The sequence below is a fragment of the Phaeobacter italicus genome (assembly GCF_001258055.1).
GTDB lineage: Bacteria > Pseudomonadota > Alphaproteobacteria > Rhodobacterales > Rhodobacteraceae > Phaeobacter > Phaeobacter italicus.
The window spans coordinates 1-56,812 of sequence record NZ_CVRM01000005.1 but is presented as its reverse complement, the minus strand read 5'-3'; the positions used below and the strand labels follow the sequence as shown (position 1 = coordinate 56,812).

The window sequence follows — 56,812 nt, the reverse complement described above, 5'->3', positions numbered from 1 at the left end:
GCAGAAGAACTGGCCGATATCCCGACCGTTTGCGGCTCGCTGCGTGAGGCTCTGGATGCTCTGGCTGCGGATCACGACTTCCTCCTGCAGGGCGACGTGTTCACCAAAGACCAGATCGAAGGCTACATCGCTCTCAAGATGGAAGAGGTCGAGACCTACGAACACACACCGCACCCGGTTGAGTTCGGCATGTACTACAGCTGCTGATCCCCGATCAGACCAGCAACACCTGGCGCTCCCGTTTGGGGGCGCCTTTTTGTATCCGCCCCTGTGATGGTCGCACACTCTCCCCTTTTGGCAGGGCGATCCGTCAGGCGGCGGGCTGAGTTGGCGATTGAAATTGACATGCGCCCCTGTTGCCGGCTCCATGTCGGCATGATCATCGCCCTTCTCCTCCCCCTCGTGATGCCCGTTGTCGGGGCCATCTGCCTGTTTGCAGCTTATCGACCCAACCGGCTCTCGCATGTCCTGCTGCAGCTGACCGGCTGGAGCCTTTTGGCGCTGACAGCCTGGTATCTGGCTGTTTTCGTCTTTGGCATCCTCTGACAGCCGTGTAATGCCCCCGTTTGCCGGGTCCTGTCCGGTCTGCCCTGCTGTCGCTGCGTAAACCAATGCGAAACACTGCAAGCCAACCGCGCCGATTGGCAACCGCTGCGGCATCAATGTGACGGCAAGTTGCCCATGTTTTGCCCAATTCCCAATAGGCGCATTTGCTGGCTTCTTATTTTTCGCTTTTATTTCAATGCGTTAATCTCACCCATCAACAATCTTCGAAATCCTAAGGAATTTTTTACGCTTCCGGCGCCACCGCCTCACTTTTTGCCATTTCAAATTTTAACTTTGAACTCGACCCACCTGAACGGAGGACCCTGACGGTGACACAGGTAGAACAGTACAAAGGCAAGCTGGGCTTTGAGACCCGGCGCCCGGATGCCCTTTCAACCGGCTCTGCGGCAGCAGTGGATACATTGGAAGAATACGGCCACAGCGTGCGCCACTTTCAATCCCGCAGCCCGAACCTGATCGTTCTGGAATGCGACCACTACCGCATCGACCTGCGTTATCGCCGCCACCCGATCAAGCAGACAGAGGTGCAGGACGCAGATAATCGCGCCCATGAAACGCCGCTGCGCAGCTCTCTTGGGGTGACATTTGTTCCGCTCTATCCCGATCACTGCGACGAGGAGCTGAGCGAGATGTTGTTGGCGGTCACGCTGGAACGCTTGGTCGAAGAGCTGGAGGCAACCACCGTTCACTGGCTTGATGTGCCATTTGCCATGTCGGCAGATACCTTCCTGGGCGCCTTTGAGGGCGACGAGGACGCGGCACTCGATACGATGGTAGGCCAACAGGCCGCGCCAATAGCCGCCCCATTGACCGCCAAAGAACAGCCCCGCCCCCAGATGGCAGAGGCGGAAGAGACGGCGCATGCCCCGTTGCCTGCGGATATCCTGATCACCGATGTGGTGGCCAAACAGGCGCCGATCATGCAGATCGCCGAGCCCACCGCCGAGCCGGGTGGCGTTGTGGACCACCCCGACAGCGCCATTCCCGATGATATCCTTGCCGCTGTCGCGGCTGAGATCGCCCCCACCCGCCCCAGACTGTCACAGGGCCTGTCAGAGGGCCTGCAAGGTCAGGATGCTGACCGGATCTGGGCAGAGGTAGACGCAAGGCTGGATCAGGCAGTGGACGCAGCGGCTGATGCCCATGAACAGACAGTCACGGACTTTGCCGCCGAAATCGCAGGCTGCGCGTTGAAAGACGCCGGTCATGCCGCTCTGTCCCGCCCCAAGGGGCGCGCCTGTTTCCAGCCGATTGAACAGACCGCAGAGCAGCTGTCACAACACTGCGAAGAAATCCTTCAGGATCTGCCACAGGATGCACCCGAAAGCCCTAACGCCCAGACCCGCGATGCGAGGGCACGGGCGCGGGCCCGCACCAAGGCCCTGCTGGATCATGCCAGCGCACAGCGGCGCGGCATCGCAGGCTGGCTGGATCGGCTGAGCGGACTGTCTGCGCGCATGATGGCGACGCCCACCTTCGTTCTGCGCAACGAAGCCTCCTCTGGCACCCTGCGAAGCGCTTTCATCATCCTGTGTGGTGCGACTGCCCTGCTGGCACTGCAAAGCTCGGCTGCGATTGCGTTCTAAACCCCTGCGGTTTCGACGCGATCCACCGAGGCCCCCCATTGCGCCAGCAGATCCATACGCTGCAACACAAAGGTATGGATCCCAAAGACCACCGCACGGCTCTGCGGCAGGCGAAGGATCGTCTGCCGCTCGCTGCGCATGTATTGCGCGTCTTCGGCACTTGGTCGCGGCCTGTCACCGGTGACGGGGCGGGGTTGGTGCAACGTCGCGTCGGCATACCACAGCGCATTGAACCGCCACAAAGGCCGCCCCACCTGCACCCCGTCAAACAACCGCTGGACGCGGGCCGCGATACCCCTGTCATAGCTGTCGACGGGTGCGTGAATCGCAATCAGCGGGCGCATGAATTTTTCTGCCAGCGTCCAATTCGCTGGAAAGCACAAAACAGCGGCCGTCAGCACATGTTCGCCCGCGCCCTCCGGCTTTTGCAGGATGCAGAAATCCTGTTGCGTGATGCGGCCCAGCGTGCCCATTGGATCGCTGCTGTCGATCCTGATCTCTGCCCCATCAGGGCGCTGCACCCGATCTGCGCCTGCTGGCAGATCCGGGTAGCGGTCCGCCAGAACCATCGCCAGCAGCTCCTGTGCGGCAGGCAGCGCCTCCTCTGACATCTGCACAACAGCGGCCCGCCGCTGCGCCAACAGCCGCTCGCGCTCCGCCATCTGGGCCGCAAACCCGTCATCCCAGATCAGCCAGTCCTGAGGCGCAAGCGGTTGAATACCTGGCAGTTTGCGTGGCTCAAGCGGGTTGTAGGGAATGGTTTTCTGAAGAATCGCTGTCATGACCCAAGTCTTAGCAGCCAACTGCCCCCGCGCCAGTCTGATCCGCTGGATTTCGTCGAAAACGACCCTCAAAGGCGTCGCATTCGCGGTCGACCGGCGGCAGCCATGCGCGCAGATTGGACAGAGATGTCCAGATATGCGACCGCAAGAGGCCCTTCATGAACCAACACCACCGCGATGTTCGCAAAATCGATCCCAGCCGTGGCACAACCCTTGGCGACAACACCCCAAACGACAACGACCGGGTCGAGATCGGACCAACCCAGCTTGCCTTTGGCGAATGGGCCGCAGCGGGGCTGGAGCTGCCGGATCTGCAGGCGATGCGGCATTACCGGTGGCAGCGGCTCACCCGCTTCATCAATGACCGCGGCTATGGTGGGCTCTTGGTGTTTGATCCGCTCAATATCCGCTACGCAACCGACAGCACCAACATGCAGTTGTGGAACACCCATAATCCGTTTCGCGCGCTCTTGATCTGTGCTGACGGCTATATGGTATTGTGGGACTACAAACAGTCGCCCTTCCTTAGCGAATTCAACCCCTTGGTGCGCGAACAGCGCGCAGGTGCCGATCTGTTCTACTTCGACCGCGGCGACAAGGTGGATGTGGCGGCAGATGTGTTCTCAAACGAGGTCCGCCGCCTGCTCGAAGAGCACTCGGGCGGCAACAAACGCCTGGCCGTCGACAAGATCATGCTGCACGGGTTGCGGGCGCTCGAAGCCCAGAAAATCGAGGTCTTCCCCGGTGAAGAGCTGACCGAAAAATGCCGCGCCGTGAAAGGCCCCGATGAAATCAAGGCCATGCGCTGCGCAAGTCACGCCTGCGAAACCGCAGTGGCGGCGATGGAGGTATTTGCCCGCGAAGCGATCCCCGGCGGCAATATCTCCGAAGATGACGTCTGGGCTGTCCTGCACGCGGAAAACATCAAACGCGGCGGCGAATGGATCGAAACCCGGCTGCTGACATCCGGTCCGCGCACCAACCCCTGGTTTCAGGAATGTGGCCCCCGCATCATCCAGAACAACGAGATGATCAGTTTCGATACCGATCTGGTCGGCTCCTACGGGATCTGTATCGACATCTCCCGCAGTTGGTGGATTGGTGATCAGAAACCACGGGCTGACATGATTTATGCAATGCAGCACGGGATAGAGCACATCCGCCACAACACGGAGCTTTTGGCGCCGGGCGTGAACATTCAGGATCTGTCACGCGCCTGCCATCCGCTTGATGCGCAGTTCCAGAAACAGAAGTACGGCTGCATGATGCACGGCGTTGGGCTGTGCGATGAATGGCCCCTGGTGGCCTATCCCGATCAGATGGTCGAAGGCGCTTTTGACTACGAGCTGGAGCCAGGAATGGTGCTCTGTGTCGAGGCGCTTGTTTCCCCCGAGGGTGGCGATTTTTCCATCAAGCTCGAGGATCAGGTGCTGATCACCGAAACCGGCTATGAAAACCTGACAAGCTATCCCTTTGATCCCGCGCTGACCGGCGCGGCGTGATACAACTGGCCGGTCCCTCCCCGCAGGAGGGGCCGGGACAGACAGTGGCGCCACCAGGCGCCTCCGCCTAGCAATGATCGCTCAGAAACTGCTCCAGCTTTTCCGGCAAAATCAGCACGCCTTCTGAATCCGTGACATCAGACAACCGGTTCAGTGGCACCCAGGCAAGAGCCTTTGATTCCGCACTGCTTTGCGGCTCTCCCGCTTCGGCCTGAAACAGGTAGCGCACATCATAGTGCCAATGACCAACCTCGCGCGGGTTTTGCGGAATGGCGTGGATATCCACGTCAATCACCCGATCAGACAATGGCCGTATCCGCCTGAGACCGCTTTCCTCATAGGCTTCTTTCCAGGCGGTGAAATGCGCATCGGCCAGGCCGTCGCAATGTCCGCCCAGCTGAAACCAGCGATCCAGCTTGCGGTGATGGGTCAACAGAACCGATGCGCGGTCAGCAGACAGCACAAAGGCAGATCCCGTCACATGGCTGGTTGCAGGATCGCGCTCGAACGCCTTGGGCTCCTTGTCACAAAACGCAACCAAACGGTCCCACATGTCACGATCCCGCGCTGTCCTTGGAACAAAAGCCCCAATTCCCGCGTAACTTTCAGGATTATTCCCTTCCATGAGGGGCCTCTGTGTCAACATCGCTCACCTTCCCGTGACGTGACGGGCAATAGCCTTGTGCTGCCCCCGTTGCCGACGCACCTTAGGGAGACCCTCCAGCAAAGGCCATCCAAATGCCCATTGAACGCATCACTTTCCCCGGTCACTCCGGCGATCAGCTGGCCGCTCGGCTTGATCTGCCGGATGGGCCGATCCTGTCCACTGCGCTGTTTGCGCATTGCTTCACCTGTTCCAAGGACATCCCCGCCGCGCGCCGTATTTCCTCGCGCCTGGCTGCCATGGGGATTGCGGTCCTGCGGTTTGATTTCACCGGTCTGGGCCATTCGGACGGAGAGTTTTCCAATACCAATTTCTCTTCCAATGTCGCCGATCTCGTGGCTGCGGGTCAGTATCTGGCGGAGCGCGGAATGGCGCCCTCTCTGCTGATCGGCCATTCTCTGGGCGGGGCTGCGGTTTTGCGCGCCCGCGCTGGTTTGCCATCTGTGCGCGGGGTCGTCACGCTGGGTGCGCCGTCCGATCCGGAACATGTGACCCATCAGTTTGCCGACGCGCTTGGCCAGATCGAAAGCGATGGCGCGGCCGAGGTCTGCCTTGCCGACCGTCCCTTTACCATTCGCAAGCAGTTTGTCGATGATATCCGCGCCGAGGCGCTGAACACCGCGATCCGCGAACTGGACGCGGCGCTTTTGGTGATGCACGCGCCTCTGGATGCCACGGTCAGCATCGACAATGCCGCCGACATCTTTGTGGCGGCCAAACACCCCAAGAGTTTTGTGACCCTGGACGATGCCGATCATCTGATTTCGCGGCCACGGGATGCGGAATATGCGGCAGATGTGATTGCGGCCTGGGCTGGGCGGTATATCGACCTGTCCCCTCCTGCCCCGCCTCCCGGTGCGCCCGAAGGGGTGTTGCGCGTCAGCGAGGCCGATCCGAACGGTTTTCTGCAGGATGTGCAATCCGGCCCCCGCCATCACACCTATGCCGACGAACCGCTGGCCTACGGCGGGACCAACAAGGGCATGACGCCCTACGGGTTTATCGCCGCTGGTCTTGGTGCCTGCCCCTCCATGACCATACGGATGTACGCCCGCCGCAAGGGCTGGCCGTTGGAAAGCGTCAGCGTGGATGTCTGCCATGACAAGGTTCACGCACAGGACGCCCTGCCCTCAGGCCCCGCCAAAATCGATCAGTTCACCCGCGTGATCTACCTGAGCGGCCCGCTTGATAGCGACCAGCGCGCGCGTCTTCTGGAGATCGCGGACCGCTGCCCGGTTCACCGCACGCTGGAGCATGGCGCCAAAGTCATGACCCGGTTGGATGACACCCCGCAGGAAGAACCGCTGGAAGCCAAGCTACACCCGGCTGAGCTGCCATTCTGATCCCGCAGCACAAGTGGCCATCACCCCGCCACACCGCAGACCGGCACCGACCGGAACCGGCAGGTGGGGGATGGCACCTTACTGATGTTGATTGCAGCCGACGGTGGCATCGCCCTGTGCCACTCCGGCCCACGGTCGGCCCACAGTCAGCCCACAGCGCAGCCACTCTTGCGCCGAAACGGGCGAAACAGCACCTGATATCGCAATCATCCGGGCAAACTGCCTCATACTGACCTCCCAGACTTGCTGTTCTGGCCCTCCTCCTCTAAGAGGCCAAGCATCTGCCGCCCAATCACATAAAGGTGCTTTTGCCCATGATCCCCCGCTATTCCCGTCCTGAAATGGTTGCCAACTGGTCCCCTGAGACCAAGTTCAAGATCTGGTACGAGATCGAGGCACACGCCTGCGAAGCCATGGCAAACCTCGGCGTCATTCCCCGCGAAAACGCGGATGCCGTCTGGAAAGCCAAGGACGTGGAATTTGACGTCGCCCGCATTGATGAAATCGAAGCCGTCACCAAGCATGATGTCATCGCATTCCTGACCCACCTGGCAGAACATGTCGGCTCGGAAGAGGCGCGTTTCGTGCATCAGGGCATGACCTCCTCCGACGTTCTGGACACCTGCCTCAATGTGCAGCTGGTGCGCTCTGCCGACATCCTGCTTGAGGGCATGGACAAATTGCTCGCGGCGCTGAAAAAGCGCGCGCTGGAGCACAAAGACACCGTGCGCGTCGGCCGCAGCCACGGCATTCACGCAGAACCCACAACCATGGGCCTGACCTTTGCCCGTTTCTACGCCGAAATGGACCGCAACAAACAGCGCCTGCTCGCCGCCCGTGACGAGGTCGCAACCGGTGCGATTTCCGGTGCTGTCGGCACCTTTGCCAACATCGACCCCCGCGTCGAGGAACATGTCTGCGAACAGCTGGGCCTGCGTCCCGAACCGATCTCGACCCAGGTGATCCCGCGTGACCGTCACGCCATGTTCTTTGCGACTTTGGGCGTTATCGCCTCCTCCATCGAAAACGTCGCTGTTGAGATCCGCCACATGCAGCGCACCGAGGTGCTGGAAGGCGCGGAATTCTTCTCCATGGGGCAAAAGGGCTCTTCGGCGATGCCGCACAAGAAGAACCCGGTTCTGACCGAAAACCTGACAGGCCTTGCGCGTCTGGTGCGCATGACCGTGATCCCGGCCATGGAAAACGTCGCCCTCTGGCACGAGCGTGACATCTCGCACTCTTCTGTTGAACGCGGCATCGGTCCGGATGCGACCGTGACCCTTGATTTCGCCCTGCACCGTCTGGCGGGCGTCATCGACAAGATGCTGGTGTTCCCGGAAAACATGCTGGACAACATGAACAAATTCCCCGGCCTCGTGATGTCCCAGCGCGTGTTGCTGGCGCTGACACAAGCCGGTGTGAGCCGCGAAGACGCCTATTCCATGGTTCAGCGCAACGCCCTGAAAGTCTGGGAAGACCGTGTAGATTTCCGCGAACTTCTGCTGGCAGATGCGGACGTTGTCGCAGCCCTGGGCGAAGAGGCGATCAACGAAAAATTCGACATGGGCTATCACATCAAGCACGTCGACACAATTTTCCGCCGGGTGTTTGGAGAATAATTTCAGCCACTTACCTGCAAAACCTGATCCGGGCCGCTGTACATTGGGACAGCGGCCCTTTTCATTACCGCAGACGCTGTTGTGCTTCGGATACGATCTTTGAAATCCATCCAGTCGCAAGGCTTCACTTTGATTTTATAAGGCCGCGGCAGATTTCGTACTATTCTCTTCGATGTGCGCCGGACCCGCTGGCGCGAGTTCAAAAAGGATCGCGACACCTCATGCCCGATTTTATGACCGCCCTGTCCAGCCCCGCCAAAACCGCCCTGCACGGCGCATGTCTTGCCCTTCCTGTTCTGGTCATGGCAACGGCCAGCTTTGCAGCGGGGGGTGGCGATAGCTCTCCGCCACAGCCGACTGAAACCACGAAAGAGTGCAAGACCGGGCGGATCTGGGACGAGCAAAAGAAGCGCTGCGTGAAGATCAAGAACTCTTCGCTTGATGCCGATGGGCTTTATCAGACGCTGCGCGAACTGGCCTATGCAGGCAGGATCACAGATGCGCAGGAGGTACTTGCGATGATGCCTGATCAAGATGACGGACGGGTGTTGACCTATTGGGGCTTTACCCATCGTAAGCTTGGCAACCAGGACCTGGCAGAGGCCTATTACACCCGCGCCATTGCCCAGGATCCCGGCAACCATCTGGCCCGTTCCTACATGGGGCAAGGCTTTGTTTCGCAGGGAAAATACGGGCTTGCCCTCGCACAATGGAAGGCCATTCGCGCGCACGGCGGCACCGGCACCTGGGCCGAGGTATCGCTGCGCGATGCGCTGCAGGATGGGCAGACAAAAAGCTACTGATTTTCAGCATTTATTTACGGCTCGCAGCCTAGGGTGGAGCAACAGAAAGAGAATCTTTTTGGCTAGGGCTGATAAATGCAGAATGACAACGCTTTGGCGCTTCCCATGGCGAACCCCTCCGACCCTCTTGGCGATTTCGCCGCGCCTGCCCCGATGGGCGGAATGGATTTTGGCGGCGGTATGGGCGACGGTGCGCTGGACATGCCCGCAATGGGCGCAGCACCCGCTCCTGCCAAATCCAACCTCAGCGGCAAGGCGAAGGCCGCAATCGTCGTGCGCCTGCTCCTGAACGAAGGCGCTGATATCCCGCTTGAATCTCTCCCCGACGATCTCCAGATCGAACTGACCCAGCAGATGGGCCGGATGGGGCTGATTGATCGCGAAACCCTGCATGCGGTCGCTGGTGAATTTGCCGAGATGCTGGATAATGTCGGGCTGTCCTTTCCAAACGGTCTGGCCGGCGCGCTCAGCGCGATGGAAGGGAAAATCAGCCGCCAGACACACAGCCGCCTGCGCAAGGAGGCTGGTGTGCGCCAGTTTGGCGACCCGTGGGAGCGGCTGCGCTCTCTGCCGCCCGAAGATCTCGCTGAGCTGGCCGAAGCTGAAAGCACCGAGGTGGCGGCTGTGCTGTTGTCGAAACTTGACACCGCCAAGGCCGCGCAGATGCTTGTTCACCTGCCCGGCCCCGTTGCGCGCCGTATCACCTACGCCGTGAGCCAGACAGGCGCGGTGACGCCCGACACCGTGGACCGCATTGGCCTGTCCCTTGCCGCCCAGATCGAGGCGCGTCCGGAAGTCGCCTTTGACGAAACACCCGGTCAGCGAATGGGCGCCATCCTGACCCAGGCAGCGGCCGCAAAACGCGAAGAGGTGCTGACCGCGCTTGACGAGGAAGACGAAGAATTTGCCGTCGACGTCCGCAAGTCGCTCTTTACCTATGCGCTGATCGCCAAACGGGTCAGCCCGGTGGACGTTCCGAAAATCGCGCGCGTTGTGGCCCAGCAGGATCTGGTAACCGCAATGGCCTTTGCCACCGACGAAGAGGATGTGGAATCCAGCGAATTCATGCTCGCCAACATGTCGAGCCGCATGGCCGCCAATATCCGCGAAGAAGTCGGAGAATTGGGCAAGGTCAAGCGCAGCGTAGGCGAAAACGCCATGAGCACAATCGTCAACGCCTTGCGCGAGATGGTTGTGGCTGGCGAAATCGAGCTGCGTTCGACAGAAGACGACGAAGATGAATGATCTGAAACGCCCGCCGCTTTAGATTAACTTCGCATGGCAACCGCCTGCGATCTTTCGATAAAGCACCTGCCAATCCGGATGCCTACCAACAGGCAAAGGCAAGGTCGGCGCCGTCACGCCCGCCTGCCTTGTACCCCGCTGACCGGGAGGATATGCTAAGGGTCTGATCCTTTTGTTGACACCAGTCAGGCCCTTCGCACATGCCAGTTGATCCATCCACACTGTCCCTTGGCAGTCGCGCCGGGTATTTTGCCTCCAACCTTGTTTTGAGGGGCATCATTGGCGGGTTGGGGCTGGTGCCCTACCGTTGGCGCATCCCCGCGATGGGCTGGGTTCTGCGCAAGGCGGCGCCGCTGGTTGGGTTTCACAAACGCATCCGCAACAATCTCGCGCTGGTCTGTCCGGATCTCCCGCAGCAGGACGTCACCCGTCTGTGCCATGAGGTAAGCGACAACATCGGCCGCGTTGTGGCCGAGCTTTATGCGGGGGCTCCATTTCTGGAACGCGCCTGGCAGGCTCCGGTGACGGGGCCAGGCCTCGCAGCGCTGGAACAGGCCCGCGCAGAGGGCCGGCCCGTCATTCTTGTGACGGGTCATTTCGGCAACTACGACGCTGCGCGCGCAAACCTCATTCACCGCGGCTTTGAAATGGGGGCGCTTTATCGACGGATGGCCAACCCCTTTTTCAATGAGCACTACGTTCGCGCCATCGAAAAAACCGGCAAGCCAATGTTCGAACAGGGCAAGCGCGGGATGATGGAAATGGTGCGCCACCTCAAGAAAGGTGGAATTATTGCAATTGTTGCCGATCTTCACGCACATGGTGGCAAGAACATCGATTTCTTTGGCGAACCTGCCGTCACCTCGGTTGTGCCTGCTGAACTGGCGCTGAAATACAAGGCGGCGATGATCCCTGTTTACGCCATTCGTCAACCAAACGGGCTGGACTTCGAAATCATCATTCAGGATGAAATCCCGCCGACCGACCCGATCACCATGACAACAACTGTCAGTAAACAGCTGGAAGATCTGGTACGCCAGCATATGGGACAGTGGTTCTGGGTGCACCGGCGCTGGAAGCCATACAACCCGGACGCAAATCCGACCGGCAGCACCACCGAGGACTAAGCCCCCGTCAATTCAGGCGGGCTGCCCCCAAGATCTCGCCAAAAGGCGCCCGCTGCACCAGGATCGCAGCAGGCAGCGCATCCGGAAGGTTGACGCTAACGGTCAGCTCCGCAGAGCCATCCCATTGCGCAACCGGCTGCAGGGTTTCGACGACATTGGCATAAGACAAGCTCCGCCCGGCCAGCTCACCGCGGGTGATGTCGACCGTACGTTCTGGCGTAAAGCGAACAAGTTGCACTGAAATCGGGCCGTTCAGGACCGGACCGGTATCTGCCCGGCGCAGCTGAACCGATATGTCTCCCGCGCCGCTTGATGTTCCGTCCACCGTGATTGCAACCGCGTTCGGCCGCATCTTGTGTTCGGCAATCACCTCGCCCAGCTTCATGGCGTTTGCACCCACCACATCATCCTGACCGTTGATGATCATCTGCGGCGTATAAACCATCTGCCGCCCACCAATCTGGGCATAGCCCTTTTGGCGCAGCGTATGGGCGGGGCTGGCGAACTGGTCCTTCCAGCCGATGTAATCCCAGTAATCAACATGCAGCGCGAGCGGTAGCACGTCGTCTCTGGCGGTCAGCTGATGCAGCAACGCATCGGCAGGTGGGCAAGATGAACACCCCTGCGACGTGAACAACTCTACCACCACCAGATCGGATGAAGACCCGGCCGATTGTGCGCTTGCCCCCAGCGGCAACGCCATCCATGCAGCAGCAAGTAGTGTCGTGAGCGTTTTCATTGCACCTTAACCTTTTTACCAGGTCTTTGGATCTAAGGCCGCTACGGTGAAATGACCAATCAATCATTCTTGAGATCGGCGCGAGCAAGCCCGCCGCCCCGCTTGTAGAGGCCCCAGTCATTCGCCGGACCATGCAGAACGCAGCGCGGTATACCATTGCATGCAAAAAACACCGGAACAACTATTGAACTGGCCGCGTTGTGCCACAAATACGGTGTAGCGAGTTCCTTTAATTGACATTTCAACGGAGGCCCCCATGCCCATTTCAGTTGGTCAGGACACAGCCAAAACCCGCCGCACGCTGTCATCCGGCGGTAAATCGGTTTCCTATTACTCCATCGCCGCCGCCACAGAGGCCGGTTTGGGCGATTTTTCCAAATTGCCTGCCGCGTTGAAAGTGGTGCTGGAAAACATGTTGCGGTTCGAGGACGGTGGATTTTCCGTCTCAACGGACGACATCAAGGCCTTTGCCAAATGGGCCGAAGACGGCGGCAAAAGCACCCGTGAAATTGCCTATCGCCCGGCCCGTGTGTTGATGCAGGATTTCACCGGCGTCCCTGCTGTTGTCGATCTCGCTGCAATGCGCGACGGGATCAAGGCGCTGGGGGGCGATGCCAACAAGATCAACCCGCTTGTGCCGGTTGATCTGGTGATTGATCACTCTGTCATGATTGACGAATTCGGCAACCCGCGCGCGTTCCAGATGAATGTTGACCGTGAATACGAACGCAACATGGAACGATACACCTTCCTGAAATGGGGGCAGACCGCGTTCAACAATTTCCGCGTGGTGCCGCCGGGCACAGGTATCTGCCACCAGGTGAACCTGGAATATCTGGCGCAGACGGTCTGGACCGACACCGACCAGAACGGCGAAGAAGTCGCCTACCCCGACACGCTGGTTGGCACGGACAGCCACACCACAATGGTCAACGGCGCCGCGGTTCTGGGCTGGGGCGTCGGCGGGATCGAGGCCGAGGCCGCGATGCTTGGACAGCCGATTTCCATGCTGATCCCAGAGGTGATCGGTTTTGAGCTGACAGGCGAGATGGTCGAAGGCACCACCGGCACCGACCTGGTTTTGAAGGTAGTGGAGATGCTGCGCGCCAAGGGCGTCGTGGGCAAGTTCGTGGAATTCTACGGCGTCGGGCTTGACCGCCTGCCGCTGGCGGACCGCGCCACCATTGCCAACATGGCGCCTGAGTATGGCGCCACTTGCGGATTTTTCCCGATTGACGAGGAAACCCTGCGCTACCTGCGCAACACCGGGCGCGACAAGGATCGCATTGCTCTCGTCGAAACCTATGCCAAGGAAAACGGGTTCTGGCGCGACGCTGATTATGCGCCGATCTACACCGATACGCTCTCGCTGGACATGGGCACAATCGTACCTGCGATTTCCGGCCCGAAACGTCCGCAGGACTATACGCCGCTTGATCAGGCCGCGAGCGCGTTTTTCGATGTCGTGAGCGAGTATCGCGGCATTGAAACCGACGCAGAAGCCGAGGCAATGGCAGATGAGGGCCCCGCCCCTGTCGCAGCGGCTGACCCGCGCAAATCCCACCCCGTCAAGGGCGAGGATTATGAGCTGCGCGATGGCTCGGTCGTAATTGCCTCCATCACCTCCTGCACCAATACATCAAACCCCTACGTTATGATTGGTGCCGGTCTGGTCGCCAAGAAAGCCCACGAACTGGGGCTGACCCGCAAACCCTGGGTCAAGACCTCTCTCGCGCCGGGGTCGCAGGTTGTGACAGAATATCTGCAGGCGGCGGGCCTTCAGGAACATCTGGATGCGATCGGCTTCAACCTCGTGGGGTATGGCTGCACCACCTGTATCGGCAATTCCGGCCCCATCCAGCAAGAGCTCTCGGAGGCGATTGCCGACGGTGATCTGGTGGCGACCTCCGTCCTGTCGGGCAACCGCAACTTTGAGGGGCGGATTTCCCCGGATGTGCGGGCAAACTACCTCGCCTCCCCGCCGCTGGTTGTGGCCTATGCCTTGGCGGGTGACATGAATGTCGATCTGGTCAACGATCCCTTGGGACAGGACCAAAATGGCAACGACGTGTTCCTCCGCGATATCTGGCCAAGCCAGAAGGAGATCGCAGATCTGGTCGAAGAGACCGTGACCCGCGAAGCCTTCCGCAGCAAATATGCCGATGTGTTCAAAGGCGACGAGAAATGGCAGGGCGTGTCTGTCCCCGATCAGGAGACCTATGACTGGCCATCGGCATCGACCTATATCCAGAACCCGCCTTATTTCCAGGACATGGGGCCAGAACCGGGGTCCATTGCCTCGATCGAAGGGGCCAAGCCGCTTTTGATCCTGGGCGATATGGTCACAACCGACCACATTTCCCCCGCCGGATCTTTTGCCACCACCACGCCTGCGGGTCAGTATCTCTTGGATCGTCAGGTGCAACCGCGCGAGTTCAACTCATACGGCTCCCGCCGGGGCAACCACGAAATCATGATGCGTGGGACATTCGCCAATATCCGCATCAAGAACGAAATGCTGGATGGGGTCGAGGGCGGCTATACCAAAGGGCCTGATGGCAATCAGACCTCGGTTTTTGACGCCTCGATGGCCTATCAGGAGGCCGGGACGCCGCTGGTGGTCTTTGGTGGCGAGCAATACGGCGCCGGGTCATCGCGTGACTGGGCGGCCAAGGGCACAGCGCTCTTGGGGGTGAAAGCCGTGATCGCCGAGAGCTTTGAGCGCATTCACCGCTCCAACCTCGTTGGCATGGGCGTCATTCCGTTTGAGTTCACAGGCGGCGACACCCGCAAATCGCTGAAGCTGACAGGCGACGAGGTTGTTGACATCAAGGGCCTGGAAACTGTCCGTCCGCAGCAAGAGGTTGACTGTGACATCACATACGCCGATGGCACCAAGAAGACGATCACCCTGAAGTGCCGCATCGATACCGCGCCGGAGATCGAATACATCGAGAACGGTGGTGTCCTGCACTACGTGCTGCGCAAACTCGCCAAGGCCTAGGCCAGCTCAAAACCCGCGCGGCCCCCGCCGCCACAATCAAAGGGTTCCTGCCTGCAGGGGCCCTTTTTCTTTTGACCAAACGGCTGGAATGGTTAACAAAAGATGTACCAAATTATCATGTTTAGCGATGTAAGTCGCTGGAAAAACAATTAAAAGATGCATTCCGTTAAGGGGTGCACGCTAAAACAAACATGCCCAAAAAATGGGCAAGCCAGATCCCGGTGCAGGATGTGGTGCAAGACCAACAGTGAGCCCCAGCGAGAGAGCACAGTGCAAGAAGCGATCATCGTTACCATAAAACCCATCCGAGAAACGCGCGAGGCCCTCATCAGCATGCTGAAAGGGATGATCCGCAAAACACAGGATTTTCCCGGCTGTTTGACTGCGCGTTTTCTGGATAGCCAGGACCGCAAGGAGCTGGTGATTTTTCAGGTCTGGGACAGTTCAGAGGCGCTTGAGGCCTATTTGACCTGGCGAGCTGAACGCGGTGATTTCATGCAAATCAACGACTACATCGAAGAAGAGCAGGTTTTTCGCACCTACTCCGTGCTGGTCTAAGCCCGAAACGACAAAACGCGCCCAACCTGGGTCAGGCGCGCCGTTTTGCAAGCGGGGGGCATTGGGGCGCGATCAGGACCCTGCGTCGCCAGCCGTGCCAGCCGCGCGGTCCAGCGCCGGGCGAATGGTGCTGTCGATCACGCGCTGGGTGATCGGCCCAGCAAAGCGCAGGATGATGGTGCCCTCTCCGTCGACCACATAGGTTTCAGGCACGCCGTAGACGCCCCAGTCCAGCGCCATGCGGCCCTGCTCATCCCGCCCGACGGCACGATAGGGGTTGCCCAGTTCTTCGAGGAACCCAACCGCGTTGTCTTCCTGATCCTTGTAGTTCACCCCGTAGATCGCGAGCCCCTCTTTGGACAAGGCATCCAGGCTTGGGTGTTCGACCCGGCAGGGTCCGCACCAGCTGGCCCAGAAGTTGACCAGTTTGACATCGCCATCGCGCAGGGTCGCATCGTCAAAGCCCGGATCATCTGCAAAGGGTGTCATCACCACAGGCGGTGCAGACTGCCCCTCTCGGGCAGAGGGCAGGCTTTCGGGGTCGTCGCGGAACATGCCGGTATAGGCAAGTGCAACAAAACTGCCGAACACCAAGATCGGCAACGCCATAACGGGAGAGATCTTAGCCACGGGATTTGCTCCGCTGTTCCATCTTGTGCATGTCCTGACGGACCTTTGCGCCCCTGCCCAGCGTCAGGGCCAAGAGCCCCCCCAGCAACAGCAGCGACGCGCCATAAGAGGCCAGAACATCAAACGCGTATTTTCCAAGATCAGGCATCAGGCATCCATCCTTTCACGCATCATGAGGGCCCGGATACGGCGGGCCCGAATTTCGGTTCCGGTGCGGTAGAGGACCAGAACAAGAAACAGAAAACCAAACCCGGCCATGCAGACATAAAGCGGGTTGGAAAAGGCATCTGCGACGTTCTCTTCCTTGTCGAGGCTGAGAGACGCCCCCTGATGCAAACCCTGGTTCCAAAACAGCACCGCATAGCGGCTGAGCACAGCGAAAACCGACCCGACAAGGCAAAGGATCGATGTCAGATCAGCCGCAGTGTCCGGATCCTCGATCGCAGACCACAGGGCGATATAGCCAAGATAAAACAGAAACAGCACCAGGAATGAGGTCAGCCGCGGATCCCACACCCACCAGGTGCCCCAGATCTGATGCCCCCAAAGCGCCCCGGTAATGAGGGCGATCAATGTCATGACAACACCAACAGGTGCCGCAGCCTTGGCGGCCAATGCGCTGACGTGATGGCGTCGGATGACCCAGATCAACGAGGCCACCAACATCATGAACCAGGCGTTGATCGCAATAAACGCGGCCGGCACATGCACGAACATGATCTTGACCGATGCCCCCTGCCGGTAATCATCGGGCGTGAAAAAGAACCCCCAGATCAATCCGACGGCACACAACACCCCTGCCAACACCCAAAGCACAGGCAGCACCCGTTCTGAGGTGGTGAGGAACTTCTTTGGATTGGCGTATTCCCAGATCGACATGTTGGCTATTTAGCTCTTGCTTGGAGAGATCTCAATTCAGTCACCCTAGCGCAAATTGACGCGCAGGACGGCAGCGCTTGCAAAGGGCAGCAAGGCAAGGGTCGCGGCCGAGATACCGGCCAGCATCAAAAGGGGCGTTTCAACGGACATGCCATCAGCCCCACGCCGCGCCGCTTCGGCGCCGAAAATCAGGGTCGGCACGTAAAGCGGCAGCACCAGCAGCGACAGCAGCAGTCCACCCCGCTTGAGCCCAACCGTCAGCGCCGCACCAAAGGTGCCGATCACCGACAGCGCAGGGGTGCCGAGCAGCAGTGAAACCACCAGCCACTGAAACCCCGCGGTTGGCAGGTTCAGCAAAATCCCCAAGACGGGCGCCGCCAGAACAAGTGGCAACGAGGTGGTGATCCAATGCGCCAGAGCCTTGATCGTGACCACCGCTTCCAGCGGCAGGGGCGAGGTCGCCATCAGATCAAGCGTCCCGTCCTCCCAGTCCAGTGCGAGCAGACGGTCAAGCGACAAAAGACACGCCAGCAGCGCGCCAAGCCACAGAACACCGGGGGCAATCCGCGCCAGCAGTTCAGACTGCGGGCCCACGGAAAATGGCACCAGAACCGTGACAATCAGAAAAAACGCAAGGCCAAGGCCAAACCCGCCACCGGCTCGCAACGCCAGCTTCAGATCGCGCAGCAACAGCGCCTTCATAGGAATGCCTCGTCAAACTCTTCCAGATCCGGCAGCTTCGCCTTGAACTGGCTGACATCCAGCGTCTCGCCCTCAAGGCCAAGATCAATATGGGTTGCGATCAGGGCCGCACCACCATCTGCAAGATGGCGCTCTACCACCCCGGCGAACTGCTGCACGGACGCCCGGTCAAGGCTGACGGTCGGCTCGTCCAGGATCCAGTAGCGCCGCCCAGTGACCAAGAGGCGCGCAAGCCCAAGCCGCCGTTTCTGTCCCGCTGACAATGCACCTGCCGGCCGATCCAGCAGGCCACGCAGATCAAAGGCATCCAGCGCAGGTTCAATGCTTCCTGCGGCAAAAATCTCGGCCCAGAAGGTCAGGTTTTCGCCAACAGTCAGCGTCAGCTTGATCCCGTCGGAATGCGCTGCATAGGCGATGTCCTCCTCCGCGCCGGTGATCGTCCCCGCGAGAGGTGGTTGCAGCCCCGCAATGGTCCGCAAAAGCGTGGTCTTGCCGCAGCCATTCGGCCCCCGCAGGATCAGCGCCCGGCCCGGTGTCAGCTCAAAGCTCACCCCTTCCAGCACCGGGGCCCCGCCCCGCGCAATGCTCAACCCTGCGATTTTCATGCTCGTTCCTTGCGCCTGCCGCTTTTATCCTGCGCCAAAAACCCGATTGATGCAGCGATTTCTTTGCGCCAGATCAACCTTTTGTCCCGGCGTGCACCCAATGGTCCTTGACCGGGCTCAGACCGCCAGGGCCGCCAGCGCAATCCGGCGTCCTTCGGACAAGAGGACATTGTAGGTCCGGCAGGCAGCGGGAGAGTTCATGATTTCAACACCGATCCCCGCACCCTCCAGTGCCTGACGCAAATCGGCCGGGATATGGGCAACCTCGGCGCCAGTGCCGATAAAGAGCACGTCAATTTCCCCGCCAAGCGCCAGGAGAGGTGCGCGATCATCATAACCGCCCCAGGCCCGCGTGCCATCAGTGCCGGTCAGGATGTTGCCCTGATGGACCTCACCGCCCACCCGAAAGAACCCCGCCCCATAGCCATCGACAGGCAAGGCATCGGTGAAGGAGACTTCGTTCAATCGCATGGCTGTGTCCTCTGTTTGCTCAGGATCTGGTCCTGCCCCTGACATGTCGCGCGCCCTGCCCTTGGCAAGGCAGATCAGACGTTGGCCTGCTCCTTACCACGGGCAGCAGGCCGACAAAATAGCCCCCCGAACAGAAAAGAGGCCGCAGCAGTGCCACGGCCTCTTTGGTGTTGGTCTGGTCGAGCCTTCGGAAATCAGGCGTCGATATTGGCGAACTGGTTGCCGGTGGTATTGGTCGGCTTGGTCCAGTCGCGCTTTACGCCCAGCCACAACAGGATGGTCGAGGCCACGAAAATGGATGAATAGGTGCCGATGATAACACCCCAGATCATCGCAAAGACAAAGCCACGGATCACGTCACCGCCCAGAACATACAGCGACACCAGCGCCAGCAATGTGGTGACAGAGGTCATCATTGTCCGGCTCAGGGTTTCGTTGATCGAAATGTTCAACACTTCGGCCAGCGGCTTTTTCTTATAGCGGCGGAGGTTTTCACGAACCCGGTCGAAAACCACCACCGTATCGTTTAGCGAGTAGCCAACAATCGTCAGCAGCGCCGCGATGATGGCGAGGTCGAATTTGATCTGAAGTTCCGAGAACACCCCAATCGTCAGCACCACGTCATGTACCAGCGCCGCAACAGCCCCCAGCGCGAACTGCCATTCAAAGCGCAGCCAGATGTAAATCAGAACCGCGCCAATCGCGAGGGCAACAGCGATGACCGCGGTCTGCACCAGCTCGCCTGAAACCTTGGGGCCGACGGATTCGACCGAGACAAATTTGATGCCCGGCGCAACCGTATCAAGCGCCCTGTTGATCTCTTCGATCTGCTCGCCAGAGATCGCCTCGCCGTCGTCCTGCGCCTGAATGCGCACCATGGCGACGTGCTGATCCTCCTCAAAGGTCGGATCGAACACCTCGCTGATAGAGACATCACCCAGCTCAAGCGGCTGCAGCGCGTCACGGTATGCACCGACGTCGATTGCGGTCGTGCTTTCGGTGCGGATGGTCGTGCCGCCACGGAAGTCGATCCCGTAGTTCAGCCCCTGCAACGCAAAGGAGGCAAAACCGACGATGATCATCACGGCCGAAATGCCGAGCCACAGCTTCCAGCGCTTGAAGAAATCAAACGAGGTGCTTTCGGGAATGAGTTTCAACCGCATATCAAACCTCGATCGTTTTCGGACGGCGCCGTTCAAACCACATGACGATGATCACCCGCGTCACAAAGATCGCAGTGAACACCGACGTCATGATCCCCAGACCCAGCGTGATCGCAAAGCCCCGCACCGGGCCAGAGCCCATCGCAAACAGGATCACCGCCGTGATGAAGGTGGTAATGTTGGCGTCAAGAATGGCGCTCAGCGCCTTGGAGTAGCCTTCATCAATGGCCCGTGCGGGGCCACGACCGGCCTTCAGCTCTTCGCGGATCCGTTCAAAGATCAGCACGTTGGCGTCCACCGCCATACCCACCGTCAGAACGATGCCCGCAATGCCCGGCAGCGTCAGCGTTGCGCCAATCAGGCTCAGCGCGCCAAAGATCAGACCGATGTTCAGGATCAGCGCGATATTGGCAAAGACACCAAACAGACCATAGCTCAGCGCCATGAAGACCAGCACCCCGACAAAGGCCACAACGGTTGCGACCTTGCCTGCATCAATGCTGTCCTGACCCAGTTCCGGGCCAATGGTGCGCTCTTCCAGGAACTCCAGCCCCGCAGGCAAGGCACCTGCACGCAGCAGGATCGCCATATTGGTGCTTTCCTCGATGGTGAAATTACCGGTGATAATGCCGGAGCCACCTGCGATATGGGCCTGGATGACCGGGGCAGAGACCACCTCCTCATCCAGCACAATCGCAAAGGGAGAGCCGATGTTTTCCGCCGTGTAGTCGCCGAACTTGCGCGCGCCCGTGGTGTTGAAGCGGAAGCTGACCGCCGGGCGGCCGTTCTGGTCGAACGAGGGCTGGGCATCCACCAGTTCCTCGCCGGTGACCACCGGGGCGGCCTCGACGGTGTAGTAGATGCCGCTTTCATCCAGCGACGGGATCACCTTGTTGCCAACACCCGGGTTGGCGTCGGCATCGCTGCCACGGCCCACAACCGGGTTAAAGGTCAGCTGAGCGGTGGTTCCGATAATGGCCTTCAGCTCTGATGCGGACCCGATGCCCGGCACCTGGATCAGGATCCGATCGGTGCCCTGACGTTGGATGGTCGGCTCACGCGTGCCCACCTCGTCGATCCGGCGACGCACGATTTCCAGCGCCTGGCGCACAGTGCGATCATCAGATGCCAGCTTTTCCGCTTCGCTCAGCTCGATGGTGAGGATATCACCCGCACCGCTCACGGTGATGTCGCTGGCGCCTGCACCGGTCAGGCTGGTGATCGGATTGGCGAGACCGCGCACCACTTCCAGCGCACGGGTCATGCCATCGGGATTGGAGATCTTGAGACGAATCTGCCCCTCCGGCGCGGGCTGGCGACGGAAGGTGCCGACCTCAGCACGTTCCGGGCGCAGCGCGTCCCGGACCTCAGGCCACAGCGCATCCATGCGCGCGGCATAAACATCCTCGACCTTCACCTCGGCAAGAAGATGCGCACCACCGCGCAAGTCCAGACCAAGATTGACGAGATTGGACGGCAGGAACGACGGCCACTGACCCGCCACCTCCAGCCGTTCGGGGGTTTCCCCCCGCAGCGTAATTTCGGCGGCGGCGTCATTGGCCTGCTCGACGCGCGTATAAAACGCGTTCGGCAGGGCAAGCAAAAGGCCGGTCACACAGACCAGCCAGATGAGGACCCGCTTCCAGAGATCAATTTGCAGCATTGCCCTGCCTTTTCAATTGGTTAAGCGGGAACGCTTAGTCTGCCGGTTCGGTTTTGCTCAGAACCTGTGCGATGGTGGATTTGACCACGCGGATTTTCACGCCTTCAGCGATCTCAACTTCCAGCTCGCCATCGTCCTTGACCTTGGAGACCTTGCCGATGACGCCACCCTGGGTCACGACCTGATCACCACGACGCAGCGCGGCCACCATGTTCTGATGTTCTTTCATCTTCTTCTGCTGCGGACGGATCAGCAGGAAGTACATGATCCCGAAGATCAGAATGAGCGGGAGAAATTGGGCGATTGCGCCACCTTCCATGGGATATTCCTTCTGTGAGACAGGCGCTTGTCACGCCCGGATTTTTGCCGCTGAACCTATGCGCTGCGCCCACCACTTGCAAGGCTAAGGCGGCCAGAACCGATACCGCAAACGCAGTTGACCCGATAAGGGGGCAATGAGAGGGTGCGGGTATTGATTTTCAGAACCAGATTGTAGCCATGATCAACATTTCAGACCCCGGCCATTTGCCGGTTCTTGCCCTGTTTGGCCTCGCCGTTTTTGTCGTCTTCCCGCTCATTGTCTTGTCGTCAAACGAAGCCAAACCAATAGCATATCTACAGTCCAAACTGGGACTGGATGCCATATGGGCCCCGGTCTTGCTCATCGGCGCTGCGCTCTGGGCCATAGTGTTCGGGTTATTGGTGGTTGGCCTGCTCTCGGTGATTTGGGAGATTATCCAAGGCGTTCATTGGAAGTCTACTGCCAGCGACATGAGCAACAGCGGACGTTTCGCCCTTGTTCGTCTCACGGCAATCACGGCAACCACTGGCGCGGTCATCGCTTTCCCGCTGACCCTCATCAAGGTCAAACTCACGCGGGATGCGAGTGAAACGACAGAAAAATCTCTGTTTAACGACGAGATCAACGCCGCCACCGAAGACCTTCACGCTATGCGCCAGCGCTGGGACGGCACGCAAAACATTTGGGAAGACGACATCACTCGCCGAAACGCGGCTATCGACCGACTGGAAGGCTTGGTGAGTGAACGGCCAGATACCGCGGCCAGAGTGTCGCGGCTGTTGAGCGTTTATGTAAGAGAGTTATCTCGGGAGCATCCCCCCGAGGTCGCCCCGGATAATAAACCACATGAAGAGCTTAAGGCATGGGGCCTTGCGCTGACTGTCCAGCGCTCCGACATGGAAAATGCGGTCCAGACCCTTGGTAGGATGAAGAGCATTCAAGGAGTAGAACCAGACGAGGTCCATATTGATTTGCGGAAAGCCAACTTACAGAGAATGCGACTGGCCAAACTCGATTTTTCTGGGGCTGACTTTATTGGCGCACAACTCCAGTACGCAATGTTGAGTAGGAGCGACCTTTCACGGGCGATCTTTGTCGGAACCGATCTCAGCTGGTCACGTTTGACCGAGGCCAGGTTTACAAATGCAGTCATCTTCGAAGTGTCTTGGGCCGACGCCAAATTGCAAGCAGCCCAAGGATTGAGCGCATCCGTCCTGCGCGAAGCGTACGAACAAGGCGCACACTTGGATGAAGACCAGTACCAAATGGCAGTGGCCAACCAATAACCTCAAACTCCCCCCGCCCCATAACGTGCCATCCCACAACACCCTTGCGGCAAACGTCTGCGCCCCCTTCCCCTTTCTTCACCCTTCCGGCATATGCTGGCGGCACTGATTCAAAACCGCTTGATAGGAGCAGACCCATGCATGACATCCGTGCAATCCGCGAAAACCCGGCTGCGTTTGACGCCGCCCTGGCCCGCCGTGGAGAGTCTGCTTTGTCGTCTGACGTGCTCGCGCTGGACGAAGCGCGGCGCGCCAAGATCCAGGCCGCCGAAGAGGCACAGGCCGAGCAGAACAAGGCGGCCAAAGCCATCGGCGCGGCCAAGGCCAAGGGCGACAACGAAGAGTTCGAACGCCTGCGCGCAGCCGTGGCCGAGAAAAAAGCCGAAGTTGCCGCAATGCAGACCGAGGCCAAGGAGCTGGACGCCAAGCTGACCGACATGCTGGCGCGCATCCCCAACAACCCGGCGGAAGACGTGCCCGAAGGCGCCGATGAGGACGACAATGTCGAGGTGAACAAATGGGGCACCCTGCCCGAATTCACCTTTGCGCCCAAGGAACACTTTGAGATCGCGGGCGTTGCAGCGGCGATGGACTTTGAAACTGCGGCCAAGATCTCTGGCTCGCGTTTTGTCGTGCTCAAGGGCGCAGTGGCGCGCATCCACCGCGCGCTGGCCCAGTTCATGATCGACACCCACGTCGACGAGAACGACCTGATGGAGGTAAACTCTCCCGTTCTGGTGCGTGACGAGGCGATGTATGGCACCGACAAGCTGCCGAAATTCGGCGATGACAGCTATCAGACCACCAATGGCTGGTGGCTGGTGCCGACATCCGAGGTGCCGCTGACCTATTCCGTCGCGGGCGACACGCTGGACGAGGCGGCCCTGCCGATCCGCATGACAGCCCATACGCTCTGCTTCCGCTCAGAAGCGGGCAGCGCGGGCAAGGACACGTCCGGCATGCTGCGCCAGCACCAGTTCGAAAAGGTAGAGATGGTCTCTATCGTGCACCCCAGCCAGTCCGACGACGAACAAAAGCGGATGCTGCGCTGCGCCGAGGGGCTTTTGGAGAAACTGGGCATCCCCTATCGCACCGTGATCCTGTGCACCGGCGACATGGGCTTTGGCGCGCGCCGCACCTTTGACATCGAGGCATGGGTGCCGGGTCAGAACACCTACCGCGAGATTTCTTCGGTTTCCACCACCGGTGATTTTCAGGCACGCCGCATGAATGCGCGTTTCAAACCCGCAGAGGGCGGCAAGCCCGAGTTCGTGCACACGCTGAACGGCTCCGGCCTTGCGGTCGGCCGCTGCCTGATTGCGGTGCTGGAAAACGGCCAGCAGGAAGACGGCTCTGTCAAACTGCCAGAGGCGCTGGCGCCTTATCTCGGTGGCAAACTGACCCTGAGCGCGGACGGCAAACTGGTTTAAGACCACGCCGCAACCGCCTGTAAGAAAATGAAACCGGCCACCTGTATCAGGGGCCGGTTTTTTCATTCATCCATTTATTTCTTGGCCTTTTTCCTGGCCTTGCCACCTGTCGGTTTGGCGGCCTTCTTGCTGCCTGACTTTTTCTTGGCAGGCTCGCTCGCCTTGGCGTCCAGAATGGCCTTGGCTTTGGCCTTTTCCTTTTCGATCGCGGCCTTGGCCTTGGCTTTCACTTTCTTGGCCTTGGCCTTGGCCTTCTCCTTGGCGGCTGCAAATTCCGCAGCGAGGGTTTCGGCCTGTTTCGCGGCCTTCTTGGCCTTGGCCTTGGCTTTTGCGGCCTTTGCTTCGGCGGCGACACGTGCCGCCTCTGCCGCTGCAAGGGCCGAGCTGAGCTGTTCCTTGGTGGCACGCGCCTCACTGCCGTTGGCGGCAACCGGGGTGTCGTCTGAGCCTTGCGTCGTCGCCATGCTGGTCTTGGGGGTGCCTGCAACCTTGCGCGCCTCTGCGATCAGCTTGGTCGCGCGCAGCCGACCGATCCGCGGGATCTGCATCAGCGTATCGGGCTTTGCGGCGGCCACCGCCTCGACCGACGGCAAACCGTTGGCCTGCAACACCTCAGCCAGCGAAGGCCCGACGCCGTTCAATTTGGCAATGGGGGTCATGAATGCTCCTTACGTGTTCGGTTATGCCTTTTGCCCACGCTCTGGCAGCGGTGCCATTTTCTTCTCTGCGCGCGCCGGAAACGGCACCAGACGCTCCTGTTCCTCGTCCCACAGCTTCAGGCCAAGGGCGCGGATCGCCTCAAGAAATCCGATCCGTCGCGGCGCCATATCAGGCGGCAGACTATGATGGCAGCGCCGCAACCGGTAACTGGGAATGCGGGCGTTGTAATGATGAATGTCGTGCAGGGTGATATTGGCAACGGCAAAGTCAAAAAACCAGCCAAAATCAAGACAGGACGACCCCTGCAAGGCGGCAATCTGGGGGTTCAGGTCCGGCCGCCGGTCCCAATAGGTGTCTTCGAAATTGTGCTGAAGATAGACCAGAAACACCCCGATCATCCCCCCGAGAAAGGAAAACCCCAACCAGACCAGGACCCCAGTAAGCCCCGCCACAGCGTAAAGCAGCGCCAGCAGCAGCACGATCACCACGTTGTGCAACAGCACTCCCAACACCCCAAATCGCAGCGTGTTTTTCGGCCATCGGTAGCGGATGAAATAGGTAAATGCCGCACCAAGGGGGACCAGAATGAAAGTATTGCGATACAGCCGGTACATCAACCGCTGCCCCCAGCCCGCCGCCTGCCATTCGCGCAGCGTCATGGTGTGGATCTCGCCGCTGTCGCGGTGATCGAGATTGCCGACATAGGCGTGATGTTCATTGTGGTTCTGCTTCATCACCTCAAACGGGGCAAAGGTGAAGGGCGACAGGACATGGCCTGCCAGTTCGTTCTGGTCGCGGGTCTCAAACAGAGAGTGATGGCCTGTGTCATGCTGCAGCACATAAAGGCGCACCGCTGCAAAGGCGAATACCACGCCCGCAGGGACCATCACATACCAGCGATCCACATAAGCGATGGCCAGATACAGCGCCGCGAAATAGACGGCAAATGTTCCGAAATAACTGAGCGCAGCCAGCCGGTTGTCCTTGTCGCAAAACGCGCGAGTATGTGCCCTCAGATCCATACCACACCCCTAGATCTACCATGTAACGTCGCCATGACTGCTTGCGCAGGCGATAGAAACCTTGGGGCAATCCGGTGAAGCAATACCCGGTGATGAAAATTCGCGCCTAAATCCAGCCCTCAGGCCAAGAACGCTTTGCCCCATCTGAAATAACTTGGCTCAAAGCGTAACAAAGCAAGGTGCCAAAGGTCAAATTCCGCCAATCAGACAGAAAAAGACCGCGCCCTGTTCGGACGCGGCCCCTGTATTTCAGCTTTGGCATTTGCCCAATCGGGCTTAGCCGCGGCGGTTGTTCTTGAGGTGTTTGGCCAAGGCGCCAGCGTTTTTCTCGCGTTTGCCCTTGTAGGGGTTCTTGTCCCCCTGCCCGCGCATGTAAAGACGGATGGGCGTGCCCGGCATGTCAAAATCCTGCCGCAGCCCGTTCACCAGATAGCGCGTGTAGCTGTCTGGCAGCTTGTCGGGGTGCGAACACATCACCACAAAGGCCGGCGGGCGGGTTTTGGCCTGCGTCATGTAACGCAGCTTGATCCGCTTGCCCTGCGGGGCGGGCGGCGGGTGCTGTTCCAGCATGCCAATCAACCAGCGGTTCAACGCCGCAGTCGGCACCCGGCGGTTCCAGATTTCATAGGCGCGCATGATGGCTGCGTGCAGACGATCAAGCCCCTTGCCGGTCTTGGCCGATACCGTCACCAGCGGCGCACCGCGCAGCTGTGGCAGCAGCCGGCCAAAGGCCTCCTTGAGGTCACGCAGTTTTTCCTGCTTGTTTTCCTCGGCGTCCCATTTGTTCACCGCCACGACGACCGCACGGCCTTCACGCTCTGCAAGGTCAGCGATCCGCAGATCCTGTTGCTCGAAGGGGATGCTGGCATCCAGCAGCACCACGACGACCTCTGCGAATTTGACCGCGCGCAGACCATCAGACACAGAGAGCTTTTCCAGCTTCTCCTGCACCTTGGCCTTTTTGCGCATGCCTGCGGTGTCGAAAACCCGCATCGGCACGCCCTGCCAGTCAATCTGCAGCGAAATGGCGTCACGGGTGATCCCTGCTTCGGGACCGGTCAGCAGTCGGTCTTCGCCAAGGATCTTGTTGATGAGGGTGGACTTGCCTGCGTTGGGGCGGCCCACAACAGCCACCTGCAGCGGCTTGTTGGCAGTCGGCATGGGCACCGATAGATCGTCATCCTCGTCGATTTCCTCATCGACAGTCACATCCGTTTCCGGGCTGGTGGCTTCTGCGATCTTGTCGAATTTATCTGCCAGCGGCATCAGCTGCACATAAAGGTCGTTCATGCCCTCGCCGTGTTCCCCCGACAGGCGGATCGGCTCACCAAGGCCAAGGCCATAGGCCTCCAGCACGCCGGCATCAGCTGCCGAACCCTCGGATTTGTTGGCCGCCAGAATGACATGCGCGGATTTCTTGCGCAGGATATCGGCAAAGACCTCATCCGTGGGCGTGACCCCGACGCGGGCGTCGATCATGAACAGGCAGACATCAGCCATATCCACCGCGCGCTCTGTCAGGCGACGCATCCGCCCCTCAAGCGAGTTGTCGGTGGCCTCTTCCAGACCGGCGGTATCCACGACGGTAAAGCGCAGATCGCCAAGCCGCGCTTCGCCCTCGCGCAGATCGCGTGTGACCCCGGGCTGGTCATCGACCAGCGCCAGCCGCTTGCCGACGAGACGATTGAACAGTGTGGATTTGCCCACATTCGGGCGCCCCACGATAGCGAGGGTAAAAGACATCAGACCAACTTTCTGCGATTCAGACGCGCCCCATAGCGCATCTACGCGCGTCCTTCCAGACCGCATCGTCAGTTTTGGCTCTCCGCCTGCAGTGACCTGTCAGCGGAAAGCGTGCAATTGCCCCTTGGTGGACACCACATAAAGCGTCCCACCTGCCACCACCGGTGCGGTTGTCGCACCGCCGGGGATCGACACGGTGCGCAAGAGGTCACCGCTTTCGGGGCTAAAGAAACGGATCAACCCATCGTTGGAGGCCACAACAACCTGCCCACCAGCCACGACCGGGCCGTGATGGGCGACAATGGCTCCACGCTTGCGGGGCTTGTCCTTGAGGTAGCCAGGCAGATCAACTGCCCAGACCGCCGCGCCGCTGTCGGCGTCAAGGCGCACCAACTGGTTCAGGTCGCTCAGCAGGAACAGGTTGCCCGCAATCGGCCAGACCGGATCGGTCGCACCGTGGGGCGCGGTCCAGATCCGCTCTCCGGTTTCTGCGTCAAAAGCCGCGGTCCGACCCGACTGGTTGCCAATGTAAAGGCGACCACCAGACACGACCGGTGCCCCCGTCACATCCCCGATCCGCGCGATAGAGCGGCCAATCCGCTGCCCCGCAACCGAGGCATTCCAACGGCGCAGACCGCCCTTGCGGAAGGTTGCCGCGACATCCCCCGAGCCAAAGGCAAAGATTGCAAATTTCGATGTGACCGCTGGCGCAGGCGCTCCCAGCACATTGGATGGGCTCGGGGTGCCCTCGACCTGCCACGCGATGCGGCCGTCTTTTGCATTGATCGCCCAGCCGGTGTCATCACCCGCCACCAGATAGACAAGCCCGTCGCGCACGGTCGGCTGGCCAGATCCGGTTGCGTCCAGCTCCTGACGCCAAAGGGTTGCGCCGGACTTGGCATCAAGCGCGGTCACCACGCCAAAACCGGAGGAGACGTAGACAACACCGCCGTCATAGGCGAGCCCGCCACCGGTTGCCTGGCCCGCGCTGTCAGATGCCGGGATCAGGTCGCTTTGCCACACAACGGCCCCCGACGGGGACACCGCTGAAACCTGGGCCGCGCTGTCGAGCGTGTAGATCAGACCATCGCCGATCACCGGCGTTGCGGTGATACGCTGGCGGCGGCTGTCCCCCTCGCCAATGGAGGTGGACCAGATTTCGCTGGGCGCTGCGGCCAGGGCCGGGTGCGTCGGGCGCAGGCCTTCAAGACCGCCGCCCTGTGCCCAATCGGCATTGGTGCGTGCAGCAGGCAGCGCAATGGCGCGGCTTTGGTCAACAATCGTGATCGTGCTGTCGGGGCGGATGTCCTCGCGCTCGCCGCGCAGGATTTCTTCGGGTTCAGTGCAGCCGCTCAGAACCAACGCCAGCGCGGTGCCCCCCAGAATGCCCCCTGCACGCCAAAAGCTCTTTACTGCCGTCATTGCCCTGCCCCGTTTAATGCACTTTTACTGTACTTTTGATACGCTTCGCCCCGCGCCCCAATACGCGGAACGGCTGGATTGCTGGATTATCCGTCAGACCCGGTCTCAGGCTGAAGCGACCCCCCAAGGGCCACAATCACTTGAGAGGCGCGGTCTTGCAAGTCCGAGGTGACTGTTGCCGCATTGATAATGTCACGCAGCTTGGAAATCGCCTCTTCGGTCTTGCCCTCTTCGATATCAATCAGCGCCAGCTGCTCGCGCGCCAGCAGATCCAGCGGCGCGCCCGGCTGGGCCAGCGCCTCGAACTGAATGCGCCGATCGGCGGCAGGCAGGCTGTCCTGTTGCAGGCCAAGGGCCTTGAACGTCGCGATGTGGCGGTAAATCAGCGGCACATCACCATTGCCACCGATCGCGTTGAGCGCTGCAATCGCGGCGTCACGCTCTCCTGCATCTGCAAGCGCGCCCGCCTGCAAGAGCTTCAGCACGGTATCACCACCCGCCGAACCCGCAGTGATCTGCGACAGGGCTTCGGCTCGCGCTGCGCTGTCATCACTGTCCAGCGCGGCAATCATCTGATCGCCCAGCTGCTCGGCCGCCGCCTGAGTCTGCGCCCGGTCATATTCACGATAGGCAGCGCCACCAACGATCAGGGCAACCGCAACGCCACCGATCCAGCCGTAGCGCTTCAGCATCAGAAACAGGCGATCGCGGCGGACTTCTTCTGTCACCTCATCAATAAAGCTGTCGGTATCGCTCATGAAATTGTCCCTGACCTGCCCCGCCTGCCAGTTCCCGGCTGACGGAAAGTTTCCTGTGTTCAGCCTCTCTTACAGTGCAACAGATGCCAAGCCAAGTGGCGCTGTCGTTACCGATTGCCCACAAATCCGCCAGAAACCGCAAAAAATGTGAACTGAACTACATAGTTCAGTGTGGACAAACCCTATATGGCACTTATCACTTGGCGCAAATTTGCCAGTGTGCGCCCGATTTGGCGCGGATGTTGACTGGTCTTATAGTACCCCTTGAGGGACGACTGACGTTTAGGAAGGCCCCGTATGCGTGTAATTCCATTGCTGACTGCCGCAATTGTGACCACCGGCTTGTATTATGCCGTGATCGAGCGTGAGGCGCTGCTTGCCTTTGCCCGCGGCGAAGACGCTGTTGCCACCGACACATCGGCAGAGGCCACAGCGCCGGTGGCTGCACCAGCCACAGACAACGCAGAAAAATCCGGCGCGGCCCGTGTTCGGGTTGTGGCCCTGCGCAGCACCGCCCGCGGGATCGACAGCGCGGTCATCCTGCGGGGCCAGACAGAAGCCGCCCGCCAGGTAGAAGTGCGCGCAGAAACCACATCAACAGTTGTCTCCGAACCGCTGCGCAAAGGTGCGCAGGTCAAGGCCGGGGATCTCCTGTGCAAGCTGGACCCGGGCACCCGCCCCGCCACCCTGTTGGAGGCCAAGGCCCGTCTTGCAGAGGCCAAGATCCGCGTCCCCGAAGCCCAGGCCCGTCTGGATGAGGCCCGCGCCCGCCTGAAGGAAGCAGGCATCAACCTGACGGCAGCGCAGAAACTATCCGAAGGTGGCTATGCCTCGGAAACCCGCCTCGCAGCCGCGCAGGCGGCAGAGCGTTCTGCGGTTGCAGGCGTCGCGACAGCGGAAACCGGTCTGGAAACCACCCGCGCCGGCATCGAAGCAGCCTCTGCTCAGGTTGCGGCCTCCGAAAAGGAAATGGCACGCCTCGACATCCTCGCGCCCTTTGACGGTCTGCTGGAAAGCGACGCGGCCGAACTTGGCAGCCTTATGCAGCCCGGCAGCCTCTGTGCCACGGTGATCCAACTGGACACCATCAAGATCGTCGGCTTTGTCCCGGAAACCGAAGTGAACCGCGTGAAGATCGGCGCCACAGCCGGAGCGGAGCTTGCAACCGGCAAACAGGTCAGCGGCAAAGTGACCTTCATCAGCCGTTCTGCCGATCCGACCACCCGCACATTTGAGGTGGAAATCACCATCCCCAACCCCGGTCTCGCCATCCGTGACGGCCAGACCGCTGACATCGTGATCGCCGCCGAGGGCACCAAGGCACATCTGTTGCCGCAATCGGCCCTCACGCTCAACAACGACGGTCAACTGGGGGTGCGTGTTGTGGGCGCTGACAGCATCGTCGCCTTCTTCCCCGTAACCCTGCTGCGGGACACCTCGGACGGCGTCTGGGTCGCGGGCCTGCCCGAACAGGCCGACGTGATCGTGGTTGGTCAGGATTTTGTCGTGGCAGGCGTCCCTGTCACTGCCACCTATAAAGAGGCCAGCCAATGACCGGTATCGTCAGCTGGGCCGCCGAACGGGCGCGCATGATTCTGGCGTTTATCGCCATCTCCATTCTGGTCGGCGGTTTCGCCTATGCCTCGCTCCCCAAGGAAGGGGAGCCTGACATCGAAATCCCCGCCCTTTTCATCTCTGTCCCCTTCCCCGGCATCTCGGCCGAGGACGCCGAGACCCTGCTGGTCAAGGTCATGGAGACCGAGCTTGCCGATCTGGACGGGCTCGACAAGATGTCGGCCACTGCCGCAGAGGGCTATGCCGGCGTCGCGCTGGAGTTCGACTTTGGCTGGGACAAGACCGCGATCATGGCCGATGTGCGGGATGCGATGGATTCCGCCGAGGCCGAATTCCCGGAAGGGGCGGAAAAGTATTCGATCAACGAAATCAACTTCTCCGAATTCCCGATTGTGATTGTCAACCTGACCGGCGCCGTTCCGGAACGGACAATGGCCCGTATCGCCAAGGACTTGCAGGACGAACTGGAAGCGCTGGAACCGGTCCTGGAGGCCGGGATTGCGGGCAACCGGGATGAAATGGTCGAAGTGCTGATCGACCCGTTGCGCCTTGAGGCCTACAACGTCACGGCGCTGGAACTGATTACCGTTGTTCAGAACAACAACCAGCTGATTGCAGCCGGTGAAGTCGAAACCAATCAGGGCACCTTTTCCGTCAAGATCCCGTCGTCCTTTGACGATGTGCGCGACATCTATGCCCTCCCGGTCAAGACCAACGGCGACCGAGTGGTGACACTGGGCGAGCTGGCCACCATCAACTTCACCTTCGAGGACCGCCGCGGTACTGCGCGTTTCAACGGCGAAGACACGGTGGCGCTTCAGGTGGTCAAGCGCAAAGGCTATAACCTGATCGATACCGTCGATCTGGTCAAAGAGACCCTCGACAAGGCCAAGACCAAATGGCCGCCAGAACTGCAGGCCGCGGTTCAGGTGGGCACGTCAAACGACCAGAGCCGGGTTGTCGGCTCTATGGTCAGCCAGCTTGAAGGCTCCGTTCTGACGGCGGTGGCACTGGTGATGATCGTGGTGCTCGCCTCGCTTGGCAGCCGCGCCGCGCTGTTGGTTGGTTTTGCCATCCCGACCTCGTTCCTGTTGTGTTTTGCTTTTCTTGCGGTGATGGGTGTCAGCATTTCGAACATCGTGATGTTCGGTCTGATCCTTGCAGTGGGCATGCTGGTGGATGGCGCGATCGTGGTGGTGGAATACGCCGACAAGCGCATCAGCGAGGGCACGGGCCCGATGCACGCCTACGTCGAGGCCGCCCAACGCATGTTCTGGCCGGTGGTATCCTCGACCGCAACGACGCTCTGCGCGTTCCTGCCCATGCTGTTCTGGCCCGGCGTGCCCGGTGAATTCATGGGCATGCTGCCCGTCACGCTGATCTTCGTTCTCTCCGCCTCCCTCGTGGTTGCGCTGATCTACCTTCCGGTCATGGGGGGTGTCTCTGGCCGGATGAGCCGCGCCTTTGAACGTATGGCCGCTGGTCTGCGCGCAGTTGCGCCCTGGTGGGTGCGTGCAGCTCTCGTGCCGGTGGCGCTGTGGGGGATGTTTGCAGGGGCGATGCAGATGCTGAACCCGGGCTATCTTCTCCCTGCCGAAACGGCAGGTCCCGCCGCGCTGATTGTTGGCGCTTTGGTCTTTGTTCTGTCGGCCTTTGGCGCCTCTGTCACCCTGCAGGCCGCCCAGCTGACCCGCCGCGAAAAACCGGTGGATCCCGGCCATCAGCACACGCCCTTTGGCCATTTCATCAAGTTCATCGTCGGCAATCCAATCATGCCGGTGGTTACGGTTGGCGCTGTGGCCTTTGCCATCATGACCGTTTTCGCCACCTTCAGTGAAAACAACTATGGCGTCGAATTCTTTGTGGAATCCGAACCCGAACAGGCCACCGCCTATGTCCGCGCCCGCGGCAACACCTCCTTGATGGAGGAAGACGAAATGGTGCGCCTGACCGAACAGGTGATCCTGTCCCATCCGGCGGTTGTGAACGTCTTCTCCTTTGCCGGTGAAGGCGGGCTCAATACCGATGCCTCTGGCGCGCAGACGCCGCCGGACACCATCGGTCAGGTCCAGTTCGAAATCATCCCATGGGAAGACCGTCCAACCCAGACGGAAAGCTGGTTCAATGGTTGGTTCACCCGCGAGGTGACTGCCACCGAATTCGATGGCGACACTGTCATCGACGAGATCAACGCCGAACTGGCCGAACTGCCCGGTTTCGAGGCCGAAATCCGCGCGCTGGCCCAGGGTCCGGCATCGGGCAAGCCTGTGCACCTGCGCATCAAGGGTGACAACTGGGAGACGTTGACAGCTGCCACCGCTCAGGCCCGCGCCAAGTTTGAGGCGACCCCCGGGCTCGACCTGATCGAAGACAGCCTGCCCCTGCCCGGCATCGACTGGCAGATCGACGTGGATGTCGAAAAGGCGGGCCGCTATGGCGCGGACGTGGCCACCGTTGGTGCAATGGTGCAGCTGGTCACACGCGGCATCCTCTTGGATACCATGCGCGTGGACAGCTCTGATGAGGAGATCGAAATCCGCGTCCGCCTGCCCGAGGAAGACCGCGTTCTCTCAACCCTTGATGCGCTCAAACTGCGCACCGAAGACGGGTTGGTGCCGCTGTCCAACTTCATCACCCGCCAGCCCGTACCGAAGCTGGCGGAAATCAACCGCGTCCAGCAGCAGCGCTATTACGACGTGAAGGCCGACATCGAAGCCGCCGTCGCAAAGGTCGTGGCGCCCAACCCGGACAGCGGCACTGATGAGACGCTTGCCTATGTGAAACTCGACGCCGATGGCCCCCTCACATCATCCAGCGGCATGCAGCTGTCGCTGTTCCAGCTGGAACAGGCGCAGGACACCGAAGCGCTGAAAGAGGCGCTGGCAGATGGCGCGCGTGTTGTTGTGTTGAACCCAAACGAGCGGATCGCCAAGCTCACCGAGTGGCTGGAAACCTCACCGTTCCCGGCGGACATCACGTGGGAGTGGACAGGCGATCAGGAAGAACAGGCCGAATCCGGCGCCTTCCTGTCCAAGGCGTTTGCCGGGGCTCTGGCCTTGATGTTCGTGATCCTGCTGGCCCAGTTCAACAGTTTCTACAACTCTATCCTGGTTCTGTTGGCGGTGGTTCTGTCCACCACCGGCGTGCTGATCGGCATGATGGTGATGAAACAGCCCTTCTCGATCATCATGACAGGCACCGGGATCGTGGCCCTGGCCGGGATCGTTGTGAACAACAACATCGTCCTGATCGACACCTATCAGGAATTTGCCCGCAAGATGCCCCGCATCGAGGCGATCATCCGCACCGCAGAGGCGCGGATCCGTCCGGTTCTGTTGACCACGATCACCACGATGGCTGGCCTTGCGCCGATGATGTTCGGGCTCAGCCTCGATTTCATCAACGGCGGCTACTCCATCGACAGCCCGACCTCCCTGTGGTGGAAGCAGCTGGCAACCGCCGTGGTCTTTGGTCTTGGCATTGCAACCGTGCTGACCCTTTTGGTGACGCCGTCGCTCCTGGCGATCCGGGTCTGGCTGTGGATCTACGTCGCGGCCCTTGGTCGCCTGTTCGCGCGGCTGACGGGGGGCCGGTCCAGCCGGATCGCCCGCGACATGCGCCTGGCCACCAAGGCCCGCACCCTGCCCACCACCGAAATCCTGTGGGAGCGGGAAGGCAGGCTTGATAACGAAAGCAAGGAAGAAGCCGACGCCGAGGCGCCCGCCAACCCCTCGCTTCGCGCAGCCGAGTAACCCCACCAAAAAAAGCCCCGCTCTAGAGCGGGGCTTTTTGTTTTGTGTGCTCGGCGTCAGGGGCCGGATAGTGCTGCAACGACTGCAAGAAAGCCAATCACGGCACCAAGACCCGATGCGGTTGGATGCCCCCGCTCATCACGCAGCATCCTGATCCGATTGCTGGCGCTGCCACAGATGCGCATAGCGTCCATCACGGGCCAGCAGTTCATCATGGGTGCCTTGCTCTGCGATCTCGCCCTGCTCCAGCACGATGATCTGATCGGCTTCGGCAACCGTGCTCAGGCGGTGGGCGATGGTGATCACCGTACGCCCCTGCCCCGCGCGGGTCAGCGCGTCCTTGATCTCCTGCTCGGTGTCGGTATCCAGCGCCGATGTCGCCTCGTCCAGCAACAGGATCGGCGGGTTCTTCAACAACGTGCGCGCGATGCCCACACGCTGTTTCTCGCCTCCTGACAGCTTCAGTCCACGCTCTCCCACCTGGGTGTCATAGCCTTCGGGCAGACGCAGGATGAAATCGTGGATCTGGGCATCCTTAGCAGCCTGCTCGACTTCCTCCTGCGTGGCCCCGTCGCGCCCATAGGCGATGTTGTAGCGGATCGTGTCGTTGAACAGCACGGTATCCTGCGGCACCACGCCGATGGCCGAATGCAGGCTTTTCTGGGTCACATCGCGCACATCCTGACCGTCAATGCACAACGCACCGCTGGTGACATCGTAGAAGCGGAACAACAGCCGCCCAATCGTGGATTTGCCAGACCCGGTTGAGCCCACAATCGCCACTGTCTCTCCCGCCTTGGCTGTCAAGCTGACGCCTTTGAGGATCTGGCGATCACTGTCATAGCCGAAACGAACATCCTTCAGGGTGATGGTGCCGCCCTTGACCTGCAGTTCGCCCGCTCCGGGCCGGTCGGTGACATCCGGGTCCTGCTCGATCAGGTCAAACATCTCTCCCATATCGACAAGGCTCTGGCGGATTTCGCGATAGACCGTTCCAAGGAAGTTCAACGGCACGGTGATCTGGATCATGTAGGCGTTGACCATGACGAAATCGCCAACCGTCAACTGCCCCGCCTGCACACCAATGGCCGCCATCACCATCACCGCAACCAGACCAGCGGTAATCACAAGGCTCTGACCAAAGTTCAGGAATGCCAGCGAATAGGCCGTCTTGAGAGCGGCACGGGCATAGCCGCGCATGGCCACGTCATAGCGCGCGGCCTCCCGCTCCTCGGCCCCGAAATACTTGACCGTTTCATAGTTCAGCAGGCTGTCGATGGCCTTTTGGTTGGCATCGGTATCCTGATTGTTCATCTCACGGCGCAGTTTCACCCGCCATTCGGTCACGGCAAAGGTGAACCAGACATAAAGCCCGACAGTCACCGCAACGACCACCAGATACCAAATGTCAAACAGCACCGCGAGGATCACCGCGACCAGCGTCAACTCCAGGATCAGAGGGCCGATCGAGAACAGCAAGAAACGCAGCAGGAACTCCACGCCTTTCACGCCACGCTCGATGATGCGGCTCAGCCCGCCGGTCTTGCGCGTGATGTGATAGCGCATGGACAGACGGTGGATATGGCGGAATGTCTCCAGTGCCAGACGGCGCAGCGCCCGCTGTCCCACCGGGGCAAAGACCGCATCACGCAGCTGTTGAAAGCCGGTCGTGAGGATCCGCGCCATCCCGTAGGCGACAGTCAGCCCCACCGCCCCAAGCGCCAGCGGCGGCACGCCTTCACCGGCCAGGCTGTCGACAGCGCCCTTGTACAGCATGGGCGTATAGACTGCGATCACCTTGGCCAGCACCAGAACCGCCAGCGCCGCCACCACGCGGTATTTCACCCAGGCCTGATCCTTGGGCCAGAGATAGGGCCCAACCTTGCGCAGGGTCCGCAGACCGGATCGGCGTTCATCCTGCGCCGTTGTCTTGTCAGTGTCAGTCATCACATGTCCTTGTTCCAAGACCTATGACATAGGCGCGCCGCCCCGGTTTGGCCAGCCGCCCCACCAGATTGGGAGGCGGGCAGCGACACACCGGGGCGGCGCAAAACGTCAACGCAGTCTCACTGCTCCGGGATGGTAAAGACCTGTCCCGGATAGATCAGATCAGGATTGCGGATTGCGTCACGGTTGGCGTCAAACACCCGCACATAAAGCAACCCATCCCCATAGCGCTCTCGCGAAATCGCCCAAAGCGTGTCACCCTTTTGCACGGTGATTGCCCGCACGGGCGGCACCGGGGTGGTGCTGTCGGCAACAGGCGCGGCATCTGGCGCGGCGGGCGTCTCTGTCGCCGGAGCCAGCACTTCCGGGGCTTCCCGCTTGAAGGGCGTCTCAATGCGGCTCAGCACCTTGCCTGACGCATCCAGCGCATCAAGGCGCAGGTTGTAGATCCCCGGCGCCACATTTGCCAGCTTGCCCGTCCAGCGCCCGTCACCTGCCACCGCAAGATCCGCGACCGCCTTGTTGTCGAGATAGGCGCGCACGACAGCGTCGGCCTCTCCCCGTCCGCTGAGGATCACATCCCCTTCGGCATCATAGGAAATGGTATCCAGCGCCACACCGGTGGCGGGGGCGTCATTTGCAGGGGTTGCGGGCTGCACCAGCTGCACACCAGAGGCATCAGACCGCAACACGGCGACCTGCTTGGGGGCTGCGGGTTTCGGTGCAGGATCCACATCCGCGCCCGCATCTGCAGTCTCTGTCGTCTCTGGCACCGGCTGCGGATCGCTCTGGGCGGTGTCTGCGACCAGTGGTGCTGACTGCGGCTCGGCCACGGGGTCAGGTGCATCCACAGGCTGGGGTGCTGCGGGCTCAGCCGCGCTGTCCGCGATCTCTGCAACCTCTGCTGCAACCGCGCTCGCCGCATCCCCCAGCGCCTCTGCCGTTTCATTTGCGGCATCCGCAACTGCGGTGGTCACATCCTCAGCCAGATCCTGTGCCACCTCGACGGCCGCCTCGGCCGCCCCCTCTGCGCTATCCGCCTCGGCGGCCGCAGTGGTTTCTGTGTCTGGGGTCGGGGCAGGATCAACCGGCGCCTGCGCTGCCTCGGCGACAACCACGGGCGCAACAGGGGCCAGAATGAACTGCGCATCCGATGCACGCTCTTCCTCTCCCCTGCGGGCGATGAGCGAAATCACCTGCGGCTGATCCGACAGGGGCACGGTGACAAAGGCGACGAAATTGCCGTCTGCGGGAACACGCAGCGCGTCAATCTCTGCAGCGTCGAGCAGGATTGAAATCTCGCTTCCCGGCTCTGCGCGCCCTGCAATCACACCGCTGCCGTCGCTTTCAAAGCGTGCCAGATCCATCTCCGGCGCCGCAAGAGGTGGCAGAGACGCGCCTGTCTCGGCCACGTCTTCATCTGGGTCTACCGCAGTGGGGGCTGTTGCGGCATCATTCGCCGCATCCGCATTTGCCACATCCTCGGCATCGCTTGCAGGTTCAGCCGCATCTTCACTGGGTTCAGCAGTTGGCTCTGGCTCTGCGCTGATCTCTGTGTCAGCCTCCGCCACAGTTTCAGGCGCACCCGTAGCGGGGGTCTCTGTGCCGGTTTGTGCAGCGGTATCATCCGCCGCGTCCCCTGCCCCGCTGGCTGCTGGCGTGGCAGCTGCCTGATCCGTATTTGCAGGCGATATCACCACAACATCCGATGTGCCCGTCTGATCTGCCGGTGCGACCGGGTCCGATGCCCCGCCCCATTGCAGATAAATCACGCCGCCAATCACCGCGACAACAGCCGCGACCCCACCGATGGCCGTCGCGGACATGCCGCTTTTGCCCACTTCATCCGTCATTCCGTTCCTTCCTTCTCGACGCTTCCGGACAAGGCCCGTGTGCCGATATTGCGGGATGTCTCCCCCGCTTGCTTGAGCCAACCGATCAATGTGGCTATCAGGGACCAAAGGACGACCTATTTCCCTGCAGAACACAACAAAAAAGGTGCTGAGCATGCGTATTCAATCTGTCTGTGTGTACTGTGGGGCGCGTGATGGCGCTCGCAGCAGCTATGGCGAGGCCGCCGAAGCCTTTGGCCGCGGGCTGGCCGAGCGGGATCTGCGGCTGGTCTATGGTGCGGGGGATGTGGGGCTGATGGGGCGCGTCGCGCGCGCAGCGCAGGCTGCAGGCGGGCAGACATTTGGCGTCATCCCCGAACATCTGGTGCGTCGCGAAGTCGCCAAGACCGATCTGCAAACCTATGTGGTCACCGAAACCATGCACGAACGCAAAAAGGTGATGCTGTACAACGCGGACGCAGTTGTTCTGCTGCCTGGCGGCGCGGGATCACTGGACGAGCTGTTCGAGGCTCTGACCTGGCGCCAGCTGGAGCTGCACCACAAACCGATCTTTGTGCTCAATATCGATGGCTACTGGGATCCGCTCAAGGCGCTGATCGACCATGTGGTGGGCGAAGGGTTTGCAGGCGAGGAAACCACTGCCGCTCTGACTTGGGTCACATCGGTAGAGGACGCGCTGGCCCGTATCAGCGCCCATGTCTGACGGCCTGACGCAGGCCGCACAAAATACGCGGCGCCATGACAGCGCCGCGTGTTCTGTTGAACTCAGCCGCGATCAGGCAGCCAGTTCCTGCGTCACGATCTCCTCGATCTTGTCGATCGGGTGATTGGTCAGGTTCTTGGGGATCTCTGCGATCACCAGATCCTGCACTTCCTTGTGCAGCTTGTCGCGCAAATCTCCCAGAACCTGAGGAGCGGCGACCAGAACAATCGGGCCCAGCTTGCCCTTGTGGGCGCGCGCGTACAGCAGTTCCGCAATATCATCTGCAAACCGCTCCTTGGCCAGTTCGTGCCAGTCCGTGTCATCCAGAGCAGACCGCTGACCAACACCCCCGTCGTGCATCCGGCCAGGCCGGTTAGCAGACTGTTCGATATCGGACGGGTTGTCCTGCTCTTCCTTCTTGCGCACCTCCAGATTGGGGTTCTGCGCATCGGTCATGTTTTCCAACAGCAGGGCCTTTTCGCTATCTGCCACCAGAACGTAGCTGCCATGTTTCAATCCGCTCATTACTGATCCTCCTGCTCGTTGGATTTTGTCACGCGGGTCGCACCGGCCGGGCGCTCCATTGCGCGCTTTTTCTCGTCTTCGGTCGCGACCTCTCGGGCCAGTCGGCCCCCTGTGCGTCCGCCTTGGGAAATGGTGCCCTCTGCCCCCAGGATCTCCTTGGTCTCCTGACGACCATCCTTTGATCTCACGCGGTCTGCCATAGCGGCCTCCATCTCTGTTTCCGTCATATACACAACCTTTGAGAGCGCGGATTGTTCCCCCTGAACCCTGTCATCAGACACGAAAAAACCCCGACCGCTGGCGGTCGGGGTCAATGTTTTCAAAGGCTTCTCTGCAAAAGGCAGAGGTGCCAAATCGCGATCACATGCGGGACGCGACGTTTTCCCAGTTGACCAGATTGTCAAGGAAGTTGGTCAGATACGCCGGACGCTTGTTGCGGAAGTCGATGTAGTAGGAGTGCTCCCACACGTCGCAACCCAGCAGAGCAGTCTGGCCAAAGCACAGCGGGTTCACGCCGTTTTCGGTCTTGGTCACTTTCAGGCCACCGTCGGTGTCCTTGACCAGCCACGCCCAGCCAGAGCCGAACTGACCCGCGCCCGCGGCAGAGAATTCTTCCTTGAATTTGTCAACAGAGCCAAAGCTGTCGACCAGGGCCTTCTCCAGCTCGCCCGGCATCTTGCTTTCGCCCGGACCCATCATTTCCCAGAACTGGTTGTGGTTCCACAGCTGGGAGATGTTGTTGAAGATACCGTTCTGAGCAACCGCATTTGCGTCATAGGTGCCCTTGATGATCTCTTCCATCGACTTGCCGTCCCACTCGGTGCCGGCGATCAGCTTGTTGCCGTTGTCGACATAGGCCTTGTGGTGCAGGTCGTGGTGGTATTCCAGGGTCTCAGCGGACATGCCCTTGGATGCCAGAGCGTCGTGAGCGTAGGGAAGATCGGGAAGTTCAAAAGCCATTGGGGCCCCCTGTCTGAATTGTTGCGTTCCTGGCCAGATACATGCGGCTGGTCCGCCCTTTGGTCAAGGGTAAGCCGTGGAAACACCGAAAAAATAACCGAGGCTTTTCGTAAAGAGGTCGCAGCCACCCTGGGCAGATGTCGCAGATCAAACGCCGCGACACCTGCGCCTGCCGGGCGGATCAGCGCTTCATCGGGATGTTGCTGCGCACACAGGTGCCGCTGCCCGAGGGGCGGTTGTCATAGCCATGAACCCGCGCCGTGACAGACAGTTTCATCCGTCGTTCATCCATCGTCGCAGAATAGCTGACCTTGGCCGAGCCACTGCGAGCGTCGAGGTTGTTCAAGGTCCACTTGAGCTTGAGCCGCTCTTTGGAACGCGGGTCATAATCAACGACCAGCGGCGTTTTGCTGACTGAGGCGATGATGCCATCCATGACACCCGCCACCTTTTCCTCGTGATCGACAAAGATCAGCATCCGAGGGGCAATCCAGTTGTATTTCTCGTAAGACTGCATCTTGCAGTCATAAGACACTGGCTTGGCCGCCGCCGTCCCCGCCGCCATCGTCATAGTCATCGCCATCGTCATCACAACGGTCGCAAGTTTGGTAGTCATAGTCTGTGCTCCGCTCCGGATCATACCCAGAGATCATTGTCGTTGAAGTGTTGGATTGCGGCCTGTCTTGCTAGCCCTGATCGGCGGCGGCTTCCTCGATCACCATTTCGCTGATCAAACGGCTGCATTCGCCCACCCCACGCGGCTGATCCACATCCACCACATCAGAGATGACCTGGACCGACAGCTTCATGTTGCGAGTGTTGAGAATGGCGCGGTAGTGGATCTCTCCGACATCGCCGCCATTGCCAAAGGAGGGTGTCTTGATCAGCCAGCTGATCCGATAGGACGTCGGCCCCATCTCGAAAAAACCCGCGCTCAGTTTCTGGCCTGACAGGGCGCTGAAATTTCCATCGTGAGAGACTTCGCCCTTCCATCCGTCCTTGAATGACAGATGGATCTCTCTTGGGATCCATCCATGACTGGACAAGGATTTGACATCACAATGGAATTCGCCATCAAGCGCGTGCGCAGGCGTCCCGGCGGACAGTCCAAGGACAAAAGCTGCACCCACCTTCGCCCCAAAGAGCGAAGTGATTTTTGACAAACCGACCATGTCGACCCCAAATCACGTCCAAAGGACGGGCGATGAGCCTCGTCCTTCTCAGTCACAAATTATTGGATCTGGCGGCGCACAAAAACATGGGGCAAAACACCCCGAAAGACAGTAAAATGCCCCCGGAAATACCGGGGACAGATTATCGAAGACTTTACGATCACACAAGGTGAAATTGTCGCAGATCAGTAGACGCCAACCTTGGATTGTGGATGTGCGGATACCGACAACAGATTGAACACATAGGCCGCGACCGAGCGGAAGCAGACGATGTGGAATGCGCCATCATCGTCCAGCCAGAAGGCCGCGGCGACCTGGGCCATGCGGGTGCGGCGGAACTGACCGGGCTTGAAGGCCTCAGCCGACATATCCACCGGGCAGATCTTGGCCAGAACCTCGCGGGCGCCATCGCCGGACAAGCGGAACACACCGCGCGCGTCCGACACATTGACGGCCAATGCGTGCTCGCCCTTCAGTGCCTCTGCCAGATCAACGACCTTGGCGTCAACCACCTCGTAAGGAACGAGCAGCAACAATTCGTCTGGCGACATCCATGCCACCCCGCCCTCAGCCGAGAGCGACACGTGACCGCTGGCAGGAACATCTGCCCCGGTGGCGGCCTTCACGGCCGCCTTCAGGGTGTCAGATGCCAGATCGCCGCGCAGGGTAATCATCCCCTGCAGACCGCTGTCCTCGACCTGTGCCAGGCCGGAGAACTTCGCACCATTCATTGCGCTGACAGGATCAGACATTCTGCTTTTCCCCTTCCTTGTCGTAAAAGACCTGATCAACGATCTTGGCCTTGTAGATTTTCCCGTCGGTGCCGGGGAACTCTATGACCTCACCCATGCGGCTGGGGCCATGCTTGACCAGGCCCATGGCAATGCCACGCCCCAGGTTCGACGAATAGTAGGTCGAGGTCACACGACCGATGGTGTTCTTCTGGCCATTGGCGTTGACGCCATTGCCCACCGCATAGGCCCCATCCGGCAGGACAGATCCGTCAACGGTTTCCAGACCCACCAGCTGCCAACGGTCGGGGTCGGCCATATGGCTGCGGGAATGGGCGCGCTTGCCGAGGAAGTCTTCCTTCTTCTTGGACAGCGCCCAGTTCAGGCCCAGATCCTGCGGAATGACAGTGCCGTCGGTTTCATCACCAATCATGATAAAGCCCTTCTCGGCCCGCAGGATGTGCAGACATTCGGTGCCATAAGGCATCACACCGAATTCCTGACCCGCTTCCATCAGCGCGGTCCAGAACGCCAGACCGTCAGAGGCAGCGACCGCGATCTCGTAGGACAGCTCGCCCGAGAAGGAGATCCGATAGGCCCGCGCCTTGAAGCCGCCGATCTCTCCGTCGCGCCACTCCATGAAGGGCAGCGCTTCCTTGGACAGATCCATGCCACCGCCTGCTTTTTCGTTCAGCTTTTCCAGCACCTTGCGGGCGTTGGGGCCAACGACGGCGACCTGCGCCAGCTGTTCGGTGACATTGGCAACATAGACTTTCCAGTCCCACCATTCGGTCTGCAGCCATTCTTCCATGTGTCCATGGATGCGCTCGGCGCCGCCGGTGGTGGTGTGGCACAGCCAGGTGTCTTCGTCGATACGCGCAACCACACCGTCGTCGATGAGGAAGCCGTTCTCGGAACACATCAGACCATAGCGACATTTGCCCGGCTTCAGTGTCGACATCATGTTGGTGTACATCATGTCGAGGAACTTGCCTGCATCCGGTCCTTTGACAACCAGCTTGCCAAGGGTCGATGCATCTAGCAGGCCGAGGTTGTCGCGGGTGTTCTTCACCTCGCGGTTCACCGCGTCATGCAGGCTCTCGCCAGAGCGGACATAGGCGAAAGGACGGCGCCACTGGCCAACCGGTTCCCAATCCGCCCCGTTGCTGTCGTGCCAGTCATACATCGGCGTCTTGCGCAGCGGCTGGAAGATCTCACCGCGGGCTTCGCCGCCGATCGCACCCATCGAAATCGGGTGATAGGGCGGACGGAAGGTGGTGGTGCCCACCTGCGGAATTTCAGAGCCGAGCGAGTCCGCCAGAATGGCCAGACCGTTGATGTTGGACAGTTTGCCCTGATCGGTCGCCATGCCCAGCGTGGTGTAGCGCTTGGTGTGCTCAACGCTTTCAAAGCCTTCGCGCGCTGCCAGCTGCACATCCGACACTTTGACGTCGTTCTGATAATCCAGCCAGGTTTTCATGCGCAGCTTGATGTCGGCCTTGGCAGGCATCAGCCAGACAGCTTCCATCGCGTTTTCTTCAGGCGCCTCGGCGGCAGGTGCATCACCAACCTTGGGGGTGAAACCCGCGGCATTGGCAGCCGCTTCACCGGCGGTCTGCGCGTCATGCAGCGCATCGGCAAGACCTGCAGCGCCATTGGCGGCACCGGCAGCAATGACAAAGCCATTGCCATCCGCACCCAGTGGCGGACGCTCGGGATCGGGGCGGAAGTTGGCATGCGCCTCATCCCAGATCAGCTTGCCGCCGCAATGGGACCACAGGTGGACCACTGGCGACCAGCCACCGGACATCGCGACCGCATCGGCCTCGACCTCTTCCTGCGCACCGCCCTCGCCGTTCTGAGCGCAGATCGCCACGCCAGTGACACGCTTGCTGCCTTTGACCTTGGCAATGGCGCGGCCACATTCGACACGGATGCCCAATGCGCGCACCTCTTCCATGAGGCTGCCGCCACCGCTGTCGCGGGTATCCAGCACGCGGACCACCTCGACACCGGCACCATGCATCGCAATGGCGGTGCGGTAGGCGTCGTCGTTGTTGGTGGCAACCACAACCTTCTGGCCCGGGGTCACACCCCAGTTCACCGCATAGTCGCGCATCGACGCCGCCAGCATGACGCCGGGAATGTCGTTGCCTGCAAAGGACAGCGGCCGCTCGATCGCACCGGTTGCGGTGACAATCTGGCTGGCCCGGATCCGCCACAGGCGGTGGCGCGGACCACCCTGCCCCGGTGCGTGATCGGTCAGACGTTCATACCCCAGCGCATAGCCGTGGTCATAGACGCCTGCGCCCATGCAGCGATCGCGCAGGGTGACATTGTCCATGCCGCGCAGCTCTTCCAGGGTTTTCTCAACCCAGGCACCCGGCTCCATGCCCTCGATGGTGCCGCCATCAACCGGCGCGCGACCACCCCAGTAGTTGTGCTGCTCAAGCAGCAGAACCTTGGCGCCGGACTGTGCTGCCACCTTGGCAGCCTGCAGACCAGCCACACCACCACCAATCACCAACACATCGGCGAAGAAATAGAAGTGCTCGTAGGTGTCTGCATCCTTCAGCTCTTTGTCCGGTGCTTTGCCCAGACCAGCAGACTGGCGGATGATCGGCTCGTAGACGTGTTTCCACAGCGGACGCGGGTGGATGAACATCTTGTAATAGAAACCCGCCGTCAGGAAACGGCCAAGCTTGTTGTTGATCGCCAGCACGTCAAAGTCGAGGCTGGGCCAGTGGTTCTGCGACTGCGCCGACAGACCCGAGAACAGCTCGGTCGTGGTGGCGCGCTGGTTCGGCTCAAAACGATCGCCGGTGCCCAGACCCACAAGCGCATTGGGCTCTTCGGGGCCCGCAGCAACCAGACCACGGGGGCGGTGATACTTGAACGAACGACCGACCATCATCTGGTCATTGGCCAACAGGGCAGAGGCCAGCGTATCGCCCGCATAGCCCTTCATCCGCTTGCCGTTGAAGGTGAATTCGATCTGTTTGGAGCGGTCGATCAACCGGCCGTTTTTGGCAAGGCGCGTGCTCATGTGGCGGACCTTTCGCAAGAGAAGGCGACAGAAAGGAAAGAGAGGCTCAGGCGGATCATTTCACATCCCGCCATGTCCAGTTCGGACGCTTTTCAGAAATCTTGTCCTGGATTTCCTTGGGCGGCTCGGTGGTCTGGGCACTGTAGGTGCCAAAGACTTCCAGCGTCATGGTGCAGCGCGCAGCGTGGAACCACTTGCCGCAACCATTGGCATGGCGCCAGCGCTCGAAATGCACGCCCTTGGGGTTTTCGCGCATGAACAGGTAGTCGTGGAACTCTTCGTCCGACGAACCGGGGCCAAAACGCTTCAGATGCGCTTCGCCGCCAGCGGCCAGTTCGGTTTCTTCGGCTTTGACACCGCAATATGGGCATTCAAGGATCAGCATCGTGCGGACCTCTCCAACTGGGGGCCAAGGATTTTGGACAATCCCTGGCAAAATTCTTCCAAGAATTTTGCGACGGTGCGCGGCATCAGTGCGCCACACCCGCTGCAACGCTCTCATCGATGAACTTGCCTTCCTTGAAGCGCATCATCGAAAACTCTTCGGCCAGCGGCGAGTGGCCCGTGGCCATCAGCTCCGCCATCGCCCAGCCAGAGCCGGGGATCGCCTTGAAGCCGCCGGTGCCCCAGCCTGCGTTGACAAAGATGTTGTCCACCGGCGTTTTGGAGATCAGCGGCGAGCGGTCGCCGGTCACATCCACGATCCCGCCCCACTGGCGCAGCATCTTCAGGCGGCTGACCATCGGGAAGGTTTCGTTCAGCGCGCGCACGGTTTCCTCGATATGGTGGAAAGACCCGCGCTGGGTGTAGTTGTTGAAACCGTCGGTACCACCACCGATCACCATCTCGCCCTTGTCGGACTGCGACATGTAGCCATGCACGGTGTTCGCCATCACGACCACATCCATGCAAGGTTTGATCGGCTCGGAGACCAGGGCCTGCAGCGCCACGGATTCAACCGGCAGACGGAAACCCGCCATTTCGGAGAGATGCGAACAGTTGCCCGCAACCACCATGCCCAGCTTGTCACAGTCGATCGCACCTTTGGTGGTGTCGACCCCGACCACACGACCGTTTTCGGATCGCACGCCGGTGACTTCGCATTTCTGGATGATGTCCATGCCCATCGCAGAACACGCACGGGCATAGCCCCAGGCCACGGCATCATGGCGCGCGGTGCCGCCACGTTCCTGCCACAGGCCACCCAGAACCGGATAGCGCGGGCCTTCAAGGTTGATGATCGGCACCAGTTCCTTGACGCGGGCAGGCTCGATCCATTCGGTCTGTACGCCCTGCAGCGCGTTGGCATGTGCGGTCCGCTTGTAGCCGCGCACTTCGTGCTCGGTCTGGGCCAGCATGATGACGCCACGCGGCGAGAACATCACGTTGTAGTTCAGATCCTGGCTCATCGTCTCATAGAGAGAGCGCGCCTTCTCGTAGATCGCCGCAGAGGGATCCTGAAGGTAGTTGGAGCGGATGATGGTGGTGTTGCGCCCGGTGTTGCCGCCGCCCAACCAGCCTTTTTCCAGAACGGCGACATTTGTGATGCCGAAGTTCTTTCCAAGGAAATAGGCAGTGGCAAGACCGTGGCCACCAGCGCCAACGATAATAACATCGTAGCGGCGTTTCGGTTCAGGAGAGCGCCAGGCGCGTTCCCATCCGGTGTGGTAGCGCAGCGCCTCACGCGCGACAGCAAAGGCAGAATAACGTTTCATGGGCGAATCCGATGGTTCGAGACTGTTACCGGGTATGCCCCAGACGCATGCCAGGCCTGCGCCGTTTATCGTCGCATTTATGTATGGTTGCGACATGCGCGCCGTAAACCGGTCGTAAAGCTGTTACAGATCAGCCGGCCGGTCCAACCCGGCCCGATCACCGCCCCCCTTGCGCCCCCAAACGGCCACTCCACTGACCACCCAGATGACGCTCTGGGCGGCGGCCCTGTCAGCAACAGGACAGCACGCCGCAGCGTTTAGGTCTTTTTTCCGCCCCCCTGCAGCTATACATGGGGAACAAACTGCGGGAGCCCCCATGACTTTCTGGATTGTCATCAGCCTCATCACCCTGGCCACAGCCGGTCTGCTGTCTCTTGTTCTGATCCGGGGGCGCGACAGCGGTGGACCTGCGGCAGCCTATGATCTGGCCGTCTATCGCCAACAGCTGCGCGATGTTGACAAGGATCTGGCGCGTGGCGTCCTGCAGGAAAGCGACGCAGAGCGCATCCGCACCGAGATTTCCCGCCGCATTCTGACCGCCGATGCACAGATGCGCGCCGCCGCCGAAGGCAAGGCACAGCCCAAAACCGCAAGCAGCATCATGGCGGCTCTGGTGGTGGTGGGTGTCTCTGGCGCCGTCTACGGGCTCTATTCCACCCTGGGCGCCCCCGGCTACAGCGACCTTGGCCTGCAACAGCGCATCGCCGCCGCCGCAGAGCGCGCGGCAAACCGTCCAAGCCAGGCCGAAGCCGAGGCAGATCTGCCCGCCTCCCCCCCGCGCGAGGTTGAGCCGGGCTATGCCGAACTTGTCCAGCAGCTGCGCGACACCGCCAATGCGCGCAAGGACGACGCCCAGGGTCAGGCCCTTTTGGCCCAGCACGAGGGCAACCTTGGCAATTTCTCTGCCGCCGCGCAGGCCAAGGCAAATTATATCCGCATCATGTCCGGCGATGTAGAGGCCCGCGATTTCGGCGAGCTGGCAGAGCTGCAGATCATGGCCGCCGGTGGCTACGTCTCGCCCGAGGCAGAGGACGCGCTGCGCACTGCGCTTACGCTTGATCGCTACGACGGTGGTGCCCGCTATTACTGGGGGCTGATGATGGCACAGATTGGCCGTCCGGATATCGCCTATGAGGTCTGGAGCGAAACCCTTGCAATGGGTCCGGCCAACGCCCCTTGGGTCACCGCCATCACCGCCCAGATCGAAGACATCGCGTTCCGCGCCGGTGTGGATTATACCCCCATCGAACCCGGCAGCGCCCCGGTTCCTGGCCGTGGCCCCGCCATTTCTGGCCCCAGCGACGCCGACATCGCCGCCGCACAGGACATGAGCGCAGAAGACCGCGCCGCGATGATCCGGGGCATGGTCGAGGGGCTGTCTGACCGGCTCGCCACCACCGGCGGCACACCGCAGGAATGGGCGCAGCTGATCGGCGCATTGAGCGTCCTGCAAGAAACCGACCGCGCCCGCGCGATCTATGCCGAGGCACAGAAGGTCTTTGCCGACACTCCCGACGCTCTCGCCCCCATCACCGCCGCCGCGCAAAGCGCAGGACTGACAGAATGATCTATGACGACTTCGAGGCCTTCGCGGCCGCCGTTCCCTCCCTTAGCCCCATCGCCGGTCTCGATTTTGGCGACAAGACCGTTGGCGTTGCCATCTCTGACCGGATGGGCACCGTCGCAACCCCGCTGGAAACGATCCGACGCAAGAAATTCACGCTGGATGCCGAAAAGCTCTTTGAGATCGTGAAGGCCCGCGAGATCGGCGCGCTGCTTCTTGGGCTGCCACGCAACATGGATGGCACCGAAGGCCCCCGCTGCCAGAAAACCCGCGCCTTTGCCCGCAATCTCAGCCAGCTCACGGATCTGCCCATCGGCTTTTGGGACGAGCGTCTGAGCACAGTTGCCGCGGAAAGAGCGCTTTTGGAGGCCGATACGAGCAGAAAGCGTCGCTCTGAGGTTATCGACCACGTGGCAGCCTCCTATATCCTGCAGGGGGCGCTTGACCGGATGCGCCATCTGAAAACAGGTTAAGGCGGGAACAACGACATGAGCCAAGACGTCTGGAAACGCGACGAAGTGCAATCGCCCTGCATTCAGATCTGCGTGGTCCACCCCGAGGCCCGGATCTGTACCGGCTGCTATCGCTCTATCGATGAGATCACCCGCTGGTCAAAGATGACCAATGAGGAACGCGCAAGCCTGCTTGAACAGCTTCCGGCCCGCGCAAGTGACCTGACCAAGCGCCGCGGCGGGCGCAGCGCCAGACTGAAGCGTGGCTGACGCGGCGCAGGCGCTGATGTTGCGCGATGGCCCTATCTGGCTGATCGGGCTGGAAAATCCCGCCCGTTACATCAGCACCGCCTGTTAACACATTGATAATCATGCGGAACGCGTGTTGACCCATTGTTTCGCACGCGAAACATTCGGACAGGTTTGCTGACCTATGCCAGCCAGCCTGTGTCCCGGTTGGTCCAATCCGCCAGTTCAGGCCGGAAATAGGCAATCATGCGCCCCTCTTCCGGTGCGCTTGCCCCCTCGCCCCAGGGGGCAACCCCATGCAGACAGAGGCGGTGCATCAGATAGGCCTCTCCCGGTTTGGCCGAAACCGTCACACGCGGACAGGTTTCAAACACCTCTGCGCGGGCTGCAGTATAGGCATCCGTCACATCCACATCTGCCCAGCTGGACCGCGGCGTATCGCCAAAGGCGGCGGCAAAGGCACGGCGCATAATGTTATGGCTGCCCTCCCAGACCACGAGGGGAGACGCATCTTCACTGGCTTGGTTCAGGGGCAATCCCAAGACCCAGGCATGGGGCTCCTCCACCTTGCGGCGGCGATGTTCACCATACATCTTGACCCCATCCACATGGGCGGCGTCCCGTTTGATCCGGTAGCGCAGCGCCGCTTCGCCTTCGCCCGGACGGGGGCGCGGATAGCCGGGAAACACCGACGACACCTGCGCCCGGTGCAAGGGAGGTATCGCGCCCAGATGGGTGCGGATGAATTCGATCGCGGGCCCCGCCAAGGCCGGGCCACCGGGCAGCTGACCGGAGCTGTCATTGGGCAACGCATCAACGCCGATGAACCAGGTGCCCTCGCATTGCAGCCAGTCGGCATTGGCGGGATCCTTCAGCGCGGCCATCCCCGCCTGATGCGCGTGTCTGGCCCAATCGGCGGTTGCCTTATCCGGGCCAAAGGCGCACCAGCCCTTGTCACAAAACTGCTGCCACTGCATCACCGGCTCCTGACGTTCAACCACTCCATGCCGCCAGCCTAACGCCAGCGGTCCGCCCGATCAGAGCCCAAGCGACTTTCGCAGCATGTTTAGCGCCACAAGGATCAGGAAAATCGCAAACACCCGCTTGAGCGGTTTGGGATCCATTGCATGGGCAAGCTTTACCCCCCAGGGGGCCGTAATCAGCGTCATCGCAATGACCACGACAAAGGCCACCAGATTGACCGCCCCGACGGTCAGCGGCGGGCGCGCAGCCGCATCAATGGGCAGGAACAGAAAGCCGATCACCGAAGGCACCGCGATGATCACACCGAACCCCGCAGCCGTGGCCACGGCGCGATGAATGGGCGTTGCGTGCAGGCTCATCAGGGGCACCCCGAAACTGCCACCACCAATCCCCATCAGCACCGACAGGAACCCCACCATCGGCGACAGGACAATCCGGCGCAGACCCTTGGGCATTTCACTGCCCAACCGCCAGTCTGCACGACCAAAAGCCATGTAGAGACCAATCACCAGCGCAAGCACCCCAAACAACGCCTGCAGCGTGGTGGAACGCAGCGACGCCGCAACCGTCACACCGATGATGGCGCCAACCGCAATCCCCGGCCCCCAGCCGCGCAGGATATCCCAGTCGACTGCACCTTTCTTGTTATGGCTCAGGACCGAGCGCACCGAGGTCACGATGATTGTGGCGAGCGATGTCGCCAGGCACATCTGCATCAGCTGGTCGCCGCCATAACCAAGGGTCTGGAACACATAGAAAAATGCAGGCACCAGAACGATGCCACCGCCCACGCCCAACAGCCCGGCCAGGACGCCTGCGACCGCACCCGTCACCACCAAGAGCCCGGCCATCTGCGCCAGCAGCCCCGGCGTCATGGCAATTGCGCTCTCGCTCATCAGGGGGGAAATCATCGCCTGCATCTCGGTCTCCTCTGGCGCGGATCTTGCCGCTGTCGGTCTGCTCTTTGCAACGTCGCTGGCCCGCCATCACCGGTGCCAAGCGACCTCTGCCCGACCAACTGGCCGGGCCGCTGCCCTGCTTGTTGTGGTGATATAGCCGGATTGCGGCACATGGCAGTCTTTTTCTTGCGTCACACGCCGCTGTGACCCCGGTTTCCTGCCCTGTCCCAAATGCGCGCGCCCCTGACAGGCGCCCCCCGACAGTCTTGCCGGATCAGTCGGGCCGGATCAGTCTTGCCGGATCAGGCCGCCTGCCCGGTCACCTGCTGCAGCGCCGCCTCGACCAGTTCGGTGCCCGCGCCCGAACGGCTTGCGCCCTCAGACAGAACCCGACGCCAGTTGCGCGCACCCGGACGGCCGGCAAACAGCCCCAGCATATGGCGCGTGATCTGATGCAAGCGGGCACCTTTTGCCATCTCATCGTCGATATAGCCGAGCATCTGCGCAACCACCTCGACCGGATCGCTCACCTCTCCCGTGCCAAAGATCCGCGGATCCGCCGCACAAAGGATATCGCTCGGCTGATGATAGGCCGCACGGCCCACCATGACCCCGTCCAGACCGCGATCAAGATGCTCAACCGCCTGATCAAGCGAGGTAATCCCCCCGTTGATCGAGATATGCAGCGCCGGAAACTCTGCCTTCATCTGATGTACGATGTCATAATCCAGTGGCGGAATATCGCGGTTTTCCTTGGGGCTCAGCCCCTTGAGCCAGGCCTTGCGCGCGTGGATCGTCACCCGCTTGCACCCAGCCGCAGCAATTGCCGCGATAAAGCCCGGCAGAACCTCTTGCGGGTCCTGATCATCCACACCGATGCGGCATTTGACGGTCACCTCGACGTCGACCTTGGCCTGCATGGCCGCCACACATTCGGCCACCAGATCGGGAGATTTCATCAAAACCGCCCCAAAGGCCCCGGACTGAACCCGGTCACTGGGACAGCCGCAGTTGAGATTGATTTCATCATAGCCCGCCTGCCCCCCAAGGCGCGCCGCCTCAGCGAGCTCTGCCGGGTCCGAACCACCAAGCTGCAGCGCCACCGGGTGCTCTTCGACCGAGTGATCCAGCAAATGCAACGCGCCCCCCCGCACCAAAGCCGGCGCCGTCACCATCTCCGTGTAAAGCAACGCCTCCCGGCTCAGCAGGCGATGCAGATAACGGCAATGGCGGTCTGTCCAATCCATCATTGGCGCAACCGACAACCGGGAACTTCTCCAAATATCTGATTTGATTAGCTTTTCGCTCATATCGACACCAGTTTTACGGCCAATGTTGGACCTGATTATTGCGTATTTTCGCCCATTCTGGCACGTTGTCCCAACAAATGTTGGGATGTTCTACGCAATGTTGGGACCATGGGATCAGTAACAGAACGCAAGCGCTTGGACGGGTCGGTCGGCTATCTCGCACAAATCGACCTGAAACGAAACGGCAAAAGATTTCGCGACAACCGCACCTTTGAGAAGCGATCAGCCGCTGAAGCCTGGATCAAAAAGCGTGAAAAGGAGGTCAAGGCCTTTGAAGGTGACTTCCTAACATTGAAGCAGCGAAACAAGACTTTGGCAGATGCGATCGACCGCTACGTTCTCGAGAGCCAACGGGAGATTGGTCGCACGAAGGCGCAAGTACTCAGAACCATTAAAGAATACGACATTGCGAGCTTGAAGTGCGCAGATATCGTCAGCCCTGATATCGTCTCGTTTGCTCAAGAACTAGCGATTGGCAAAGAACCAGCAACTGTCTCAAACTACCTCAGCCACCTAAGTTCCATTTTCGCCATCGCAAAGCCTGCTTGGGGTGTTCCACTAGACGGTCAAGCGATGAAAGATGCGATGGTTGTCTGCAACCGTCTCGGATTGTCCGGCAAGTCAAGGAAACGAGACAGGCGCCCTTCCCTGGCCGAACTCGACGCATTGCTAGACCATTTTCAGGTTGCGACGGCTAGCAACCCTCGGGCTTTGCCCATGCACAAGATTGTTCTCTTCGCCCTTTTCTCCACTCGGAGGGAAAGCGAAATCACTAGGATCCTACGCAGTGATTTGGACCCAGAGTATGGCCGGGTGTTCATCCGAGACATGAAGCATCCTGGCGCAAAGCTTGGCAATGACGTCTGGTGTGATCTTCCTCAACGAGCGATGGACGTCGCCTTGTCCATGCCTCTCAGCCCTGATGGCCGGGTGTTTCCGTTCAACCCCGATACCATTTCCTCGAGGTTCACGCGCGCCTGCAAAGTTCTCGATATCAGAGATCTGCGGTTCCACGATCTACGCCACGAAGGCGCATCACACTTGTTCGAGTTGGGCTACTCAATTCCCCAAGCGGCCGCCGTAACCGGTCACCGCTCGTGGTCCTCCCTACAGCGATACACTCACCTTCAACAAACGGGGGATAAATTTGAAGGATGGAAATGGGTCAGCAGGATAAACTGAATTTTCAACGGCCTCACCACCCCACAAATAAGCACCCCTCTGTTAGAAGAGCAAACATCCCTGAGAACCGAAACAAAAAGCCATGGTTGAGCAAGCGTGGCTCCCATCACCCTCTCATATCCGTGCAACTAGGCAGACGAGCAGAACATAGCCTCACACTAGGCTATTGCGTGAGGGCCAATAAGGATATGATGGAGCTTAAAAACTCATCCGGCCCACGGAGGAAGCAAGCATGAGTTCGCCTTTAGAAATCCATAGTTTGACATGGAATGTGACACCCGACCTTCTGGGCATCTTGGATCATGGTGGTTTCTTCGTTGAAACCAATCCCGCATGGCAGCACACACTCGGTTGGGAGCCGCAAGAAATCAAGGAAAGAACCTTCTTTGATTTTCTGCATCCGGATGACATCTCAAACAACGCGAAAGCATTTACTGAGATCAAGACCGGCAAGCCGATCCTAAATTTTGAAAACCGCTACCGCCACAAAGACGGAACGTATCGCTGGCTATCATGGAATGCCGTGCCCGAAGGAGAGAATTTCTTTTGTAGTGCACGAGACATTTCTGTCGCCAAGCAGAATGCCGCCTCACTTCAGTCTAGAGAGCAGGAAGCAGCTCTGAGAGAGCAATTCGTAGCAGTGCTCGGACACGATCTCCGTAATCCACTCAGCGCGATACGGTCGGCAGCCAACATTATGAAGCGAGAAGAGCAATCGGAGCGAACAAGCGAGATGCTTGAAGCAATTGATGGTGCCGTTGATCGGATGGCGGGACTGATCTCAGATGTAATGGACTTTGCCAGGTCAAAACTCGGGAGCGGCCTTGATGTATCCACAACGCAGCGGATTAACCCAGGCGAGGTCATTCAACAAGTTATCGACGAAGTTTCGCTGGCAAACCAAGATCGAGAAATTATCCAAGCGCTCGATTTTGATGACTTCATATACGGCGACGAAACCAGACTTGCACAACTTGCCTCAAATCTACTGGCAAACGCGATCACACATGGCGCCGCAACCTCTCCGGTGTTTGTTGAGCTCACCCACCGAGACTGTTGCTTGGAATTAAGCGTCGCGAACGCGGGCGAACCGATACCACCCGATAAGCTGAAAACGATTTTTGAACCTTTTTACATGGCTGAGCCTGGCGAGCAGAACAAAGGACTCGGTCTTGGGCTTTTCATAGCCTCGCAAATTGCCGAAGCGCATGGCGGAAAGATGTCCGTGGACTCGAACAACTACAGGACCGTCTTTAGGTTTTCCATGCCAACCCAAAGACCATAGAAACTGAAAACCCGCAGCGTGGGAAACCACACTGCGGGTCCTCTGAACAAGAAATTTGCGGAGCAATCTCAACGCTGAGAGGAACGCTGCTCAACGCTCTTGTCCGGAAAAGCAACCCCAGAAAACAAAGAGGAGGCATCTTCGTAGGTACCAGTTCCCCTTCCAATTGACAACAATCGCCAAGCCTGTTTTCAAACCGACGTTCAGTAAGGCAGTGTCGGCACATCCCATTGCCAAGATGTACGCCAAGCTCTCCTTGTTGCCCGTGTTTTGCTAGAAGGAACCAAGACCTTTGGTTTTGTCCAACCATTTGAAGATACCATCTGGTATCATCGCAGTCTCGTAAGCTGACGCTATTCGGAACACCTTGCCCCCCCCCCATCGAGAGTTGTCTCAAGTCGAACAACCGGAGCAATGCTGGCGGAAATAAAACTACGAAAAGAACGTCTGTCTGCCTCCCGTGCGCTTTTCGAAGCCCCACAGAAAGGGTCCTCAACCAACCGATCAGCGCCTGTCAGCTAAGATACGACCAACACTTTCCAACTTCCCTGCATTACAGCGCGCTGTTGCGCGCCAGCCTGTTGATTGTCACTGAGAACTGACCCGGTATTTTCACCGAGATTTGACCCACCCT

52 protein-coding genes (1 of these 52 cut by a window edge) are annotated in these 56,812 nt (G+C 60.2%); 21 read left to right on the top strand and 31 right to left on the bottom strand.

Translation table 11 applies throughout. The features are described 5' to 3' along the window. The 3 genes from glnA to NIT7645_RS19580 form a co-directional block, all read left to right on the top strand. Positions 1-207, top strand: the 3' end of a protein-coding gene (glnA, locus tag NIT7645_RS02160; protein ID WP_008558975.1) for a type I glutamate--ammonia ligase. 1,200 nt of this gene lie to the left of the window's left edge; only the last 207 of its 1,407 coding nucleotides appear in the window; its start codon lies beyond the left edge, outside the window; its stop codon occupies positions 205-207. A gap of 120 nt (positions 208-327) precedes the next feature. Continuing rightward, positions 328-546 (top strand): hypothetical protein, encoded by a 219-nt coding sequence (locus NIT7645_RS19430; protein WP_055646603.1) that lies wholly within the window; start codon positions 328-330, stop codon positions 544-546. Between the two features lie 329 nt (positions 547-875). Further along, complete coding sequence (locus NIT7645_RS19580; RefSeq protein ID WP_008561555.1) at positions 876-2,153, top strand: hypothetical protein; 1,278 nt, start codon at positions 876-878, stop codon at positions 2,151-2,153. Here the strand turns inward: NIT7645_RS19580 and NIT7645_RS02150 are convergent. Continuing rightward, positions 2,150-2,935, bottom strand: coding sequence for a heme-dependent oxidative N-demethylase family protein (locus tag NIT7645_RS02150; protein ID WP_037302278.1), 786 nt, complete (start codon positions 2,933-2,935; stop codon positions 2,150-2,152). The genes NIT7645_RS19580 and NIT7645_RS02150 overlap by 4 nt on opposite strands. Before the next feature lie 158 nt (positions 2,936-3,093). On the opposite strand from NIT7645_RS02150, the gene dddP reads away from it, so the two are divergent. Further along, positions 3,094-4,437, top strand: coding sequence for a dimethylsulfonioproprionate lyase DddP (gene dddP / locus NIT7645_RS02145; protein ID WP_008561861.1), 1,344 nt, complete (start codon positions 3,094-3,096; stop codon positions 4,435-4,437). A 67-nt stretch (positions 4,438-4,504) separates the two neighbouring features. On the opposite strand, the gene NIT7645_RS02140 is transcribed toward dddP, so the two are convergent. Continuing rightward, positions 4,505-4,990, bottom strand: a complete 486-nt coding sequence (locus NIT7645_RS02140) for an NUDIX hydrolase (RefSeq protein ID WP_008561970.1) — start codon at positions 4,988-4,990, stop codon at positions 4,505-4,507. A 185-nt stretch (positions 4,991-5,175) separates the two neighbouring features. Here NIT7645_RS02140 and NIT7645_RS02135 point away from each other — a divergent pair, with 185 nt between their 5' ends. From NIT7645_RS02135 to NIT7645_RS02115, 5 genes are all read left to right on the top strand, one after another. Continuing rightward, positions 5,176-6,444, top strand: a complete 1,269-nt coding sequence (locus tag NIT7645_RS02135; protein WP_050685974.1) for a bifunctional alpha/beta hydrolase/OsmC family protein — start codon at positions 5,176-5,178, stop codon at positions 6,442-6,444. A gap of 314 nt (positions 6,445-6,758) precedes the next feature. Then, positions 6,759-8,063, top strand: a complete 1,305-nt coding sequence (purB, locus tag NIT7645_RS02130) for an adenylosuccinate lyase (RefSeq protein ID WP_050685968.1) — start codon at positions 6,759-6,761, stop codon at positions 8,061-8,063. 221 nt (positions 8,064-8,284) lie between these two features. After that, positions 8,285-8,866, top strand: coding sequence for a tetratricopeptide repeat protein (locus NIT7645_RS02125; protein WP_008559631.1), 582 nt, complete (start codon positions 8,285-8,287; stop codon positions 8,864-8,866). Between the two features lie 75 nt (positions 8,867-8,941). Further along, positions 8,942-10,111 carry a flagellar motor switch protein FliG gene (locus NIT7645_RS02120; protein WP_008558932.1) on the top strand — a complete coding sequence of 390 codons (1,170 nt, stop codon included), beginning with the start codon at positions 8,942-8,944 and terminating at the stop codon, positions 10,109-10,111. Positions 10,112-10,311: 200 nt separating this feature from the next. Next, positions 10,312-11,238 carry a lysophospholipid acyltransferase family protein gene (locus NIT7645_RS02115; protein ID WP_008559849.1) on the top strand — a complete coding sequence of 309 codons (927 nt, stop codon included), beginning with the start codon at positions 10,312-10,314 and terminating at the stop codon, positions 11,236-11,238. A 7-nt stretch (positions 11,239-11,245) separates the two neighbouring features. Here NIT7645_RS02115 and NIT7645_RS02110 read toward each other — a convergent pair whose 3' ends face one another. Continuing rightward, entirely contained in the window at positions 11,246-11,977 is a 732-nt protein-coding gene (locus NIT7645_RS02110; RefSeq protein WP_008560466.1) for a DUF1223 domain-containing protein, read from the bottom strand. A gap of 256 nt (positions 11,978-12,233) precedes the next feature. Here NIT7645_RS02110 and acnA point away from each other — a divergent pair, with 256 nt between their 5' ends. Together acnA and NIT7645_RS02100 are read left to right on the top strand one after the other, a co-directional pair. Next, entirely contained in the window at positions 12,234-14,981 is a 2,748-nt protein-coding gene (gene acnA / locus NIT7645_RS02105) for an aconitate hydratase AcnA (protein ID WP_008561388.1), read from the top strand. Between the two features lie 156 nt (positions 14,982-15,137). Further along, the gene (locus NIT7645_RS02100) at positions 15,138-15,539 is read left to right on the top strand and encodes a putative quinol monooxygenase (RefSeq protein WP_306315109.1); all 402 of its coding nucleotides are present in this window, start codon (positions 15,138-15,140) and stop codon (positions 15,537-15,539) included. 72 nt (positions 15,540-15,611) lie between these two features. Here the strand turns inward: NIT7645_RS02100 and NIT7645_RS02095 are convergent, their stop codons facing one another. The 9 genes from NIT7645_RS02095 to yajC all read right to left on the bottom strand — a co-directional run bounded on the left by NIT7645_RS02095 (position 15,612) and on the right by yajC (position 21,971). Then, the gene (locus NIT7645_RS02095; protein WP_050685966.1) at positions 15,612-16,169 is read right to left on the bottom strand and encodes a DsbE family thiol:disulfide interchange protein; all 558 of its coding nucleotides are present in this window, start codon (positions 16,167-16,169) and stop codon (positions 15,612-15,614) included. Beyond that, positions 16,162-16,317: a heme exporter protein CcmD gene (gene ccmD / locus NIT7645_RS02090; RefSeq protein ID WP_046212169.1), complete on the bottom strand. Its 156-nt coding sequence runs from the start codon at positions 16,315-16,317 to the stop codon at positions 16,162-16,164. Before ccmD ends, NIT7645_RS02095 begins: the two co-directional genes overlap by 8 nt. After that, positions 16,317-17,048, bottom strand: a complete 732-nt coding sequence (locus NIT7645_RS02085; RefSeq protein WP_008562316.1) for a heme ABC transporter permease — start codon at positions 17,046-17,048, stop codon at positions 16,317-16,319. Before NIT7645_RS02085 ends, ccmD begins: the two co-directional genes overlap by 1 nt. Positions 17,049-17,093: 45 nt before the next feature. Beyond that, positions 17,094-17,750: a heme exporter protein CcmB gene (ccmB, locus tag NIT7645_RS02080; RefSeq protein WP_008559498.1), complete on the bottom strand. Its 657-nt coding sequence runs from the start codon at positions 17,748-17,750 to the stop codon at positions 17,094-17,096. Continuing rightward, positions 17,747-18,355 (bottom strand): heme ABC exporter ATP-binding protein CcmA, encoded by a 609-nt coding sequence (ccmA, locus tag NIT7645_RS02075; RefSeq protein ID WP_008563039.1) that lies wholly within the window; start codon positions 18,353-18,355, stop codon positions 17,747-17,749. Before ccmA ends, ccmB begins: the two co-directional genes overlap by 4 nt. Before the next feature lie 117 nt (positions 18,356-18,472). Then, positions 18,473-18,826 (bottom strand): Mth938-like domain-containing protein, encoded by a 354-nt coding sequence (locus NIT7645_RS02070; protein ID WP_008559851.1) that lies wholly within the window; start codon positions 18,824-18,826, stop codon positions 18,473-18,475. A 194-nt stretch (positions 18,827-19,020) separates the two neighbouring features. Beyond that, the gene (gene secF / locus NIT7645_RS02065) at positions 19,021-19,989 is read right to left on the bottom strand and encodes a protein translocase subunit SecF (protein ID WP_008559401.1); all 969 of its coding nucleotides are present in this window, start codon (positions 19,987-19,989) and stop codon (positions 19,021-19,023) included. Position 19,990: 1 nt separating this feature from the next. Then, entirely contained in the window at positions 19,991-21,652 is a 1,662-nt protein-coding gene (secD, locus tag NIT7645_RS02060; protein WP_008562108.1) for a protein translocase subunit SecD, read from the bottom strand. A gap of 34 nt (positions 21,653-21,686) precedes the next feature. After that, a complete protein-coding gene (yajC, locus tag NIT7645_RS02055) occupies positions 21,687-21,971 on the bottom strand; it encodes a preprotein translocase subunit YajC (protein ID WP_008561892.1) in 285 nt (94 codons plus the stop codon). Positions 21,972-22,150: 179 nt separating this feature from the next. Between yajC and NIT7645_RS02050 the strand changes: the two genes are divergently transcribed. Next, a complete protein-coding gene (locus NIT7645_RS02050; RefSeq protein WP_050685964.1) occupies positions 22,151-23,239 on the top strand; it encodes a pentapeptide repeat-containing protein in 1,089 nt (362 codons plus the stop codon). A gap of 137 nt (positions 23,240-23,376) precedes the next feature. After that, positions 23,377-24,669: a serine--tRNA ligase gene (gene serS / locus NIT7645_RS02045; RefSeq protein ID WP_008562614.1), complete on the top strand. Its 1,293-nt coding sequence runs from the start codon at positions 23,377-23,379 to the stop codon at positions 24,667-24,669. A 74-nt stretch (positions 24,670-24,743) separates the two neighbouring features. Here serS and NIT7645_RS02040 read toward each other — a convergent pair whose 3' ends face one another. The 5 genes from NIT7645_RS02040 to NIT7645_RS02020 form a co-directional block, all read right to left on the bottom strand. Continuing rightward, positions 24,744-25,328: a helix-hairpin-helix domain-containing protein gene (locus NIT7645_RS02040; RefSeq protein WP_008560515.1), complete on the bottom strand. Its 585-nt coding sequence runs from the start codon at positions 25,326-25,328 to the stop codon at positions 24,744-24,746. A 21-nt stretch (positions 25,329-25,349) separates the two neighbouring features. Beyond that, positions 25,350-26,351 carry a fatty acid desaturase gene (locus NIT7645_RS02035; RefSeq protein ID WP_008559738.1) on the bottom strand — a complete coding sequence of 334 codons (1,002 nt, stop codon included), beginning with the start codon at positions 26,349-26,351 and terminating at the stop codon, positions 25,350-25,352. A 276-nt stretch (positions 26,352-26,627) separates the two neighbouring features. Next, a complete protein-coding gene (gene der / locus NIT7645_RS02030) occupies positions 26,628-28,094 on the bottom strand; it encodes a ribosome biogenesis GTPase Der (RefSeq protein ID WP_008562137.1) in 1,467 nt (488 codons plus the stop codon). Between the two features lie 99 nt (positions 28,095-28,193). Then, the gene (locus NIT7645_RS02025; protein ID WP_008558908.1) at positions 28,194-29,516 is read right to left on the bottom strand and encodes a PQQ-like beta-propeller repeat protein; all 1,323 of its coding nucleotides are present in this window, start codon (positions 29,514-29,516) and stop codon (positions 28,194-28,196) included. Positions 29,517-29,602: 86 nt separating this feature from the next. Beyond that, positions 29,603-30,274 (bottom strand): tetratricopeptide repeat protein, encoded by a 672-nt coding sequence (locus NIT7645_RS02020; protein WP_008558898.1) that lies wholly within the window; start codon positions 30,272-30,274, stop codon positions 29,603-29,605. Positions 30,275-30,571: 297 nt separating this feature from the next. On the opposite strand from NIT7645_RS02020, the gene NIT7645_RS02015 reads away from it, so the two are divergent. Together NIT7645_RS02015 and NIT7645_RS02010 are read left to right on the top strand one after the other, a co-directional pair. Next, positions 30,572-31,828, top strand: a complete 1,257-nt coding sequence (locus tag NIT7645_RS02015; protein ID WP_008559702.1) for an efflux RND transporter periplasmic adaptor subunit — start codon at positions 30,572-30,574, stop codon at positions 31,826-31,828. Then, complete coding sequence (locus tag NIT7645_RS02010) at positions 31,825-35,601, top strand: efflux RND transporter permease subunit (RefSeq protein ID WP_008561755.1); 3,777 nt, start codon at positions 31,825-31,827, stop codon at positions 35,599-35,601. The genes NIT7645_RS02015 and NIT7645_RS02010 overlap by 4 nt, the downstream gene beginning before the upstream one ends. A gap of 138 nt (positions 35,602-35,739) precedes the next feature. Here NIT7645_RS02010 and NIT7645_RS02005 read toward each other — a convergent pair whose 3' ends face one another. Together NIT7645_RS02005 and NIT7645_RS02000 are read right to left on the bottom strand one after the other, a co-directional pair. After that, complete coding sequence (locus NIT7645_RS02005; RefSeq protein ID WP_046212178.1) at positions 35,740-37,548, bottom strand: ABCB family ABC transporter ATP-binding protein/permease; 1,809 nt, start codon at positions 37,546-37,548, stop codon at positions 35,740-35,742. Between the two features lie 119 nt (positions 37,549-37,667). Beyond that, a complete protein-coding gene (locus NIT7645_RS02000) occupies positions 37,668-39,401 on the bottom strand; it encodes a LysM peptidoglycan-binding domain-containing protein (RefSeq protein WP_050685960.1) in 1,734 nt (577 codons plus the stop codon). Between the two features lie 154 nt (positions 39,402-39,555). Here NIT7645_RS02000 and NIT7645_RS01995 point away from each other — a divergent pair, with 154 nt between their 5' ends. Then, on the top strand, positions 39,556-40,104 hold the full coding sequence (locus NIT7645_RS01995; protein WP_037302275.1) for an LOG family protein: 549 nt from the start codon (positions 39,556-39,558) through the stop codon (positions 40,102-40,104). A gap of 72 nt (positions 40,105-40,176) precedes the next feature. On the opposite strand, the gene NIT7645_RS01990 is transcribed toward NIT7645_RS01995, so the two are convergent. The 9 genes from NIT7645_RS01990 to NIT7645_RS01950 all read right to left on the bottom strand — a co-directional run bounded on the left by NIT7645_RS01990 (position 40,177) and on the right by NIT7645_RS01950 (position 48,253). Beyond that, complete coding sequence (locus NIT7645_RS01990; protein WP_008561319.1) at positions 40,177-40,629, bottom strand: host attachment family protein; 453 nt, start codon at positions 40,627-40,629, stop codon at positions 40,177-40,179. After that, entirely contained in the window at positions 40,629-40,829 is a 201-nt protein-coding gene (locus NIT7645_RS01985; protein WP_008558763.1) for a hypothetical protein, read from the bottom strand. Before NIT7645_RS01985 ends, NIT7645_RS01990 begins: the two co-directional genes overlap by 1 nt. A 160-nt stretch (positions 40,830-40,989) precedes the next feature. Then, positions 40,990-41,589: a superoxide dismutase gene (locus NIT7645_RS01980; protein WP_008563207.1), complete on the bottom strand. Its 600-nt coding sequence runs from the start codon at positions 41,587-41,589 to the stop codon at positions 40,990-40,992. Between the two features lie 181 nt (positions 41,590-41,770). Next, positions 41,771-42,205: a hypothetical protein gene (locus NIT7645_RS19460; protein WP_008562370.1), complete on the bottom strand. Its 435-nt coding sequence runs from the start codon at positions 42,203-42,205 to the stop codon at positions 41,771-41,773. Positions 42,206-42,275: 70 nt separating this feature from the next. Further along, a complete protein-coding gene (locus NIT7645_RS01970; protein ID WP_008563120.1) occupies positions 42,276-42,761 on the bottom strand; it encodes a hypothetical protein in 486 nt (161 codons plus the stop codon). Positions 42,762-42,946: 185 nt separating this feature from the next. After that, positions 42,947-43,513 carry a sarcosine oxidase subunit gamma gene (locus tag NIT7645_RS01965; RefSeq protein ID WP_008562620.1) on the bottom strand — a complete coding sequence of 189 codons (567 nt, stop codon included), beginning with the start codon at positions 43,511-43,513 and terminating at the stop codon, positions 42,947-42,949. Beyond that, positions 43,506-46,538 (bottom strand): sarcosine oxidase subunit alpha family protein, encoded by a 3,033-nt coding sequence (locus NIT7645_RS01960; RefSeq protein WP_008562792.1) that lies wholly within the window; start codon positions 46,536-46,538, stop codon positions 43,506-43,508. Before NIT7645_RS01960 ends, NIT7645_RS01965 begins: the two co-directional genes overlap by 8 nt. 55 nt (positions 46,539-46,593) lie before the next feature. After that, on the bottom strand, positions 46,594-46,923 hold the full coding sequence (locus NIT7645_RS01955) for a sarcosine oxidase subunit delta (protein WP_008563085.1): 330 nt from the start codon (positions 46,921-46,923) through the stop codon (positions 46,594-46,596). An 85-nt stretch (positions 46,924-47,008) separates the two neighbouring features. Beyond that, the gene (locus NIT7645_RS01950; RefSeq protein ID WP_008562504.1) at positions 47,009-48,253 is read right to left on the bottom strand and encodes a sarcosine oxidase subunit beta family protein; all 1,245 of its coding nucleotides are present in this window, start codon (positions 48,251-48,253) and stop codon (positions 47,009-47,011) included. 316 nt (positions 48,254-48,569) lie between these two features. Here NIT7645_RS01950 and ccmI point away from each other — a divergent pair, with 316 nt between their 5' ends. From ccmI to NIT7645_RS01935, 3 genes are read left to right on the top strand one after another with little or no spacing between them, the layout of a single operon-like run. Continuing rightward, positions 48,570-49,820, top strand: coding sequence for a c-type cytochrome biogenesis protein CcmI (gene ccmI, locus NIT7645_RS01945; RefSeq protein ID WP_008561015.1), 1,251 nt, complete (start codon positions 48,570-48,572; stop codon positions 49,818-49,820). Beyond that, positions 49,817-50,290: a Holliday junction resolvase RuvX gene (gene ruvX / locus NIT7645_RS01940; protein WP_008562904.1), complete on the top strand. Its 474-nt coding sequence runs from the start codon at positions 49,817-49,819 to the stop codon at positions 50,288-50,290. Before ccmI ends, ruvX begins: the two co-directional genes overlap by 4 nt. 15 nt (positions 50,291-50,305) lie before the next feature. Further along, a complete protein-coding gene (locus NIT7645_RS01935; RefSeq protein WP_008559362.1) occupies positions 50,306-50,539 on the top strand; it encodes a DUF1289 domain-containing protein in 234 nt (77 codons plus the stop codon). A 161-nt stretch (positions 50,540-50,700) separates the two neighbouring features. Here the strand turns inward: NIT7645_RS01935 and NIT7645_RS01930 are convergent, their stop codons facing one another. The 3 genes from NIT7645_RS01930 to dusA form a co-directional block, all read right to left on the bottom strand. Then, entirely contained in the window at positions 50,701-51,495 is a 795-nt protein-coding gene (locus NIT7645_RS01930) for a hypothetical protein (protein ID WP_008560844.1), read from the bottom strand. A 60-nt stretch (positions 51,496-51,555) separates the two neighbouring features. Then, entirely contained in the window at positions 51,556-52,422 is an 867-nt protein-coding gene (locus tag NIT7645_RS01925) for a sulfite exporter TauE/SafE family protein (protein ID WP_008560225.1), read from the bottom strand. Positions 52,423-52,703: 281 nt separating this feature from the next. Then, positions 52,704-53,711, bottom strand: a complete 1,008-nt coding sequence (dusA, locus tag NIT7645_RS01920; RefSeq protein ID WP_037302274.1) for a tRNA dihydrouridine(20/20a) synthase DusA — start codon at positions 53,709-53,711, stop codon at positions 52,704-52,706. Between the two features lie 108 nt (positions 53,712-53,819). On the opposite strand from dusA, the gene NIT7645_RS01915 reads away from it, so the two are divergent. After that, entirely contained in the window at positions 53,820-54,893 is a 1,074-nt protein-coding gene (locus NIT7645_RS01915) for a site-specific integrase (protein WP_046212186.1), read from the top strand. A 232-nt stretch (positions 54,894-55,125) separates the two neighbouring features. Next, positions 55,126-56,178 (top strand): PAS domain-containing sensor histidine kinase, encoded by a 1,053-nt coding sequence (locus NIT7645_RS01910; RefSeq protein WP_050685957.1) that lies wholly within the window; start codon positions 55,126-55,128, stop codon positions 56,176-56,178. Positions 56,179-56,812 lie beyond the last annotated feature (634 nt).

What these genes read in the sequence shown, in the direction of transcription:
- NIT7645_RS02150 (WP_037302278.1), bottom strand. Translation starts at nt 2,935, where the DNA reads ATGACAGCGATTCTTCAGAAAACCATTCCCTACAACCCGCTTGAGCCA.
- dddP (WP_008561861.1), top strand. Translation starts at nt 3,094, where the DNA reads ATGAACCAACACCACCGCGATGTTCGCAAAATCGATCCCAGCCGTGGC.
- NIT7645_RS02140 (WP_008561970.1), bottom strand. Translation starts at nt 4,990, where the DNA reads ATGTGGGACCGTTTGGTTGCGTTTTGTGACAAGGAGCCCAAGGCGTTC.
- NIT7645_RS02135 (WP_050685974.1), top strand. Translation starts at nt 5,176, where the DNA reads ATGCCCATTGAACGCATCACTTTCCCCGGTCACTCCGGCGATCAGCTG.
- purB (WP_050685968.1), top strand. Translation starts at nt 6,759, where the DNA reads ATGATCCCCCGCTATTCCCGTCCTGAAATGGTTGCCAACTGGTCCCCT.
- NIT7645_RS02125 (WP_008559631.1), top strand. Translation starts at nt 8,285, where the DNA reads ATGCCCGATTTTATGACCGCCCTGTCCAGCCCCGCCAAAACCGCCCTG.
- NIT7645_RS02120 (WP_008558932.1), top strand. Translation starts at nt 8,942, where the DNA reads ATGCAGAATGACAACGCTTTGGCGCTTCCCATGGCGAACCCCTCCGAC.
- NIT7645_RS02115 (WP_008559849.1), top strand. Translation starts at nt 10,312, where the DNA reads ATGCCAGTTGATCCATCCACACTGTCCCTTGGCAGTCGCGCCGGGTAT.
- NIT7645_RS02110 (WP_008560466.1), bottom strand. Translation starts at nt 11,977, where the DNA reads ATGAAAACGCTCACGACACTACTTGCTGCTGCATGGATGGCGTTGCCG.
- acnA (WP_008561388.1), top strand. Translation starts at nt 12,234, where the DNA reads ATGCCCATTTCAGTTGGTCAGGACACAGCCAAAACCCGCCGCACGCTG.
- NIT7645_RS02100 (WP_306315109.1), top strand. Translation starts at nt 15,138, where the DNA reads ATGCATTCCGTTAAGGGGTGCACGCTAAAACAAACATGCCCAAAAAAT.
- ccmD (WP_046212169.1), bottom strand. Translation starts at nt 16,317, where the DNA reads ATGCCTGATCTTGGAAAATACGCGTTTGATGTTCTGGCCTCTTATGGC.
- NIT7645_RS02085 (WP_008562316.1), bottom strand. Translation starts at nt 17,048, where the DNA reads ATGTCGATCTGGGAATACGCCAATCCAAAGAAGTTCCTCACCACCTCA.
- ccmB (WP_008559498.1), bottom strand. Translation starts at nt 17,750, where the DNA reads ATGAAGGCGCTGTTGCTGCGCGATCTGAAGCTGGCGTTGCGAGCCGGT.
- ccmA (WP_008563039.1), bottom strand. Translation starts at nt 18,355, where the DNA reads ATGAAAATCGCAGGGTTGAGCATTGCGCGGGGCGGGGCCCCGGTGCTG.
- NIT7645_RS02070 (WP_008559851.1), bottom strand. Translation starts at nt 18,826, where the DNA reads ATGCGATTGAACGAAGTCTCCTTCACCGATGCCTTGCCTGTCGATGGC.
- secF (WP_008559401.1), bottom strand. Translation starts at nt 19,989, where the DNA reads ATGCGGTTGAAACTCATTCCCGAAAGCACCTCGTTTGATTTCTTCAAG.
- secD (WP_008562108.1), bottom strand. Translation starts at nt 21,652, where the DNA reads ATGCTGCAAATTGATCTCTGGAAGCGGGTCCTCATCTGGCTGGTCTGT.
- yajC (WP_008561892.1), bottom strand. Translation starts at nt 21,971, where the DNA reads ATGGAAGGTGGCGCAATCGCCCAATTTCTCCCGCTCATTCTGATCTTC.
- NIT7645_RS02050 (WP_050685964.1), top strand. Translation starts at nt 22,151, where the DNA reads ATGATCAACATTTCAGACCCCGGCCATTTGCCGGTTCTTGCCCTGTTT.
- serS (WP_008562614.1), top strand. Translation starts at nt 23,377, where the DNA reads ATGCATGACATCCGTGCAATCCGCGAAAACCCGGCTGCGTTTGACGCC.
- NIT7645_RS02040 (WP_008560515.1), bottom strand. Translation starts at nt 25,328, where the DNA reads ATGACCCCCATTGCCAAATTGAACGGCGTCGGGCCTTCGCTGGCTGAG.
- NIT7645_RS02035 (WP_008559738.1), bottom strand. Translation starts at nt 26,351, where the DNA reads ATGGATCTGAGGGCACATACTCGCGCGTTTTGCGACAAGGACAACCGG.
- der (WP_008562137.1), bottom strand. Translation starts at nt 28,094, where the DNA reads ATGTCTTTTACCCTCGCTATCGTGGGGCGCCCGAATGTGGGCAAATCC.
- NIT7645_RS02025 (WP_008558908.1), bottom strand. Translation starts at nt 29,516, where the DNA reads ATGACGGCAGTAAAGAGCTTTTGGCGTGCAGGGGGCATTCTGGGGGGC.
- NIT7645_RS02020 (WP_008558898.1), bottom strand. Translation starts at nt 30,274, where the DNA reads ATGAGCGATACCGACAGCTTTATTGATGAGGTGACAGAAGAAGTCCGC.
- NIT7645_RS02015 (WP_008559702.1), top strand. Translation starts at nt 30,572, where the DNA reads ATGCGTGTAATTCCATTGCTGACTGCCGCAATTGTGACCACCGGCTTG.
- NIT7645_RS02010 (WP_008561755.1), top strand. Translation starts at nt 31,825, where the DNA reads ATGACCGGTATCGTCAGCTGGGCCGCCGAACGGGCGCGCATGATTCTG.
- NIT7645_RS02005 (WP_046212178.1), bottom strand. Translation starts at nt 37,548, where the DNA reads ATGACTGACACTGACAAGACAACGGCGCAGGATGAACGCCGATCCGGT.
- NIT7645_RS02000 (WP_050685960.1), bottom strand. Translation starts at nt 39,401, where the DNA reads ATGACGGATGAAGTGGGCAAAAGCGGCATGTCCGCGACGGCCATCGGT.
- NIT7645_RS01995 (WP_037302275.1), top strand. Translation starts at nt 39,556, where the DNA reads ATGCGTATTCAATCTGTCTGTGTGTACTGTGGGGCGCGTGATGGCGCT.
- NIT7645_RS01990 (WP_008561319.1), bottom strand. Translation starts at nt 40,629, where the DNA reads ATGAGCGGATTGAAACATGGCAGCTACGTTCTGGTGGCAGATAGCGAA.
- NIT7645_RS01985 (WP_008558763.1), bottom strand. Translation starts at nt 40,829, where the DNA reads ATGGCAGACCGCGTGAGATCAAAGGATGGTCGTCAGGAGACCAAGGAG.
- NIT7645_RS01980 (WP_008563207.1), bottom strand. Translation starts at nt 41,589, where the DNA reads ATGGCTTTTGAACTTCCCGATCTTCCCTACGCTCACGACGCTCTGGCA.
- NIT7645_RS19460 (WP_008562370.1), bottom strand. Translation starts at nt 42,205, where the DNA reads ATGACTACCAAACTTGCGACCGTTGTGATGACGATGGCGATGACTATG.
- NIT7645_RS01970 (WP_008563120.1), bottom strand. Translation starts at nt 42,761, where the DNA reads ATGGTCGGTTTGTCAAAAATCACTTCGCTCTTTGGGGCGAAGGTGGGT.
- NIT7645_RS01965 (WP_008562620.1), bottom strand. Translation starts at nt 43,513, where the DNA reads ATGTCTGATCCTGTCAGCGCAATGAATGGTGCGAAGTTCTCCGGCCTG.
- NIT7645_RS01960 (WP_008562792.1), bottom strand. Translation starts at nt 46,538, where the DNA reads ATGAGCACGCGCCTTGCCAAAAACGGCCGGTTGATCGACCGCTCCAAA.
- NIT7645_RS01955 (WP_008563085.1), bottom strand. Translation starts at nt 46,923, where the DNA reads ATGCTGATCCTTGAATGCCCATATTGCGGTGTCAAAGCCGAAGAAACC.
- NIT7645_RS01950 (WP_008562504.1), bottom strand. Translation starts at nt 48,253, where the DNA reads ATGAAACGTTATTCTGCCTTTGCTGTCGCGCGTGAGGCGCTGCGCTAC.
- ccmI (WP_008561015.1), top strand. Translation starts at nt 48,570, where the DNA reads ATGACTTTCTGGATTGTCATCAGCCTCATCACCCTGGCCACAGCCGGT.
- ruvX (WP_008562904.1), top strand. Translation starts at nt 49,817, where the DNA reads ATGATCTATGACGACTTCGAGGCCTTCGCGGCCGCCGTTCCCTCCCTT.
- NIT7645_RS01935 (WP_008559362.1), top strand. Translation starts at nt 50,306, where the DNA reads ATGAGCCAAGACGTCTGGAAACGCGACGAAGTGCAATCGCCCTGCATT.
- NIT7645_RS01930 (WP_008560844.1), bottom strand. Translation starts at nt 51,495, where the DNA reads ATGCAGTGGCAGCAGTTTTGTGACAAGGGCTGGTGCGCCTTTGGCCCG.
- NIT7645_RS01925 (WP_008560225.1), bottom strand. Translation starts at nt 52,422, where the DNA reads ATGCAGGCGATGATTTCCCCCCTGATGAGCGAGAGCGCAATTGCCATG.
- dusA (WP_037302274.1), bottom strand. Translation starts at nt 53,711, where the DNA reads ATGAGCGAAAAGCTAATCAAATCAGATATTTGGAGAAGTTCCCGGTTG.
- NIT7645_RS01915 (WP_046212186.1), top strand. Translation starts at nt 53,820, where the DNA reads ATGGGATCAGTAACAGAACGCAAGCGCTTGGACGGGTCGGTCGGCTAT.
- NIT7645_RS01910 (WP_050685957.1), top strand. Translation starts at nt 55,126, where the DNA reads ATGAGTTCGCCTTTAGAAATCCATAGTTTGACATGGAATGTGACACCC.